The sequence below is a fragment of the Streptomyces sp. NPDC002817 genome, from assembly GCF_053592055.1.
Genome location: NZ_JBSFUY010000036.1, coordinates 1 through 57,671, shown reverse-complemented (window position 1 = coordinate 57,671; position 57,671 = coordinate 1). Strand labels below are relative to the sequence as shown.

50 protein-coding genes and 1 pseudogene (1 of these 51 running past the window's edge) are annotated in these 57,671 nt (G+C 70.5%); 26 read left to right on the top strand and 25 right to left on the bottom strand.

All coding sequences use genetic code 11. The annotated features are described in order from the left end of the window. The 6 genes in view from ACWD3I_RS41210 to ACWD3I_RS41185 are tightly spaced (at most 52 nt apart) and all read right to left on the bottom strand, a layout consistent with a single transcriptional unit that may run on beyond the window. A protein-coding gene (locus ACWD3I_RS41210) for a LamG-like jellyroll fold domain-containing protein (RefSeq protein WP_365397254.1) crosses the window boundary here: on the bottom strand, positions 1–168 show its beginning. Its footprint begins 1,656 nt before the window's first position; only the first 168 of its 1,824 coding nucleotides appear in the window; it begins with the start codon at positions 166–168; the stop codon falls past the left edge of the window. Between the two features lie 35 nt (positions 169–203). Continuing rightward, on the bottom strand, positions 204–3,128 hold the full coding sequence (locus ACWD3I_RS41205; protein ID WP_365397251.1) for a glycoside hydrolase family 2 TIM barrel-domain containing protein: 2,925 nt from the start codon (positions 3,126–3,128) through the stop codon (positions 204–206). Next, entirely contained in the window at positions 3,125–3,964 is an 840-nt protein-coding gene (locus tag ACWD3I_RS41200) for a carbohydrate ABC transporter permease (RefSeq protein ID WP_365397248.1), read from the bottom strand. Before ACWD3I_RS41200 ends, ACWD3I_RS41205 begins: the two co-directional genes overlap by 4 nt. Positions 3,965–3,976: 12 nt before the next feature. Continuing rightward, complete coding sequence (locus tag ACWD3I_RS41195) at positions 3,977–4,927, bottom strand: carbohydrate ABC transporter permease (protein WP_365397245.1); 951 nt, start codon at positions 4,925–4,927, stop codon at positions 3,977–3,979. Continuing rightward, entirely contained in the window at positions 4,927–6,213 is a 1,287-nt protein-coding gene (locus ACWD3I_RS41190; RefSeq protein WP_365397242.1) for an extracellular solute-binding protein, read from the bottom strand. Before ACWD3I_RS41190 ends, ACWD3I_RS41195 begins: the two co-directional genes overlap by 1 nt. Positions 6,214–6,265: 52 nt before the next feature. After that, positions 6,266–7,285: a carbohydrate kinase family protein gene (locus ACWD3I_RS41185; RefSeq protein ID WP_365397239.1), complete on the bottom strand. Its 1,020-nt coding sequence runs from the start codon at positions 7,283–7,285 to the stop codon at positions 6,266–6,268. Positions 7,286–7,437: 152 nt separating this feature from the next. Between ACWD3I_RS41185 and ACWD3I_RS41180 the strand changes: the two genes are divergently transcribed. The 5 genes from ACWD3I_RS41180 (at position 7,438) to ACWD3I_RS41160 (ending at position 15,063) form a co-directional block, all read left to right on the top strand. Further along, positions 7,438–8,202: a DeoR/GlpR family DNA-binding transcription regulator gene (locus ACWD3I_RS41180; RefSeq protein ID WP_266829681.1), complete on the top strand. Its 765-nt coding sequence runs from the start codon at positions 7,438–7,440 to the stop codon at positions 8,200–8,202. After that, the gene (locus ACWD3I_RS41175) at positions 8,199–9,536 is read left to right on the top strand and encodes a 6-phospho-beta-glucosidase (protein ID WP_365397236.1); all 1,338 of its coding nucleotides are present in this window, start codon (positions 8,199–8,201) and stop codon (positions 9,534–9,536) included. Before ACWD3I_RS41180 ends, ACWD3I_RS41175 begins: the two co-directional genes overlap by 4 nt. Positions 9,537–9,638: 102 nt before the next feature. Then, positions 9,639–12,683, top strand: a complete 3,045-nt coding sequence (locus ACWD3I_RS41170; RefSeq protein ID WP_365397233.1) for an alpha-mannosidase — start codon at positions 9,639–9,641, stop codon at positions 12,681–12,683. An 88-nt stretch (positions 12,684–12,771) separates the two neighbouring features. Then, entirely contained in the window at positions 12,772–14,022 is a 1,251-nt protein-coding gene (locus tag ACWD3I_RS41165; protein ID WP_365397230.1) for an alpha-L-fucosidase, read from the top strand. A 168-nt stretch (positions 14,023–14,190) separates the two neighbouring features. Continuing rightward, positions 14,191–15,063 (top strand): sulfotransferase family protein, encoded by an 873-nt coding sequence (locus tag ACWD3I_RS41160; RefSeq protein WP_451084323.1) that lies wholly within the window; start codon positions 14,191–14,193, stop codon positions 15,061–15,063. A 1-nt stretch (position 15,064) separates the two neighbouring features. Here ACWD3I_RS41160 and ACWD3I_RS41155 read toward each other — a convergent pair whose 3' ends face one another. Continuing rightward, positions 15,065–16,744, bottom strand: coding sequence for a carbohydrate binding domain-containing protein (locus ACWD3I_RS41155; RefSeq protein ID WP_365397227.1), 1,680 nt, complete (start codon positions 16,742–16,744; stop codon positions 15,065–15,067). 181 nt (positions 16,745–16,925) lie between these two features. Beyond that, the gene (locus tag ACWD3I_RS41150; protein WP_365397224.1) at positions 16,926–18,059 is read right to left on the bottom strand and encodes an ATP-grasp domain-containing protein; all 1,134 of its coding nucleotides are present in this window, start codon (positions 18,057–18,059) and stop codon (positions 16,926–16,928) included. 272 nt (positions 18,060–18,331) lie between these two features. Here ACWD3I_RS41150 and ACWD3I_RS41145 point away from each other — a divergent pair, with 272 nt between their 5' ends. After that, entirely contained in the window at positions 18,332–19,240 is a 909-nt protein-coding gene (locus ACWD3I_RS41145; RefSeq protein ID WP_365397221.1) for a metallophosphoesterase family protein, read from the top strand. After that, a complete protein-coding gene (locus tag ACWD3I_RS41140; protein WP_365397218.1) occupies positions 19,188–19,862 on the top strand; it encodes a 4'-phosphopantetheinyl transferase family protein in 675 nt (224 codons plus the stop codon). The genes ACWD3I_RS41145 and ACWD3I_RS41140 overlap by 53 nt, the downstream gene beginning before the upstream one ends. Before the next feature lie 9 nt (positions 19,863–19,871). Here ACWD3I_RS41140 and ACWD3I_RS41135 read toward each other — a convergent pair whose 3' ends face one another. Continuing rightward, positions 19,872–20,099, bottom strand: coding sequence for a hypothetical protein (locus tag ACWD3I_RS41135; protein ID WP_266885729.1), 228 nt, complete (start codon positions 20,097–20,099; stop codon positions 19,872–19,874). Positions 20,100–20,321: 222 nt separating this feature from the next. Between ACWD3I_RS41135 and ACWD3I_RS41130 the strand changes: the two genes are divergently transcribed. Then, positions 20,322–21,344, top strand: a complete 1,023-nt coding sequence (locus tag ACWD3I_RS41130) for an alpha/beta fold hydrolase (RefSeq protein WP_365397216.1) — start codon at positions 20,322–20,324, stop codon at positions 21,342–21,344. Positions 21,345–21,360: 16 nt separating this feature from the next. Here the strand turns inward: ACWD3I_RS41130 and ACWD3I_RS41125 are convergent, their stop codons facing one another. Together ACWD3I_RS41125 and ACWD3I_RS41120 are read right to left on the bottom strand one after the other, a co-directional pair. Next, complete coding sequence (locus ACWD3I_RS41125; RefSeq protein WP_365397213.1) at positions 21,361–21,891, bottom strand: toxin-antitoxin system, toxin component; 531 nt, start codon at positions 21,889–21,891, stop codon at positions 21,361–21,363. 32 nt (positions 21,892–21,923) lie between these two features. Continuing rightward, entirely contained in the window at positions 21,924–22,580 is a 657-nt protein-coding gene (locus tag ACWD3I_RS41120; protein ID WP_365397210.1) for a helix-turn-helix domain-containing protein, read from the bottom strand. A 237-nt stretch (positions 22,581–22,817) separates the two neighbouring features. Between ACWD3I_RS41120 and ACWD3I_RS41115 the strand changes: the two genes are divergently transcribed. From ACWD3I_RS41115 to ACWD3I_RS41050, 14 genes and pseudogenes are all read left to right on the top strand, one after another. Continuing rightward, entirely contained in the window at positions 22,818–23,477 is a 660-nt protein-coding gene (locus tag ACWD3I_RS41115) for an MmyB family transcriptional regulator (protein ID WP_365397207.1), read from the top strand. A gap of 75 nt (positions 23,478–23,552) precedes the next feature. Further along, positions 23,553–24,044 (top strand): annotated as a pseudogene (locus tag ACWD3I_RS41110) (ABC transporter permease); the annotation flags it as partial. Positions 24,045–24,146: 102 nt separating this feature from the next. Beyond that, positions 24,147–25,307: an NAD(P)/FAD-dependent oxidoreductase gene (locus ACWD3I_RS41105; protein WP_365397204.1), complete on the top strand. Its 1,161-nt coding sequence runs from the start codon at positions 24,147–24,149 to the stop codon at positions 25,305–25,307. Next, the gene (locus tag ACWD3I_RS41100; protein ID WP_365397201.1) at positions 25,304–25,606 is read left to right on the top strand and encodes a (2Fe-2S)-binding protein; all 303 of its coding nucleotides are present in this window, start codon (positions 25,304–25,306) and stop codon (positions 25,604–25,606) included. The genes ACWD3I_RS41105 and ACWD3I_RS41100 overlap by 4 nt, the downstream gene beginning before the upstream one ends. Further along, complete coding sequence (locus ACWD3I_RS41095; protein ID WP_365397198.1) at positions 25,599–26,990, top strand: NAD(P)/FAD-dependent oxidoreductase; 1,392 nt, start codon at positions 25,599–25,601, stop codon at positions 26,988–26,990. The genes ACWD3I_RS41100 and ACWD3I_RS41095 overlap by 8 nt, the downstream gene beginning before the upstream one ends. A 45-nt stretch (positions 26,991–27,035) precedes the next feature. Further along, positions 27,036–27,941, top strand: coding sequence for a dihydrodipicolinate synthase family protein (locus ACWD3I_RS41090; RefSeq protein WP_365397195.1), 906 nt, complete (start codon positions 27,036–27,038; stop codon positions 27,939–27,941). A gap of 37 nt (positions 27,942–27,978) precedes the next feature. Further along, positions 27,979–28,980 carry a proline racemase family protein gene (locus tag ACWD3I_RS41085; protein ID WP_365397192.1) on the top strand — a complete coding sequence of 334 codons (1,002 nt, stop codon included), beginning with the start codon at positions 27,979–27,981 and terminating at the stop codon, positions 28,978–28,980. 94 nt (positions 28,981–29,074) lie between these two features. Continuing rightward, the gene (locus ACWD3I_RS41080) at positions 29,075–29,770 is read left to right on the top strand and encodes a GntR family transcriptional regulator (RefSeq protein WP_365397189.1); all 696 of its coding nucleotides are present in this window, start codon (positions 29,075–29,077) and stop codon (positions 29,768–29,770) included. An 85-nt stretch (positions 29,771–29,855) separates the two neighbouring features. Beyond that, positions 29,856–30,851, top strand: a complete 996-nt coding sequence (locus ACWD3I_RS41075) for a LacI family DNA-binding transcriptional regulator (protein ID WP_365397186.1) — start codon at positions 29,856–29,858, stop codon at positions 30,849–30,851. A gap of 146 nt (positions 30,852–30,997) precedes the next feature. Further along, positions 30,998–32,344, top strand: coding sequence for an ABC transporter substrate-binding protein (locus ACWD3I_RS41070; RefSeq protein ID WP_365397183.1), 1,347 nt, complete (start codon positions 30,998–31,000; stop codon positions 32,342–32,344). A gap of 5 nt (positions 32,345–32,349) precedes the next feature. Then, positions 32,350–33,309: a carbohydrate ABC transporter permease gene (locus tag ACWD3I_RS41065; protein WP_365397180.1), complete on the top strand. Its 960-nt coding sequence runs from the start codon at positions 32,350–32,352 to the stop codon at positions 33,307–33,309. Continuing rightward, positions 33,306–34,166, top strand: coding sequence for a carbohydrate ABC transporter permease (locus tag ACWD3I_RS41060; RefSeq protein WP_365397177.1), 861 nt, complete (start codon positions 33,306–33,308; stop codon positions 34,164–34,166). Before ACWD3I_RS41065 ends, ACWD3I_RS41060 begins: the two co-directional genes overlap by 4 nt. A 33-nt stretch (positions 34,167–34,199) precedes the next feature. Beyond that, positions 34,200–35,783 carry a glycoside hydrolase family 13 protein gene (locus ACWD3I_RS41055; protein WP_365397174.1) on the top strand — a complete coding sequence of 528 codons (1,584 nt, stop codon included), beginning with the start codon at positions 34,200–34,202 and terminating at the stop codon, positions 35,781–35,783. A 78-nt stretch (positions 35,784–35,861) separates the two neighbouring features. Continuing rightward, positions 35,862–38,000, top strand: a complete 2,139-nt coding sequence (locus ACWD3I_RS41050; protein ID WP_451084322.1) for a galactose-binding domain-containing protein — start codon at positions 35,862–35,864, stop codon at positions 37,998–38,000. Here the strand turns inward: ACWD3I_RS41050 and ACWD3I_RS41045 are convergent. Genes ACWD3I_RS41045 through ACWD3I_RS41030 form a run of 4 tightly spaced genes read right to left on the bottom strand, consistent with a single transcriptional unit; the run spans position 37,969 to position 41,322 of the window. Then, positions 37,969–38,787: an ABC transporter ATP-binding protein gene (locus ACWD3I_RS41045; protein ID WP_365397168.1), complete on the bottom strand. Its 819-nt coding sequence runs from the start codon at positions 38,785–38,787 to the stop codon at positions 37,969–37,971. The two genes, ACWD3I_RS41050 and ACWD3I_RS41045, sit on opposite strands and share 32 nt — an antisense overlap. A gap of 20 nt (positions 38,788–38,807) precedes the next feature. After that, positions 38,808–39,620, bottom strand: a complete 813-nt coding sequence (locus ACWD3I_RS41040; RefSeq protein WP_451084321.1) for an ABC transporter permease — start codon at positions 39,618–39,620, stop codon at positions 38,808–38,810. Beyond that, a complete protein-coding gene (locus tag ACWD3I_RS41035) occupies positions 39,584–40,357 on the bottom strand; it encodes an ABC transporter permease (RefSeq protein WP_365397162.1) in 774 nt (257 codons plus the stop codon). Before ACWD3I_RS41035 ends, ACWD3I_RS41040 begins: the two co-directional genes overlap by 37 nt. Then, on the bottom strand, positions 40,354–41,322 hold the full coding sequence (locus ACWD3I_RS41030) for an ABC transporter substrate-binding protein (RefSeq protein WP_365397159.1): 969 nt from the start codon (positions 41,320–41,322) through the stop codon (positions 40,354–40,356). The genes ACWD3I_RS41035 and ACWD3I_RS41030 overlap by 4 nt, the downstream gene beginning before the upstream one ends. Positions 41,323–41,468: 146 nt before the next feature. Here ACWD3I_RS41030 and ACWD3I_RS41025 point away from each other — a divergent pair, with 146 nt between their 5' ends. Then, the gene (locus ACWD3I_RS41025; protein WP_365397156.1) at positions 41,469–42,323 is read left to right on the top strand and encodes an IclR family transcriptional regulator domain-containing protein; all 855 of its coding nucleotides are present in this window, start codon (positions 41,469–41,471) and stop codon (positions 42,321–42,323) included. On the opposite strand, the gene ACWD3I_RS41020 is transcribed toward ACWD3I_RS41025, so the two are convergent. Genes ACWD3I_RS41020 through ACWD3I_RS41010 form a run of 3 tightly spaced genes read right to left on the bottom strand, consistent with a single transcriptional unit; the run spans position 42,238 to position 44,413 of the window. Beyond that, positions 42,238–43,176, bottom strand: a complete 939-nt coding sequence (locus tag ACWD3I_RS41020) for a PDR/VanB family oxidoreductase (RefSeq protein WP_365397153.1) — start codon at positions 43,174–43,176, stop codon at positions 42,238–42,240. The two genes, ACWD3I_RS41025 and ACWD3I_RS41020, sit on opposite strands and share 86 nt — an antisense overlap. Continuing rightward, positions 43,173–43,343 (bottom strand): hypothetical protein, encoded by a 171-nt coding sequence (locus ACWD3I_RS41015; protein ID WP_266885683.1) that lies wholly within the window; start codon positions 43,341–43,343, stop codon positions 43,173–43,175. The genes ACWD3I_RS41020 and ACWD3I_RS41015 overlap by 4 nt, the downstream gene beginning before the upstream one ends. Further along, positions 43,340–44,413 (bottom strand): aromatic ring-hydroxylating dioxygenase subunit alpha, encoded by a 1,074-nt coding sequence (locus ACWD3I_RS41010; protein ID WP_365397150.1) that lies wholly within the window; start codon positions 44,411–44,413, stop codon positions 43,340–43,342. Before ACWD3I_RS41010 ends, ACWD3I_RS41015 begins: the two co-directional genes overlap by 4 nt. Before the next feature lie 366 nt (positions 44,414–44,779). Between ACWD3I_RS41010 and ACWD3I_RS41005 the strand changes: the two genes are divergently transcribed. Beyond that, on the top strand, positions 44,780–46,831 hold the full coding sequence (locus tag ACWD3I_RS41005) for a phosphocholine-specific phospholipase C (RefSeq protein WP_365397147.1): 2,052 nt from the start codon (positions 44,780–44,782) through the stop codon (positions 46,829–46,831). A gap of 16 nt (positions 46,832–46,847) precedes the next feature. Here the strand turns inward: ACWD3I_RS41005 and ACWD3I_RS41000 are convergent, their stop codons facing one another. Further along, positions 46,848–47,852: a DMT family protein gene (locus ACWD3I_RS41000; RefSeq protein ID WP_365397144.1), complete on the bottom strand. Its 1,005-nt coding sequence runs from the start codon at positions 47,850–47,852 to the stop codon at positions 46,848–46,850. After that, a complete protein-coding gene (locus tag ACWD3I_RS40995) occupies positions 47,849–48,655 on the bottom strand; it encodes a phosphatase PAP2 family protein (RefSeq protein WP_365397141.1) in 807 nt (268 codons plus the stop codon). Before ACWD3I_RS40995 ends, ACWD3I_RS41000 begins: the two co-directional genes overlap by 4 nt. Before the next feature lie 224 nt (positions 48,656–48,879). Here ACWD3I_RS40995 and ACWD3I_RS40990 point away from each other — a divergent pair, with 224 nt between their 5' ends. After that, positions 48,880–49,494: a TetR/AcrR family transcriptional regulator gene (locus ACWD3I_RS40990; RefSeq protein ID WP_365397138.1), complete on the top strand. Its 615-nt coding sequence runs from the start codon at positions 48,880–48,882 to the stop codon at positions 49,492–49,494. 146 nt (positions 49,495–49,640) lie between these two features. Here ACWD3I_RS40990 and ACWD3I_RS40985 read toward each other — a convergent pair whose 3' ends face one another. The 3 genes from ACWD3I_RS40985 to ACWD3I_RS40975 are packed head-to-tail and all read right to left on the bottom strand — an operon-like array spanning position 49,641 to position 53,077. Then, positions 49,641–50,651, bottom strand: a complete 1,011-nt coding sequence (locus ACWD3I_RS40985) for a DUF2510 domain-containing protein (RefSeq protein ID WP_365397135.1) — start codon at positions 50,649–50,651, stop codon at positions 49,641–49,643. A 58-nt stretch (positions 50,652–50,709) separates the two neighbouring features. Further along, positions 50,710–51,864 (bottom strand): anhydro-N-acetylmuramic acid kinase, encoded by a 1,155-nt coding sequence (locus tag ACWD3I_RS40980; protein WP_365397132.1) that lies wholly within the window; start codon positions 51,862–51,864, stop codon positions 50,710–50,712. A gap of 4 nt (positions 51,865–51,868) precedes the next feature. After that, positions 51,869–53,077 carry an MFS transporter gene (locus ACWD3I_RS40975; RefSeq protein WP_365397129.1) on the bottom strand — a complete coding sequence of 403 codons (1,209 nt, stop codon included), beginning with the start codon at positions 53,075–53,077 and terminating at the stop codon, positions 51,869–51,871. A gap of 245 nt (positions 53,078–53,322) precedes the next feature. Here ACWD3I_RS40975 and ACWD3I_RS40970 point away from each other — a divergent pair, with 245 nt between their 5' ends. Next, the gene (locus ACWD3I_RS40970; protein WP_365397126.1) at positions 53,323–56,007 is read left to right on the top strand and encodes an ATP-binding protein; all 2,685 of its coding nucleotides are present in this window, start codon (positions 53,323–53,325) and stop codon (positions 56,005–56,007) included. An 81-nt stretch (positions 56,008–56,088) separates the two neighbouring features. Here the strand turns inward: ACWD3I_RS40970 and ACWD3I_RS40965 are convergent, their stop codons facing one another. Both ACWD3I_RS40965 and pcaC read right to left on the bottom strand, forming a co-directional pair. Further along, positions 56,089–56,880 carry an SDR family NAD(P)-dependent oxidoreductase gene (locus ACWD3I_RS40965; RefSeq protein ID WP_365397123.1) on the bottom strand — a complete coding sequence of 264 codons (792 nt, stop codon included), beginning with the start codon at positions 56,878–56,880 and terminating at the stop codon, positions 56,089–56,091. Positions 56,881–56,944: 64 nt separating this feature from the next. Then, the coding region (pcaC, locus tag ACWD3I_RS40960; protein ID WP_451084320.1) for a 4-carboxymuconolactone decarboxylase at positions 56,945–57,671 on the bottom strand (727 nt) is incomplete at its 5' end.

Here is a 57,671-nt window from a genome sequence, read left to right as displayed (position 1 = left end):
GCTGTCGGTGTCGGGCCGCCAACGGCTCTGCGTGGCGGCCTCGGCCACGCTCGGCAGCGCGACGCCGGCCGTGGCGGCGGCGCCGAGCAGCGCGGTGGCCCTCAGGAAACTGCGGCGTCCGGCGCCCGCCTGGGCATGCTCGGACCCGTGCTCATGCGAAGTGCACACGTGTGCTCCGTAAAAGGGGTGAAATCCGGTGGAGTTCAGAGAGCGCGCAGGGTCCAGCTCCAGCGGTGGACACCCGGTGCGACCAGGTAGGAGGGGAAGGTGTCGGGGCCGCACGAAGCCGTGCCGAGACCCCGGTGGGCCGCGTCGAGGTGCACCACGCACCCGGCACGCGGCACCAGTTGGTCGTGATGGGTGACGGAGGTGAGGTCCTCGGCCCGGTAGCGGGTCACGGAGACCTGCCGCGGCTCGTCGAGCGCGACCGTCAGCCCGGTCGCGTCGGGCGCCGAGAGCGTGAAGCGCCGTACACCGTGGCGACCGCCGCTCTCCTGCGGACGCAGATAGGGGGTGAACAACTCGTCGACCGGCACGCGGTGATGACCCACGGGCGCGCCCGCGCTCCGGTCGGGGTACGACTCCCAGGGCCCCTGTCCGAACCACTCCAGCAGGTCCAGGCCCGCCACCGTCTCGAACACCGACCCGACCCGCGCCACGTCGTCGAACTCCGCCGGCAGCTCGGCCTCCTCGTCGATCCGGACGCCGCCCTCGACCGGCGTGAGGATCTGCCGGTGCCGCACGACGCCGAGGGTGCCGGCGTACTCCGCGACCACGGTCACCCGACCGTCGGCCTCCCGCACCGACACCGCCTTGCGGACGAGCGAGTCGAGCCCCCAGGTCCGCCAGCGCAGCGCCATGCCGCCCAGCTCGTCGTTGTCGGTGGGCGCCCGCCACAGGGACAAGGTGGGGGCGGCGGTGAGCAGGGGGTGGACCAGCAGCCCCTCGGCGTCGACCTCGACGGAACGGTTCTCCGCGGATGCGGGGACCGGGGCCGCCTCGCGCAGCCGCACCTGAGGCAGACACACCACCGTGCCCCGTGGCGCCCATGCCTCGTCGCGCGCGGTCGTCACCCTGAGCGTCAGCCAGGCCTCGCCGCCCGCACGCGGTACCTCGAAGGGCAGCGGTACGACCGCCGTCTCACCGGGCCGCAGATCCGGCAGCTCGGCGGGCGCGGTCACCGTGTCACCGTCGGCGAGCGACAGCTCCCACTCGCCGGCCAGCCAGTCCAGGCCGCGGAAGTGCTGATGGTTGCCGAGCACGATGCCCTCGTGCCTGAAGCACTCGATACGCAGCGGCGCCGCGATCTCGCGGTGCTCGTACATCGCGGGCTTGGGAGTGCGGTCCGGGAAGACGACGCCGTCGGCGATGAAGGCGCCGTCGTGGATGGTCTCGCCGAAGTCGCCGCCGTACGCCCAGCGATGGCCGGGCGCGGCGACACCGTTGTCATAGAGCCCGGCGCCCCCACGCCCGACCGGTCTTCCGTCGTTCACACGCTGGAGAATGCCGTGGTCCCAGAACTCCCAGATGAACCCGCCCTGAAGTCCTGGCGTTGACTCGATGGCGGCCCAATGGTCCGCGAGCGTGCCGTTGCTGTTGCCCATGGCGTGCGAGTACTCGCACTGGATGAGGGGTCTGGTCTGCTCGCCGGACAGGGCGTGGGCGACACAGTCCTCCAGCGGCGCGTACATGGGGCAGGCGATGTCGGAGGCGTCGTCGGTCGCCGCCCAGTCGAGCTTGGCGGCACCCTCGTACTGGATCGGCCGCGTCGGATCGTGCCGGCGCACCCAGCCCGCCGCGGCGTCGTGGTTGGCGCCGTAGTCGGACTCGTTGCCGAGCGACCAGATGATCACCGACGGATGGTTCTTGTCGCGGAGCACCATCCGCGAGACCCGGTCCACGAAGGCGTTCAGATAGCGCGGGTCGTCGGCGATCTCGTGGGCGTGGTCGTGGGACTCGATGTCCGCCTCGTCGACGACGTAGAAGCCGAGTTCGTCGGCGAGGTCGTACAGCCCGGGGTCGTTCGGGTAGTGGGCGGTGCGGATCGCGTTGAAGCCGAACCGCTTCAGCAGGACGAGATCCGCGCGCATGTCGTCGTACGACACCGTCCGGCCGGTCAGCGGATGGAAGTCGTGCCGGTTCACGCCGCGGATGTACACCCGCTCGCCGTTGACGAGGAGGTTGCGGCCGACGATCTCGACGTCGCGGAAGCCGATGCGGTGGTACGAGGTGTCGGCGACCGTTCCGTCGGCGCGGTGCAGTCGGACGGTCAGGCCGTACAGCTCGGGCGCCTCGGCGTTCCAGGTGCGCACATCGGGGACGATGGTGTGCAGCCGTACCTCGCCGAGGAAGTCGGAGACCCGCTCGTCCTCGACGTTGGCGCGGTCGAACTCCGCGTCCTGGGACAGGAGTTGCCCGTCCAGCTCGCCGGTGACGTACCACCCGTCGGGCAGCGCGCCGGCCGTGTCCCGCACCCGGCAGTCGACCCGCAGCTCACCGCTGTACGCGGCCCGTACGGTCACGTCCGCGAGGTGCAGGGGGTCGATGGCGTACAGCAGCACCGAGCGGGTGATGCCGCCGTGCCACCACTGGTCCTGGTCCTCGATGTGCGAGGCGTCGGACCACTTCACGACGGTGAGGCGTACGGTGGCGCGCTCGCCGGGCCGGACGAAGGGCGTGAGGTCGAACTCGGCGGCGAGGTGGGAGTCCTTGGAGATGCCGACGGGACGCCCGTCCACCTGCACGAGCAGCACGCTCTCGGCGGCGCCGACCTGGAGCACGATCCGGCGGCCGGACCACTCGGCGGGGATGTCGACCGTGCGCTCGTACACACCCGTCGGGTTTCTGTATACAGGCGACAGGGGCGGGAATTCCGCATACGGCATACGGATGTTCGTGTACTGGGGAAGGTCGTCGGTGTCCTGCATGGTCCAGACACCCGGCACGTACGCCGTCGACCACGGACCGCCGACCGGCGTGTCCGGAGCCGGCAGCAGCTGGAAGTTCCAGTCGCCGTCCAGGGGGAGTGCTCCGGAGCGCCGGTCGACGGCGTTCATGGGCAGTCGCCCCCAGGAGGTCACCTCGGGTGCCTCCCAGGGACGCAGGGCGAGCAGGGGATCGCTCGTCATCCGCGCACGGCTCCCTTCGCGAGGTCACCGATGATCTGCTTGGCGCCGACCGCGAACACGATCAGCAGCGGGATGAGGGCGAGCAGGGCGCCGGTCATCACGATGCCGTAGTCGGTGGTGCCGTGGGTGCCGTTGAGCTGGGACAGCGCGACCTGGAGGGTCACGTTGTCCGGGTTGGTGAGAGCGATCAGGGGCCAGGCGAAGTCGTTCCACTGCCCCATGAAGGTGAAGATGCCGAGGAAGGCGAGACCGGGGCGGACCACCGGGAGCGCCACGTGCCAGTACTGGCGCAGGAAGTTCGCGCCGTCGAGCCTGGAGGCGTCGAGCAGCTCGTCGTGGATGGCGGTCCTCATGTACTGGCGCATCCAGAAGATGCCGAAGGCGTTGGCCGCGGCCGGCACGATCAGCGCGGTCATCGAGCCGATCCAGCCGATCTTCGCCATGAGGACGAACTGCGGGATGACCGACAGCTGTGCCGGCACCATGAAGATGACCATGAGCAGCCCGAACAGCGGCTTCTTGCCGGGGAACTCGAACTTCGCGAAGACGAACGCGGCGAGGGAGTCGAAGAGCAGGACCAGGAAGGTCACCGACGCCGCGACCAGCAGCGAGTTCCACATCGACCCGAAGAAGTCGATGGCGTCGAAGAGATTGCGGACGTTCTCCAGGAAGTGCGTGCCCGGCAGCAGCTTCGGTGGGTAGGAGAAGATCTCCGAGGAGCTGTGCGTCGACATGATCACGGCCCAGTAGAACGGGAAGGCCGAGATCAGCGTGCCGAGGATCAGCGGGAGGTGCAGCGCGATCCCTCTGCGGCGGGACCCCTTGATGGATGACATGGCGCGCCCTTCCTAGTCGCCCCGGCGCTGCACGAGGCGCCAGTTGATGATCGAGAAGAGGACGACGACGAGGAAGATGCCCCACGCCACGGCGGCGCCGTACCCGAAGTCGTTGTTGTCGAAGGTCTGCTGGAAGAAGTAGAGGACCATCGTCTGGCCCGAGTGGCCCGGACCGCCCGCGAACGTCGAGTCGTTGGACGAGGTCTGGAGCAGGACCTGTGGTTCGGAGAAGCTCTGCAGGCCGGTGACCGTCGAGACGACGAGCACGAAGAGCAGCGTGGGCCGCAGCAGGGGCAGCGTGATCCGGAAGAAGGTCTGGACGGGCCCGGCGCCGTCCATGCGCGCCGCCTCGTACAGGTCGCTCGGGATGGTCTGGAGGCCGGCGAGGAAGATGATGGCGTTGTAGCCGGTCCACTGCCAGGTCATCAGCGCCGCGATGGTGACCTTGATGCCCCAGGGCGTGTTCAGCCAGGCGACCTGGTCGATCCCGACCGCGTGCAGGACGGCGTTCACCATGCCGGCGTTGGTGGAGAAGATCGAGCCGAAGACGATCGCGATGGCGACGACCGAGGTGACGTTCGGCAGGAAGTACGCGACGCGGTACAGGCTCTTGAACCGGACCGCCGAGTTGAGCATCACGGCCGTGATCATCGCCAGGAGGATCATGGGGAAGGTGGCCATCGCCCAGATGATGATCGTGTTGCCGATCGAGTTCCAGAAGTCGCTGTCGCTCAGCAGGTACTGGTACTGCGAGAGCCCGGCCCACTCCATCGAGCCGAGGCCGTCCCAGCGGTGGAAGGACAGATAGAGCGAGAATCCGACCGGGAACAGGCCGAAGCCCAGGAAGATCAGATAGAAGGGGGAGATGGCGGCGTAGAGGTGCCAGTACTTGCGGAAGCCCTTCTTCGGTCCGGCCGCGGAGGGCTGGGCCACGGCGGGCGGGGTCTGTTCGAGGACGGCCATCAGTAGCTCACCCCCAGGTGCTTCGCGATGCGACGGCACTTGCTCATGGCGTCACTCCAGGCCTTCTTGGGGTCCTTGCCGAGGACGCCGACGTTCTTGATCTCGTCCTTGATGGGCTGCCCGAGCGCGATGTCGTACGGGCTGTTGTAGGCGACGACGATCTTCTGCGCGGCGGGTCCGAAGATGTCGGTCGTGACCTGGCCGCCGAAGAAGTCGTCCGGCTCCTGCATCTGCTTGAGCTCGTAGGAGGCGGGCGTGGAGGGGAAGAGGCCCGCGTCGAGGTAACCCTGCGCCTGGTTGGCCGCGTCGAGCATCCAGGAGATGATCTGGAAGGCCTGCTCGGGCTCCCGGCACGCCTTGGTGATCGACAGGAACGAGCCGCCGTTGTTGGCGGGCCGCACCGGCATGTCGGCCACCCTCCACCTGCCCTTGGTCTTCGGCACGCCGTTCTTGATGTCGAAGCTGGCCCAGGAGGCGCCGAGTTGGCTCGGCAGCGTGCCGTCCTGGATGGCCGACAACTGGTCCGGGGTACCGCTGACCAGGTCCGAGACGATGCCGCGCCGCTTGGCCTCGACGGCCAACGCCCAGGCGTCGCGCACATGTTGCTGGTCACCGATGAACCGGCGGTCCTTGTCGACGTACCGCTTGCTGCCCTGGTTCACCACGTTGTCGAAGACGGAGTTGACGTCGGTGAGCAGCTTGGCCTTCGAGATCCGTTTGCCGAGCTGCTCACCCGCGGCGAAGAACTTCTCCCAGGTGTCCAGTTCCTTCGACACGTCGCCGGGCTCGTACGGCAGTCCCGCCTTGCGGAACACGTCGTACTGGTAGAAGTGCGCGACCGGCCCGCAGTCGATGGGGAAGCCGACCATCGTGCCGTCGTCGGCGATGCCCTGGTCCCATTTCCAGGGCAGGTACTGGTCCTTGTACTTCTCCGCACCCAGCGTCCGCAGATCGATGAACTGGTCCGCGTTCGGCAGATAGGCGGCCATGTCCTCGCCCTTGAGCCCCGCGATGTCGGGGATGTGGGCCTTGCCGGTGATCGTGGTGATGAGCTTGGAGCGGTACTGGCCGCCGATCTGGATGGCCTGGAGGTCGACCGAACTGTCGTAGCGGGCCTTGGCGTTCTTGACGACGGTGTCGCTCAGGCCGCCGCTCCAGTACCACAGGACCATGTTCCGGCCGGTCGAGCCGGTCGGAACGGCACAGCCGGACGCCAGGCCGCCGAGCGCCGTGGCGGCCGTACCGGCCAGGCCCGCGCGGAGCAGGCCTCTTCGTGAGAGCCGCACAGCTCCCACCGCCTTTCGGGGGTTTTCGGGTCTTCGCATATGTACGGGGGGGTCAGAACTGCCGTGCGGGGGGAGTGACGGGGGCGTACTGGACGGGGGGCCCGGGGTCGGCCGGGATCCGGTCGGACAGAAAACCGTATGCGGTCTTCAGTTCGCGGTCGGCGAGCGACCGCCACCAGCGGTCGACGCCGTACCAGCCGGGTGCGGCCAGCGCCCCACCCGGATGCTGGACGGACAGCCCGGCCGCGAGCACCGCGAACCGCAGTCGCTCCTCGAGCGGCCAGCCGCCGAGCGAGGCCGCGACGAAGCTCGCGCCGAACACGTCCCCGGCGCCCGTCGCGTCCAGGACATCGATGTCGAGGGCCGGGACGTCCGCGTACTCGCCCGTGGTCTGGTCCACGGCCACCGCGCCGTCCCCGCCCCGCGTGACCACGGCGACCGGCACCAGCTCGGAGAGCGTGCCGAGGGCCGCGACCGCGCTGTCGGTGCGGGTGTAGGCCATCGCCTCGGTCTCGTTGGGGAGGAAGGCGTGGCACAGCTTCAGCTGGTCCAGCAGGTCCGTGGACCACTGCTGGGTGGGGTCCCAGCCGACGTCGGCGTAGATGTGGGTGCCGTTCGCGGCGGCCCTGGCGATCCACTCGCGGGGTTCGGCCTCGAGGTGAACGAGGGCGGTGCGCGCCTCGGGCGGGTCGCCCATCAGCGTGTCCTGCGAGTACGGGGGCTCCTGGCCGTGGGTGACCAGGGCGCGGTCGTCGCCGTGGGCGAGCGAGACGGTGACGGGGGTGGGCCAGTCGTCCGCGGTGCGGGAGAGCGAGAGGTCGACGCCCTCCTGGTCGTCGAGGACGTCCCGGCAGTACTCGCCGTAGAAGTCGTCGCCGAAGACCGTCGCCAGGGAGGTCCGCAGGCCGAAGCGGGACGCGGCGACCGCCAGGTTGGCGATGCCGCCGGGGCCGCAGCCCATGCCGGCCGTCCAGATTTCCTCGCCCGGCGTCGGCGGCCTGCCCAGACCCGTGAGAACGAGGTCGTAGAAGAGCAGCCCGGTCAGCAGTACATCGGGCCGGTCGTCGTCCACGCGCACATCCTCTCGTCCGGCGCTCCACGACGGAGCTCGTCAAAACTCTTCAAATTCGATGACCGGAATCGTGCGCCGCTCCGCGACATTGGTCAATACCTGAGCAGAAGTGAGCATGGAAATGATTGGCAATGACGAGTACTGTTCACGACGTGCTGGCAGAACGACGACATCAACTCATCCTGCGGGCCCTGCGCTCCGGTGGTCCCGCGGCTGTGACCGACCTCTCCGAGCAGCTGGGTGTGAGCCCCGCCACGATCAGGCGTGACCTGGTCAAACTCGAGGAGGACGGGCTGCTCACCCGCGTCCACGGCGGTGCCCGCGCCGAGGAGGGCGACCAGCCCTTCGCCGAGGTCGCCGAGGTGCGCGTGGCCGAGAAGGACGTCATAGCCGCGCATGCGGCGGGGCTGATCGAGGACGGTCAGTCGGTGCTGCTCGACATCGGCACCACCGCCTACCGCCTGGCCCGCCAGCTGCACGGCCGCCGTCTCACCGTGATCACCAGCAACCTGGTGGTCTACGAGGAACTCGCCGACGACGAGGGCATCGAGCTGGTCCTGCTCGGCGGCATGGTCCGCCGCGAGTACCGCTCCCTGGTCGGCTTCCTCACCGAGGACAACCTCCGCCAGCTGCACGCCGACTGGCTCTTCCTCGGCACCAGTGGAGTTCGCCCCGGTGGGCAGGTGATGGACACGACGGTCGTCGAGGTGCCGGTCAAGCGCGCCATGATCAAGGCGAGCGAGCGGATCGTGCTGCTCGCCGACGCGGCGAAGTTCCCGGGTACGGGGATGGCGAAGGTCTGCGGTCCCGAGGACCTGGACGTGGTGGTGACGAACGCGCCGGTGAACGCGGCGACGCGGGCCTCCCTGGAGGAGGCGGGCGTCGCGGTGGTCGTGGCAGGAAAGGTACAAGCGTGAAGCTGACGATTCTGGGCGGCGGCGGATTCCGCGTGCCGCTCGTGTACGGGGCGCTCCTGACGGACCGCGCCGAGGGGCGGGTCACGGAAGTCGTTCTGCACGATCTGGACGACAGTCGACTGTATGCAGTCGCCCGGGTGCTGGCTGAACAGGCGTCGACCGTCGACGATGCCCCCACGGTCACCGCCACCACCGACCTCGACGAGGCGCTCCGCGGCGCCGACTTCATCTTCTCCGCGATCCGCGTCGGCGGCCTGGAGGGCCGCGCCGAGGACGAGCGGGTGGCCCTCGCCGAAGGCGTCCTCGGCCAGGAGACGGTCGGCGCCGGCGGCATCGCCTACGGTCTGCGCACGGTCCCCGTCGCCGTCGACATCGCCCAGCGGGTCGCCCGGCTCGCCCCCGACGCCTGGGTCATCAACTTCACCAACCCGGCAGGTCTCGTCACCGAGGCCATGTCCCGCCACCTCGGCAACCGCGTCATCGGCATCTGCGACTCACCGGTCGGCCTCGGCCGCCGGATCGCCCGGGTGCTCGGCGCGAACCCGAACGAGGCGTGGATCGACTACGTCGGCCTCAACCACCTCGGCTGGGTCCGCGGCCTGCGTGTCGCCGGCCGTGACGAACTCCCGCGGCTGCTCGCCGACCCCGGACTCCTCGGCTCCTTCGAGGAGGGCAAGCTCTTCGGCGTCGACTGGCTGCAGTCGCTCGGCGCGATCCCCAACGAATACCTGCACTACTACTACTTCAACCGCGAGACCGTCCGCGCCTACCAGCAGGCCGAGAAGACCCGCGGCGCCTTCCTCGCCGACCAGCAGGCCGCCTTCTACGAGGAGATGCGCCGCCCGGACGCCGCCGCCCTCACCGCCTGGGACCGCACCCGCGCCGAGCGCGAGGCCACCTACATGTCCGAGAACCGCGAGAGCGCCGGCGCCGGTGAGCGCGACGCCGACGACCTGTCCGGCGGCTACGAGAAGGTCGCCCTCGCCCTGATGCGGGCCATCGCCCGCGACGAGCGCACCACCCTGATCCTCAACGTCCGCAATCAGGGAACCCTCTCGGTGCTCGACAACGATGCCGTGATCGAGGTCCCGTGCCTCGTCGACGCCAACGGCGCCCACCCGGTCGCCGTCGCCCCGCTGCCCGACCACGCGAGCGGCCTGGTCTGCTCGGTGAAGGCGGTCGAGCGCGAGGTGCTGGCCGCCGCCGAGTCCGGCTCCCGTACGACGGCGGTGAAGGCGTTCGCGCTGCACCCGCTAGTCGACTCCGTGAACGTCGCCCGCCGACTGGTCGAGGGCTACGCCGAGGTCCATCCGGGTCTGGCGTACCTTAAGTGAGCACACGGAGGGAAAGCGCTTTCCCTCGCCGTACCTCCTCCGTGCCCGCCCGGCCCACCTCCCTCCGCTTCCACCCGCTCGCTCCCTTCCTGGAGACCTCTCATGCACGACGAACGCCGCCGGATCGAGGAACGCGTAGAGCGCCTCCACAACCAGCGCATCAAGCCCGCGATCTACGCGGCCACCGTCCCCTTCGAGGTCGAGGCGTGGCAGGCACCGGGGGAGCCGGTCCCCTTCGAGGAGGCCGCGGCGGCCCGGTACGCGCCGTTCGCGATGGACACCCCGTGGGGTCCGCCCTGGGGCACCACCTGGTTCCGGATGCGGGGCGAGGTGCCCGCCGAGTTCGCCGGGAAGCGCGTCGAGGCGGTCATCGACCTCGGCTTCGTGGGCGACTGGCCGGGCAACCAGGCCGAGGCGCTGGTCCACCTGCCCGACGGCCGTCCCCTGAAGGCGGTCAACCCGCTCAACCAGTACGTGCCGATCGCCAACCCGGCGACGGGCGGGGAGCAGATCGACTACCTGGTCGAGGCGGCGTCCAACCCCGACATCCTGGCGAACAACTTCGAGGCTCCGACACTGCTCGGTGATGTACTGACGGCAGGCGACCGTCCACTGTATACATTCCAGCGCGCCGACATCGCCGTCCTCGACGAGGAGGTCTGGCACCTCGACCTCGATCTCCAGGTGCTGCTCGGCGTCATGGTCCACCTCGGTGATCACGAGCCGCGCCGCCACGAGATCCTGCACGCCCTGGACCGGGCCATGGACGCCCTCGACCTGGACGACATCTCCGGCAGCGCGGCGGCGGTCCGCGAGGTGCTGGCCCCGGTCCTGGCGAAGCCCGCCCACGCCAGCGCGCACACGGTCTCCGGCGTCGGCCACGCCCACATCGACTCCGCCTGGCTGTGGCCCATCCGCGAGACCAAGCGCAAGACGTCCCGCACCTTCTCCAACGTCACCTCGCTCGCCGACGAGTACGACGACTTCGTCTTCGCCTGCTCCCAGGCCCAGCAGTACGAGTGGGTGCGCGACAACTACCCGCACGTGTGGGCCCGCATCCAGGAGTCCGTGAAGAAGGGCCAGTGGGCCCCGGTCGGCGGCATGTGGGTCGAGTCCGACGGCAACCTGCCCGGCGGCGAGGCCATCGCCCGTCAGCTCGTGCACGGCAAGCGGTTCTTCATCGAGCACTTCGGCATCGAGACCAAGGGCGTCTGGCTGCCGGACTCCTTCGGCTACAACGCCGCCTACCCGCAGCTCGCCAAGCTCGCCGGCAACGAGTGGTTCCTCACCCAGAAGATCTCCTGGAACCAGACCAACAAGTTCCCCCACCACACCTTCTGGTGGGAGGGCATCGACGGCACCCGCATCTTCACCCACTTCCCGCCGATCGACACCTACAACGCCCGTTTCAGCGGCGAGGAGATGGACCGAGCCGTCCGCAACTACGCGGAGAAGGGCGCCGGTTCGCGCTCCCTGGCCCCCTTCGGCTGGGGTGACGGCGGTGGCGGCCCCACCCGCGAGATCATGGAACGCGCCCGGCGCCTCGCCGACCTGGAGGGCTCGCCCAAGGTCGTCGTCGAGCACCCCGACGAGTTCTTCGCCAAGGCCCGCGCCGAGTACGAGGACGCCCCCGTCTGGAACGGCGAGCTCTACCTGGAGCTCCACCGCGCCACCTACACCTCCCAGGCCCGCACCAAGCAGGGCAACCGCCGCAGCGAACACAAGCTCCGCGAGGCCGAGTTGTGGGCGACGACGGCCGCCCTGCACGCGCCGGGCTACGCGTACCCCTACGAGAAGCTGGACCGCCTCTGGAAGACGGTCCTGCTGCACCAGTTCCACGACATCCTGCCGGGGTCGTCCATCGCCTGGGTGCACCGCGAGGCGGAGGCCGAATACGCGCGGGTGGCCGAGGAGCTGGAGGTGCTGACGGCGGAGGCGGTCGCGGCCCTGGGCGGCGGCGGGGCACGGGTCTTCAACACGAGCCCGTACGACCGTACGGACGTGGTCCGGGACGGCTCGGGCGCACCGACGTTCGTGACGGTGCCCGCGAGCGGCAGCGCGCCCCTCGCCGCCGCCGAACCCGCGCACCCGGTGACGGTCGAGGGCAGCGTCCTCGACAACGGTCTCGTCCGTGTACAGGTGGCAGAAGACGGAACACTGTCGTCTGTATACGACATCCGCGCGAACCGCGAAGTCCTCGCCGAGCGGGGCAACCTCCTCCGACTGCACACAGACCTCCCGAACTACTGGGACGCCTGGGACATCGACAAGCACTACAAGAACCGCTTCACCGACCTGCTGGAGGCGGACGCGGTGACGGTCGTCGAGCAGGACCCGCTGCTCGGGGCGATCCGCGTCACCCGTTCCTTCGGCAAGGGCTCGAAGATCACCCAGACGATCACCCTCCGCGCCGGCAGCCCCCGCATCGACTTCGAGACCGAGATCGACTGGCACGAGGCCGAGAAGATCCTCAAGGCGGGCTTCCCGATCGACATCCGCGCCCCGCACTCCTCCGCGGAGATCCAGTTCGGCCACATCCAGCGCCCCACCCACACCAACACCAGCTGGGAGGCGGCCCGTTTCGAGGTCTCCGGCCACCGCTGGGTGCACGTCGGGGAGCCCGGCTACGGTGTCGCGGTCATCAACGACTCGACGTACGGCCACGACGTCTCCCGCACGGTCCGCGAGGACGGCGGCACGACGACCAAGGTCAGCCTGAGTCTGGTGCGCGCCCCGCGCATCCCGGACCCGGAGGCCGACCAGGGCAAGCACCGCTTCACCTACTCCCTGCTGCCCGGCGCGAGCATCGAGGACGCGGTCGCCGAGGGGTACGCCCTCAACCTGCCCCTGCGCGTGGCCGATTCGGCGGGCGAGCCGGAGCCGGTCGTCTCCGTCGAGGGCGACGGCATCACCGTCGAGGCGGTCAAGCTCGCCGACGACACCTCGGGCGATGTGGTGGTACGGCTCTACGAGTCCCGTGGCGGCCGCGCGCAGGGCGTCCTGCGCACCGGCTTCCCGCTCGCCGGAGCAAAGGTGACCGACCTGCTGGAGCGACCGCTGACCGAGGACGAGGCCGCCGTCGACGGCACGGTCCCCGTGACGCTGCGCCCCTTCCAGATCCTGACGCTCCGTCTGCGGCGCGCCTGACGGCGCCCACGTGCGCGGCGGGCAGGGACGTCTGCACCCGTCCCTGCCCGCCGTACCCGAGCGACCTCTCGCACCCAGGAGTTCAGCCGTGCCCATGCAACCCTGGTTCACCGACGCCAAGTTGGGGATCTTCGTCCACTGGGGCATCTACGCCGTCGACGGCGTCCAGGAGTCCTGGTCGTTCTACGACGACATCGTCCCGCACGACCGGTACATGTCCCAGCTCGATCGCTTCACCGGCGCCCGGTACGACCCTCGTGAGTGGGCCGACCTGTTCGCCCGCGCCGGCGCCCGGTACGCCGTCCTGACGACCCGTCACCATGACGGAGTGGCCCTGTGGGACACGGAGTTCGGCGAACTCAACCTCGGCAAGGACTACATCGGCCCCTACGCCGAGGCCCTGCGCGAGAAGGACCTCAAGGTCGGCTTCTACTACTCGCACTCCGACTGGAACCACCCCGACTACGCCACCACCCGCAAGCCGGGCCGCCCACCGGAGCAGGAGGACAACCGCTACTCCGAATGCTCGGCCGAGGACGAGGACCTGGCGGCCTGGGAGCGGTTCATCGCCTACCGGGACGGCCAGATCCGTGAGCTGTCCGACCGCCACCGGCCCGATCTGATGTGGTTCGACGGCGAGTGGGACCGCAGCGAGGAACAGTGGCGCATCCCCGAACTCGCCGCGCTCATACGCTCGTACAACCCCGACGTCGTCTTCAACGCCCGCATGCTCAGCGAGGGCGACTACGCCACCCCCGAGCAGGGCGCTCCCATCGAACCCCCCGAGGGCCCCTGGGAGTTGTGCCTCACCATCAACGACTCCTGGGGCTACCAGCACCAGGACCACAACCACAAGTCGCTCACCCAGCTGATCCGCTACTTCACCGAGACCATCGGAGGCGGCGGCAACCTGCTGCTCGACGTCGGCCCGATGGAGGACGGCACCATCCCGCGGCCGCAGGTGGAGCGACTCGAAGGCCTGGGGGAGTGGATCGCCAAGCACTCCGAGGCGGTGTACGGGACGGTGCGCGGACTGCCGGCCGGGCACCACTACGGGCCCAGCACCCTCTCCGTCGACGGCCGTACGCTCTACCTCACCCTGTTCGACATCCCCCGCGCCGAGATCGGCGTCCGCGGCCTGGCCACCCCGGTCCGCAAGGTCACTGTCCTCGGTACCGGCACCGAACTCGCCCACCGTGTCGTCGGCGGACTGCACGAGGCCGTCGGCGTGCTGTGGATCGACCCGCCCGCCGAGGCCGACCTCGACCCGCACGCCACGGTGCTCGCGGTCGAACTGGACGGGGAACTGGAGCTGTACCGAGGCGCGGGACGGTTCTGACCACGCCACGGGACGACGGTTCCCATCAAGAATTAAGAAAGCGGTAAGTCGCCAGGTCACGGCGGGTTCCCGGCCCGCCGTGACTTTTCTGTGCCGCCTCCCCGACACCTGAAGTTCGCCCGCCACCCCTGGGATGCGGAACGCAAGGCGCGACAGAAAGGTGACACGGTGCGAGACCCGCGTATGTCAGAGATCGGCAAGGGACTGAGGCGACGGGGCAGGCTGATGAAGGAGGCGGTGAGCCCGCCGCGCAGAACCCTGGACGCGGTCCCCGCACCGCGCCCCGCGGCCGACCCCTACACCGCCCCCTGCGCCCCGCGCCTGGTGGAGGCCCCGGTCTTCGTCCTGTCCTCGGTGCGCTCGGGCTCGACCCTGCTGAGGGTCCTCCTCAACAGTCACAGCCGTATCCGCGCCCCGCACGAGATGCATCTGCGCACCGTGCACGTCCAACTCGCCCGCGACTTCACCGCCGAGGCCATGAAGGCACTCGAACTCGACAAGACCGAGCTGGAGCACATGCTCTGGGACCGGGTCCTGCACCTCGAACTCGCCCGCAGCGGCAGGGACGTCATCGTCGACAAGACACCGGCGAACGCCCTCATCTGGCCCCGGCTGCACCGATGTTGGCCTCAGGCGAAGTTCATCGTCCTGCTGCGCCACCCGGGAGCGGTCATCACCTCGCTCACCAACCGCCGCACGGATCCGGACCGTGCCGCGATCCGCGCCGAGGTCCTCGAATACGCCGAGAAGCTGGAGGAGGCCCGTGCGGCCCTCGACGCCCAGGTGATCACGTACGAGGAACTGACCGCCGAGCCGGAGCGGATCACCCGCGGTCTGTGTGCGTATCTCGGCCTCCCGTGGGAGAGCGGGATGCTCGACTACGGCGATCAGGACCACGGTGCCTTCCGCCCGCAGCTCGGCGACTGGTCCAGCACCATCAGGTCGGGACGCGTCCAGCCGGCCCGTGAGGCCGACGCCGCTGTCGAACTGCCCTCACGCCTGGCCGAGTTGGCACAGGCGTGGGGATACCCGATCGCTTGACTCAGCCGGTGAAGCCGGCCGTGATCGAGGTGAACTGCCAGTTGCTCTGGCTGATCCCGGAGCAGTTGCTGACCACGCCGCCGCCCGGGCACGGCCGGTCACGGTTGACCGACCAGAACGCCAGCCGCGCGATGTGGTGGGAGTTCGCCCAGTCCCGGATCGAGGTCCAGGTCGCGGTCGAGGTGAGCTCCTGCTGGTCGGAGAGCCCGTTCATACCGGAGATGCCGATGTGGGCGTAGGCCGTGGCGTCGTCCCACCCGAAGGTGGACCTCAGCTTGGTCTTGAGCCCTTCCGTCGCGTTCACGGTGTTGCCGTACATGTCGGCACCGCCGCCGAAGTCGAACGGCATGATCGTGAACACGTCGATACCGGCGTTCAGCGCCTTGGCCTGCTCGATGAGCCGGTTGCCCCAGTACGTCGGACCGGTCGTCGACGTCCCGAAGGTCAGGACGGTCCGCAGTCCCGGGTTGTTCGCCTTGACGATCTTCAGGGCGTTCAGGATCCGGTCCTGCACGGTCGCGTTCTCGAATTCGTCGGTGTTCTCGATGTCGACGTCGATCGCCTTGAGCCCGTAGGCGTCGATCACCTTCTGGTACGCGCCCGCCAGCGCCTCGGCGCTGGAGCAGTTCGGCCCGAGCTTGTTGCCGCTCCAGCCGCCGATCGACGGCACGATGTCGCCGCCCGCGGAACGGATGGAGTTGATGACGCTCTGGTCGTTTCCGCCGGTCAGCGGCCTGCTGCCGTCCCAGGCCGGGTTGCAGCCGCCGGAGGACAGGATGAACGCCATCGTGTACCACTTGATCCCGGTCGAGCTCATCACCGAGGTGGCGCTCGGCGGATCACCCCAGCCGAGGTAGAGGTAGGGCGCGGCCTGCTTGAACCCGGTCCCGCCCCCGCCGCCCGCGTCCGTCGTGACGCTCACGGCGTTGGAGGCCGCCGAGGAGTTCGCGGCCGCGTCCCGCGCCCGCACGGTGAACGTGTAGGCGGTGCTGCCGGAGAGTCCGCTGACGGTGGCACTCGTCCCGGAGACGCTGAGCACCTGGTTCGACCCGCTGTAGATGTCGTACGCCGTGACACCGACGTTGTCCGTCGACGCGTTCCACGCCAGCGACACGCTCGACGACGTCTTCCCGGTGGATCGCAGACTCGCCGGCGCGGTCGGCGCCTGCGTGTCCGAACCGCCGCCCGGGCCGTCGAGGTTGATGTCGTCGGCGTAGTAGGTGCCCTGCGCGTACCACCCGTGGGTGTAGACGGTGGCGCTCGTCTGCGAGGCACCGGTGGTGAAGGACACGCTGAGCTGGCTGTACGCCGACGGCGACGAGGTCCAGGTGGAGGAACCGCCGTCCACACCGAGGTAGACGTAGCTGCCGCGCACCCAGCCGCTCAGCGTGTACGCGGTGTTCGGCCGCACGGCGACGGTCTGGCTGCACTTGGCGATGTCACTCGAACTCACCGCACCGGCAAGCGCCCTGGAGCCGGCGCGTACGGGGGAGGAGACGACCGACCCGAGATTGCCGGTGCAGGACCAGGGGCTCAGGGCCCCCGACTCGAATCCGGGATTGGTCAGAACATTGGCCGCTTGGGCCGTACCGGGAAGAGCGACGGCCCCGGCCAGTGCGAGAGCCGCGGTACCCAGGAGAGCGAAGAGACGTCTGGAACGCCGTGGAAGTGGAGTGCGCACATGATCTCCCTGAAGAAATGGGGGTGTTCGGGAGTACAGGGAAGTGCGCAACCAAGTTGGTATGGACCAATGCGTCTGTCAAGGCGGAGAGACGGAATTGGTCCATACCGGTGGGGAGATGTACCTGGGGGTGCGGGTAACTGCGCGACAAGCCACAGAACACCCGCACTCGGCCGACAGCCTAAAGCGGCAGTGCCTGACCCGCGGCCGAGACGGAGTCGACGGCAACGGGCTCAGCCGCCGCAGGCCGAGGCAACGGCTCCGACACCTCGGCCCTCTGATGCGGAATGGCCACAGGCCGAAGCTGCCGCGGCCCCGACACCACCGTGTAGTCCTGACCCAGGAACGGCGGAGCCATCTCCCCCGGGTCCTCACCCAGCGCCAACTGCACAGCGGCCCAAGGCGCGTTGACCCCGCACAGCGACAGCTGGTGCAGCCCGCCGGCGGGCCGGGTGTTGACATCCATCAGCACCGGCGTGTCACCGAACATCCGGAACTGGATGTTGGACAGGTAGTGCAGCCCGAACCCCTCAGCGATCATCCGCGCCGGCTCCAGCCACTGCTCGTGCAGCGTGAACCCGCGACGGCGCCCGTTCTTGGTGCGGCCCACCGCCAGCCGGATCCGGTTGTCGGTCCCCGTGAGGCAGTCGACCGAGACCTCCGGCTGCTCCAGACGCGGCATGACCAGCCAGTCCACCGACTCGTCGGCCTGCGTCAGGGCCTCCACGACCGTGTCCAGCGGTACGTACGGGCCGGGAAAGCCGTTGAGGTGAGTGAGTGAGAAGGGGGCGCGCGTGATCACGCGGAAGCCCACCCCGCCCGCGCCGGACGCCGGCTTGAAGCACGCCTTGTACCCGCCCGCCTCCAACTCCTCGACGGCGACGACGAGTTCCTCCGCGTTGCGCACCCGGTACCAGGGCGGCACCGGTACTCCGATGGCCTGTACGGCCTCGTACGCGATCACCTTGTCGTGGAAGACGGCCACGGCCTCCGGCGGCGGCGCGAGCAGTGCCGTACCGGCCGCCTCGAACTCCGCGCGGTGCGCCACGATCGCCGACTGGTGCAGTCGGGGCACGAAGACGTCGATGCCGCGGCGGGTGCACTGGTCGAGCGCGTACTCGACGTACGCGGCCGGGGACAGGCCCTCCGGCTCCAGCTCGGCGGTGTCGGCGGCGGCCAGCACGGGGGAGTCCGCGTCGCCGTGCGTCGCATGGATCTTGACGGCGCGATCACAGGGATTTCGGCGCAACTGATCCATGAAGAACACGTTCTCCGCGTACGTGCGGTTGAGCCAGACGCGTACGCGAGAGATCATGCAGGCCGCCTTTCGGGGTTTTCGGGCACGGCGAAGCAGGCCGAGCCCGGCCAGGGTGTGAGGAGGGTCACCAAACCGCCCTGCGCGAAGGGAAGTTCATGGCGGTGGTGTTGGGGCGATCATACGGCTTCCGGAGGGCCCGGCGTGCAACGCGCGTGTTACGGATTATTCGATCTTGATCGATCCCGCTGCGGGGCCGTGCCGGGCCGCTTGTCCGGGCGACGTGAATATGCTGTCGTGGTCGCATTCGTGTGCTCGGAGGGGGGACAGAGGTGACGTCGAGGGCCGGTGGTTCCGGACAGCTGCTGGCCATCAGTGACCTGCATGTCGGCTACCCGGAGAACCGCGCCCTCGTCGAGGCGATGCGCCCCGGGACGGACGAGGACTGGCTCCTGGTGGCCGGTGACGTCGCCGAGACCGTGTCCGCGATCCGCTGGACCCTCGAGACGCTCGCCGGCCGCTTCCGCAAGGTCGTCTGGGCCCCGGGCAACCACGAACTGTGGACCCACCCCGACGACGAGGTCACCCTGCGCGGCGTCGAGCGCTACGAACACCTCGTCGCGCTCTGCCGCGACCTCGGCGTCACCACCCCCGAGGACCCCTATCCCGTCTGGGAGGGCGCCGGCGGCCCGGTCGCCGTCGCCCCGCTCTTCCTGCTGTACGACTACTCCTTCCTGCCCGCCGGCTGCACGACCAAGGAGGAGGGGCTGGAGTACGCGTACGGCACCGGCATCGTCTGCAACGACGAGCACCTGCTGCACCCCGACCCCTACCCGAGCCGCGAGGCCTGGTGCCGGGCCCGGGTCGAGGCGACCGCCCGCAGACTCGCCGAGCTGCCCGACGACCTGCCCACCGTGCTCGTCAACCACTACCCGCTGGACCGGCACCCGACCGAGGTGCTCTGGTACCCCGAGTTCGCCATGTGGTGCGGCACGCGGCTCACCGCGGACTGGCACCGCAGGTTCCGCGTCGAGACCATGGTCTACGGTCATCTCCACATCCCGCGGACCACCTGGCACGACGGTGTCCGCTTCGAAGAGGTGTCGGTCGGATACCCCCGGGAGTGGCGCAAGCGCCCCGACCCGCCGGGACGGCTGCGCCGCATCCTGCCCAAGGAGGTCGGACCCCGTGATCGAGGAGCTGCTGCCGGACACGGTGGTGGCCGTGGAGACGTACGGTGACGACGAGACCGCGCCGCTGTACCCCGAGGAAGCGGCGGTCGTGGCGCGGGCGGCGGACAAACGCCGACGCGAGTTCGCCGCGGTACGCTCCTGCGCCCGTCGGGCCATGGAGAAGCTCGGCGTCCCGCCCCAGCCCGTCGTGCCCGGCGCCAGAGGTGCCCCGCAGTGGCCCGCCGGACTTGTCGGCAGCATGACCCACTGCGACGGCTACCGCGCCGCCGCCCTGGTCCGCGCCGCCGACCTGGCCTCCCTCGGCATCGACGCCGAGCCCCATGAGCCGCTCCCCGACGGAGTCCTGGCCTACACCTCCCTGCCCGCCGAGGCGGACCGGCTGCGCGGGCTGGCCGAGGAGCGGCCCGACATCCACTGGGACCGACTGCTGTTCAGCGCCAAGGAGTCCGTCTACAAGGCGTGGTTCCCGCTCACCGGGAAGTGGCTCGACTTCACCGAGGCCGACATCGAGCTCTTCGCCCACCCCGGCGAACGGCTCGGCGGCGGCCTCAGCGCCGAACTCCTCGTACCCGGACCGACGGTGGGCGGCCGGCGGCTGGGCCGCTTCGAGGGCCGCTGGACCGTCCGGCGCGGGCTGGTCGCGACGGCCGTCGTGGTGCCGCACGCCTGAGCCGGGCTCTCACGGACGCGGGAACCAGCTCTGCAGCAGCCGGAAGAACTCCTCCTCGTTGCCCACGAGACCCGCGTCCGCCAGCGCCTGCTCCGCCTCCGCGAGCACGGCGGGCGGCACGACCGGTGGCCGCGGCGCGTCCGGCGGACCGTCGAAGGCGGCGCGCACGGTATGCAGAAGCCGCAGGTAGGCCTGGACGGCGGTGCGCTCGCGGTCGGTCAGTACGGCGGTGTGCATCGGTCGGCTCTCCCCAAGTCGGCTCATCGGTCACGCACCCGTACAAGGGGGTGCAACTCCAGCTTGCCGCCCACCACTGACAATGAGGCCCGCCCACTCCCCGGTTCGCCCGCTTAGCGGAGGCGAAACCTCGGCGAAATCCCCGGTGGGAAAGCCGTCCTACGCTGGGGGCAAGGGCTTTCGGCCGCTGCTCGGCGGCCCAGGGAACGGGGAGGTACGTGCGTGGTCGACGTCCCGCACCGGCGCCCGGCGCGCACCGTACGGCTGCGCTCGGTGGGCGACGGTGAACTCGAGTTGCAGTACCGGGTCGTGCACGGCTACCGCCGTGCCTTCCGGATGGCCGGCGAGGGGCCCGCGCTGGTCCTCATCCACGGCATCGGGGACTCCTCCGCCACCTGGGCCGAGCTGATCCCCGACCTCGCCCGCACCCACACCGTCATCGCCCCCGACCTGCTCGGCCACGGCGCCTCGGACAAACCGCGCGCCGACTACTCGGTGGCCGCGTACGCCAACGGGGTGCGCGATCTGCTGACCACCCTCGGCATCGAGTCGGCGACTCTCGTCGGGCACTCGCTGGGCGGCGGTGTGGCCATGCAGTTCGCCTACCAGTTCCCCGAGCGCACCGAGCGGCTCATCCTGGTCAGCGCGGGCGGCGTGGGGCGCGAGGTGAATCCCGTGCTGCGGATGGTGTCGCTGCCCGGGGCCCATCTGATGCTGTCGTCGTTGCGGCTGCCGGGGATGCGGTGGCAAGTGGGGCTCGCCGTAGGACTGATGAAGCTGCTCGACACCGATCTCGGGCAGGACGCGCCCGACCTGCTGAACCTCGTGGACGCGTTGCCGGACGAGACCTCACGCAACGCCTTCATCCGCACGCTGCGCGCGGTGGTCGACTGGCGGGGGCAGGTGGTGACCATGCTCGACCGGTGCTATCTGACCGAGGGCATGCCGACGATGCTGCTGTGGGGCGACCGGGACAGTGTGGTGCCGGTGCGGCACGCGTTCGGGGCACACGAGGCGATGCCGGGGAGCCGGCTGGAGATCTTCGAGGGGGCGGGGCACTTTCCGTTCCACGCCGATCCGGGGCGGTTCGTCTCCCTGGTCGAGGAGTTCACCGCGACGACGGCTCCGGCGGACTGGAGCCGTGAGCACTGGCGCGAGCTGATGTGCGAGGGACGGCCCGGCATCCCGCTCAGCCGTGCCACCGAACGCGACCTGCGCGAGGCGAGCGAACGCAGCGCGACCTGACCGGCGGCGGTACCGGTCAGCTCTGCGGACCGAGGTAGCCCAGCGACGCCTCGATACGGCCCGCGAGGCGGTCGCGCTGTACCGGTCCCCGTGCCGGCGAACCGTCCAGCCAGGTCAGGCACTTGCTGGCGAGCAGCAGGCCGAAGCGTTCGGCCTCCTTCTCGTCGGCCTGGTCGAAGCGGCTGCGGGCGGCGACCTTCAGGACGGTGGCCCGCAGGTCGGCGTCGTCGCTGAGCATGCGGGCCGCGACCGCGGCGCCCTCGACATGGTGACTGCAGTGCCCGGCCTTCATGTGCCACAGCTCGTGGCCGAGGATGACCAACTGGTGGCCGGGAGCGGTGCGTTCCTCCACGACGACGAGGTCCTGGTCGGCCATGTCCAGCCACAGTCCGCTCGCGGTGTCGGGCGGGAACGCGGCCGTACGGAAGTGGACCGGGCGGCCGCGGCGCCGGCTCATCGCCTCGCAGAGTTCGGCGTAGAGGTCCGCCGGACGCGCCGGTGCGGGGAGGGTGAGTTCCGCTACCAGCTCGCCGCACAGGCGGCGCATTTCCCTACCGATGCCCACAGTTATCCCCCGGCTCACGACTCGGGCCGTTTGACGCTCTCCAGGAGCATGTCCAGCCATTCGGCGACCTTGTCGCGGTGCTGGTCGGTGGGCAGCTGCGCGGCCCGCCAGGCGATCCCGCGGACGCCGTGGTCCTGCAGCAGCCGCTCCAGCGGATCGCCCGCCGTCGCCGTCGCTTCCTTCTCGCGGTCGGCCAGTTTCTGCAGAAGCTCCTGCTCCGTGCGCTGCAGGGCCCCGGAGAGAGCCTCGGGATCCTCGGCCGTGAGGAAACCGGCGTGCACACGGAAGAAACGCTGGATGGCGTCGCAGTGCTCCATGGTGGGACGCCGGTCGCCGTTGATGAGGGCACCCGCCTGCTGCCGTGACATGAAGGCGCCGTCGGCGATCTCCTGCTGGGTGTACTTGCGGCCGTTGGGCTTGAGCCGGGTGCGGCGCAGAAGGTCCAGGCGCTGAAGGAAACGGGCCTGTACGTCGGGTTCGCCCGCGGGGCGGCCGCCGAGCAGGGACTTGACCACGGGCTCGGGGACGCCGGAGGCCACCGACAGGCGGCCGGTGTGGAAGACCTCCGCGTGCGGCACGCCGAGCCGGTCGGCGAGCGCGGTGACCCGGGCGACGACGCCCGGCAGCGCAGCCGTCACCGCGGTGGCCGGACTCGCGAAGCCATCCGTCACCGGCAGATCTCCTACGTCTCTCACTGGCTTCTCACAAGAAGATCATCACAAGCGGTTGCCGTGAACTCCGGGGAGAGTAGCCCCTCGTTCGAACTTACATCCAGGTCTCGCCACAACTGTGGCCAATTTCAGCCGTCAACAGGCACGAAATGCCACGATAGTTGACACGCCTCGCGCCCGGGCAGCAGGATCAGGGCGCCGCGTGAAGGCCGCATAGGCAAGAGGGGTGACCTCCCGATGGCACAACAGGCAGGAGGGCAGCGGCCGGAGCCGCGGCCCGTCCCCGAGAGTCTTGAGGCCCGGGCGTATCTGCAGGACTACGCCACCCTCCTGGAAGCGGTCCCCTTTCCCTCGGTCGTTCTCGACCACCGGTGGGACGTCGTGCTGTCGAACACTGCTTTCGAGACACTTTTCCGTGGGGTGGGCCCGCATCCCACCGCCATGCCCGACGACAACTTCCTCAGGTTCGTCCTGTTCCACCCGGACGCGGGCACGGTTCTCGGTGAGCACGAGTCCAGTTGGTGCCTGCCGATGCTCGCCCACTTCGCGGCCGCCGTGGAGCGCAACGGCCATGACCAGGGGCTGCAGTCGATCCGTCGGGACATCGCCCAGGACCCCATCATGGAGGCCGCCTACCGGCACGGTCTGCCGCACTGGATCCGCGCGGTCGGCGAGCGGGCCTTCGCCCACGACGGCGGGGTCCGTCCGGTCCTGCACCCCGACCCGCGCTGGGGCGCCACCGACTGCCGTGTCGTCGACGAGACGTCCTCCACCCTCCGGGAGCTGGGCTACGCCCGGCTGACCCTGGTACTGCGCGAGACGCGCCCCGCGTCGGCCAGGTCCCGCGGCGCACGCCGTTCCGCCGCCCACCTGACGGTGGTCCCCGCGGCGGAGTGAGCACGGGGGGACGCCCCGGCAGCCGCCGGACGGCCGACTTCCGCGCACCTTCGGCGTGATCGTGCCGGACCCCACGTAACCCTGCCCGGCATCGTCACGGGCATCGCGCTCAACTCGGCCTTCGGCACCGTACTCGAGCCGCTGGGGGTCGGTCCGTGGCTGTTCACCGTGGTCGTCGGACACGCCACCTTCTGCGTCGTCGTCGTGTTCAACTACGTCGTCGCGCGACTGCGACGCACCTCGGGCTCGTACGAGGAGGCGGCGACGGACCTCGGTGCCCACACCTTCCGCGCCTTCGTGGACGTCACCTTCCCGCTGGTGCGCTCGGCGCTCCTCGCGGGCGCACTGCTCGCCTTCGCGCTCTCCTTCGACGAGATCGTGGTCACCGCGTTCACCGCCGGACCGGGTGTCGAGACCCTGCCGATCTGGCTCTTCAACACCATGACGCGACCTCAACAGGCCCCGGTGGTCGACGTGGTGGCGGCGGTGCTCGTCCTGCTCTCCGTCATCCCGATCTACGTCGCTCAGCGGCTGTCCTCCGACACGGCGACCGGGAGCCGGGTCTGACGAGGGGCACCCCATGTGCGGGGGTGCCCCACCGGACTCACCTCGCGCCTTCTTCTGCGTGGTGGCGTTCCCAGGTGGAGAGGTATGTGACATAGTACTGGCGTGAGCAAGCGACTGACCTGCGATGTCGTGGTCGTCGGAGCCGGGATGGTGGGCGCGGCCTGCGCCCTGTACGCGGCCCGGGCGGGCCTCGACGTGATCCTCGTGGACCGTGGCCCGGTGGCCGGCGGCACGACCGGAGCCGGTGAGGGCAACCTCCTCGTCTCCGACAAGGAGCCCGGCCCGGAGCTGGACCTGGCCCTGCTGTCGGGGCGCCTGTGGGCGGACCTCGCCGAGGAGTTGGGGAAGGCCGTCGAGTACGAGGCCAAGGGCGGTGTGGTCGTCGCCTCGACGTCGGACGGACTCGCCGCGCTCGAGCGGTTCGCCGACACACAGCGCGCCGCCGGGGTCGTCGCCGAGACCGTCGTAGGAGACGGACTGCACGACCTCGAACCGCATCTCGCCCCCGGTCTGCCCGGCGGGGTGCTGTATCCACAGGACTGCCAGGTCATGCCCGCGCTGGCCGCCGCCCACCTCGTCCGCGCCTCCGGCGCACGGCTGTTCACCGGCCGGACCGTCACGGACGTACTGCTCACCCCGGACGGCGCGGTGTGCGGCGTCCGTACGGACCGGGGCGACATCCATGCCCCGGCGGTCGTCAACGCGGCCGGCACCTGGGGCGCCGACCTGGCCGCGCTCGCGGGAACCCATCTGCCCGTCCTCCCTCGGCGCGGCTTCGTGCTGGTCACCGAACCCCTCCCGCGGATGGTCCGGCACAAGGTGTACGCCGCCGACTACGTGGCCGACGTGGCCAGCGACTCGGCCGCGCTGCAGACCTCGCCGGTCGTGGAAGGAACGGCCGCGGGGCCCGTGCTGATCGGCGCGAGCCGCGAACGGGTCGGCTTCGACCGGTCGTTCTCACTGCCGGTCCTACGGGCCCTGGCGGCGGGCGCGACCCGGATGTTCCCGTTCCTCACGGACGTCCGGGCGATGCGCGCCTACCTCGGATTCCGCCCGTACATGCCCGACCACTTCCCCGCGATCGGCCCCGACCCGCGCGTCCCCGGTCTGCACCACGCCTGCGGGCACGAGGGCGCGGGCATCGGACTGGCCACCGGTACCGGGCAGTTGATCGCCCAGGAGCTGACCGCGAAGACGCCCGAGCTGGACCTGACGCCGTTCCGACCCGACCGCTTCCCGGCCCCCGTGGAGGAGACCGCGTGAGATCCCCGCTCGAACTGGCCGACGCCCGGCCGGGCCCGGCCTTCACGGTCACCCTCGACGGCCGCGAGATCGAGGCTCTGCCCGGACAGACCGTCGCCGCAGCGCTCTGGGCCGCCGGTGTCACCTCCTGGCGCACCACCCGCGGAGAGGGCCGGCCGCGCGGCGTCTTCTGCGGCATCGGCGTCTGCTTCGACTGCCTGGTGACCGTCAACGACCGCCCCAACCGGCGGGCTTGCCTCGTGCCGTTGCACCCGGGCGACGCCATCCGTACGCAGAAGGGGACGGGCCACGATGACTGACCGGCCGCACCTCGCCGTGATCGGCGCGGGCCCCGCCGGGCTCGCCGCCGCCGTGGCCGCCGCGTCCCGGGGCGTACGGGTCACGCTGATCGACTCGGCCACGGAAGCCGGCGGACAGTTCTACCGGCGGCCCGCCGCAGGCCTCCGGGCTCGGCGGCCGCAGGCCCTGCACCACCGATGGCGTACCTGGGAGCGGCTGAGGGACGGGCTGCGGACCCACGTACAGGCAGGCGCGGTACGGCACTTGACGGACCATCACGTGTGGTTCGTCGGGCGGCAGGACGTCGGCTTCACCGTGCACGCCCTGCTCGGCCCCGAGCAGGAGCACCCCGTCGCGGTCCACGCCGACGCCGTCCTCCTCGCCACCGGCGGCTACGAGAAGGTCCTGCCGTTCCCCGGCTGGACCCTCCCCGGCGTCATCACCGCGGGCGGCGCCCAGGCCATGCTCAAGGGCACCCTCGCCGTATCCGGACGTACCGCCGTGGTCGCCGGCACCGGCCCGCTGCTGCTCCCCGTCGCGACGGGCCTCGCCGCGGCCGGTGTGGAGGTGGCCGCGCTGGTCGAGTCCGCCGACCCGAAGGACTTCGTACGGAGGACCCGCGCACTGGCCGCCCAGCCGGGCAAGGTCGCCGAGGGTGCCCAGTACGCGGCGAGGCTTCTCCGGCACCGGGTGCGCACCCTCGTCCGGCACACCGTCCTCGAGGCGCACGGCGCCGAGCAGCTGGAGGCCGTCACGGTCGCCGCGCTCGACGCCGACGGGCGGGTCAGGTCCGGCACCGAGCGCCGTATCGCCTGCGACACCCTCGCCGTGGGGCACGGCATGCTCCCGCACACCGACCTCGCGGAGACGCTGGGCTGCCGGCTCGACGGGATGGACGTGCACGTCGACGACGAGCAGCGCACCGATGTCCCCGGCGTCTGGGCCGCGGGCGAGACCACCGGCATCGGCGGCTCCGCCCTCTCCCTCGCCGAGGGGCACATCGCCGGCCGGTCGATCGCGGCGCGTCTGCGCGGCATCGAGCCCGACGCGCGCGAATGGGCCGCGGCCGCGAGGACCCGTACCCGGCTGCGCGTGTTCTTCGCCGCGCTCGACGCCGTCCACGCACCGCCCGCCCACTGGACCGAGCAGATCACCGACGACACCGTCGTCTGTCGCTGCGAGGAGGTCACCGGGGGTGCGATCCGCGAGGCCGTCGACGAGCTCGGTGCCGGGGACGTACGGACCGTGAAACTGCTGACGCGGGCAGGGATGGGGTGGTGTCAGGGGCGGGTGTGCGGACCCGCGGTCGCGGGGCTCGCCGGGTGCGCGCTCACGCCGACGCGTCGCCCGTTCGCCGGACCCGTGCCCCTCGGCGTCCTGGCCGCCGAGCCCGGGAACGGCTGAGCCACCAGTAAAATGTCACACCCTATAGATGAGACGGGATCCCAGATGACCAGCACCGAGAACACCGGCAGCCGCCCCTGGCGCGGCGTCCTCGTCGCCACCGCCCTCCCGCTGAACGACGACCTGTCCGTCAACCACGACAGGTTCGCCGAGCACTGCGTCTGGCTCGTCGAGAACGGCTGCGACGGCGTCGTACCGAACGGGTCCCTCGGCGAGTACCAGGTCCTCACCCCCGAGGAGCGGGCCAGGGTCGTCGAGACGGCCGTGGCGGCCATCGGCGGGGAGCGCGTGATGCCGGGTGTCGCCGCCTACGGCTCCGCCGAGGCCCGCCGCTGGGCCGAGCAGGCCAGGGACGCCGGCTGCGCCTCCGTGATGCTGCTGCCGCCCAACGCCTACCGTGCCGACGAGCGGTCCGTGCTGGCCCACTACGCCGAGGTCGCCAAGGCGGGCGTCCCGGTCGTGGCCTACAACAACCCCATCGACACCAAGGTCGACCTGGTCCCGGAACTGCTGGCAAAGCTGCACGCCGAGGGCCACATCCACGCCGTCAAGGAGTTCTCCGGCGACGTTCGCCGCGCGTACCGGATCGCCGAACTCGCCCCCGGGCTGGACCTGTTGATCGGAGCCGACGACGTCCTCCTGGAGCTGGCGATCGCCGGTGCCAAGGGCTGGGTGGCCGGCTATCCGAACGCGCTGCCCCGCGCCAGCGTGGAGCTCTACCGGGCGGCCGTCGCGGGCGACCTGGCCACCGCGAAGAAGCTGTACGAGCAGCTGCACCCGCTGCTGCGCTGGGACTCCAAGGTCGAGTTCGTCCAGGCCATCAAGCTGTCCATGGACATCGTCGGCCGGCACGGCGGCCCCGTCCGTCCGCCGCGTGTCCCTCTGCTGCCCGAGCAGGAGGCCGCGGTGCGCGCGGCCACCGAGCGGGCGGTCGCCGCCGGACTCGCCTGACCGTCCCATCGGATCCCCCAGGTTCATCAGGAGCGTCATGCGCAGCAAACTCGTCCTGCACGCCGTCGACTCGCACACCGAGGGCATGCCCACCCGCGTGATCACCGGCGGCATCGGCACGGTCCCCGGCGCGACCATGAACGAGCGGCGGCTGTACTTCCGTGAGTACCGCGACGACATCAAGCAGCTCCTGATGAACGAACCCCGCGGCCACTCGGCGATGAGCGGCGCCGTCCTCCAGCCGCCCACCCGCCCGGACTGCGACTGGGGCGTCATCTACATCGAGGTCTCCGGCTATCTGCCGATGTGCGGACACGGCACCATCGGGGTGGCCACCGTGCTGGTGGAGACCGGCATGGTCGAGGTGGTCGAGCCGGTCACCACCATCCGGCTCGACACCCCGGCGGGACTCGTCGTCGCCGAGGTCGAGGTCGAGGACGGCGCCGCGAAGACGGTCACGCTCAAGAACGTGCCGTCCTTCTCCGTGGGCCTGGACCGCAAGATCACACTCGCCGACGGGCGCACGGTGACATATGACCTGGCATACGGCGGCAACTTCTACGCCATCCTGCCGCTGGAGGAGTTCGGGCTGCCCTTCGACCGCTCCCGCAAGGACGACATCCTCCGGGCCGGTCTCTCCCTCATGGAGGCGATCAACGCCGAGGAGGAGCCCGTACACCCGGAGGACCCCTCGATCCGCGGCTGTCACCACGTCCACCTGTACGCCCCCGGCGCCACCGCCCGGCACTCCCGGCACGCGATGGCGATCCACCCCGGCTGGTTCGACCGTTCACCCTGCGGCACCGGCACCAGCGCGCGCATGGCCCAGCTCCACGCGCGCGGCGAACTCCCCCTGAACACCGAGTTCGTGAACGAGTCCTTCATCGGGACACAGTTCACCGGACGCCTCCTCGGCACCACCGAGGTCGCCGGCGTCCCCGCGGTCCTGCCCAGCTTCACCGGCCGGGCCTGGATCACGGGCACCGCCCAGTACCTGCTCGACCCGACCGACCCCTTCCCGGCCGGGTTCGTCCTCTAGGCGTTCCCCCGGCCGCCCTTGGCGTCCTGGCAGGTGCCCCGGAGGTCGATAATGACGATGTCGCGTGACATTGCACCACTAGGAGACCGCCCTCATGGCTGCCCAGCGCACCAGCGCCCCCACCCCTGCCCCCGCCCCGGCCCTGCCCGTTCTCGGCGGCAAGAAGAGCAGCTACCGGGAGCGGGTCGCCGACGCCCTGCGGGCGGCACTGGTCGCCGGTGAACTGCTGCCCGGCGAGGTGTACTCGGCGCCGACCCTCGCCGCCCGCTTCGGTGTCTCGGCGACGCCGGTGCGCGAGGCGATGCTGGACCTGGCCAAGGAGGGCCTGGTCGACACCGTCCCCAACAAAGGGTTCCGGGTCACCGCCGTCTCCGACCGACAACTCGACGAGTACACCCACATCCGCGCGCTCATCGAGATCCCCACGGTGACGGAGCTGGCCAGGACCGCCGACCCGGTCTCGCTGGAGGCGCTGCGCCCGGCGGCCCGGGAGATCGTGCAGGCCGCGGCGGCCGGCGACCTCGTGGCGTACGTCGAGGCCGACACCCGCTTCCACCTGGGCCTGCTCGCCCTCGCCGGCAACGCCCATCTCGTCGAGGTCGTCGGCGACCTGCGCAAGCGGTCCCGCCTCTACGGGCTCACGGCGCTGGTCGAGGCGGGCCGTCTGCCGGCCTCCGCCGAGGAGCACCTCGAACTCATCGACGCACTGATCGCACGCGACGAGCAGGCGACGCGCGCGGTGATGACACGCCACCTCGGGCACGTCCGCGGTCTGTGGGCGTCGAAGTAGCGGCACTTTGGCCCGACCGGAACGCACGCAAGAGCCGATAACAGGAACGCAAGCCGTTTGCGTTTCTTGCGCTATTCTTGCGCGCATGACGCGACGACTTGCCGAGGTGGCGAAGAAGGTCGGGGTCAGCGAGGCCACGGTCAGCCGGGTGCTCAACGGCAAGCCCGGAGTCTCCGAGATCACCCGGCAGGCTGTGCTGAGCGCCCTGGACGTGCTCGGCTACGAGAGGCCCACGCAACTGCGCGGTGAGCGCGCGCGGCTCGTGGGCCTCGTGCTGCCCGAGCTGCAGAACCCGATCTTCCCGGCGTTCGCCGAGGTCATCGGCGGGGCGCTGGCCCAGCTCGGCCTGACCCCGGTGCTGTGCACGCAGACCAGGGGCGGCGTCTCCGAGGCGGACTACGTGGCACTGCTGCTCCAGCAGCAGGTCTCCGGCGTCGTCTTCGCCGGTGGCCTGTACGCCCAGGCCGACGCCCCGCACGACCACTACCGGCTGCTCGCCGACCGCAACATCCCGGTCGTCCTCGTCAACGCGTCCATCGCCGACCTCGGCTTCCCCGGGGTGTCCTGCGACGACACGGTCGCCGTCGAGCAGGCCTGGCGCCATCTCGCCTCGCTGGGCCATGAGCGCATCGGGCTGGTGCTCGGACCCGACGACCATGTGCCGTCGGCGCGCAAGCTCGCCGCCGCCCGCGGTCTGGGGGAGCTCCCCGACGAGCATGTCGCCCGGGCCATGTTCTCCATCGAGGGCGGTCACGCCGCCGCCTCCCGGCTGATCGACCGGGGGGTCACCGGGATCATCTGCGCCAGCGACCCGCTCGCCCTCGGCGCGGTCCGGGCCGCCCGCCGCAAGGGGCTCCGGGTCCCCGCGCAGGTGTCCGTCGTCGGCTATGACGACTCCGCGTTCATGAACTGCACGGAACCCCCGCTGACCACGGTCCGCCAGCCCATCGAGGCCATGGGCCGGGCGGCCGTGGAACTGCTGAACACACAGATCGGCGGCGGTTCCGTGACCCCGGAGGAGTTGCTCTTCGAGCCGGAACTGGTGGTCCGGGGCTCCACGGCCCAGGCGCCTCGTAGCTGAGATCCGCTCGTCTGTCGAATAATTCCATATTCTGCGCGACATCTTGCGGACGGATGTCGCCGGTGCTTGAGTGTGCGGCGCCAGCACGGCGGGCTTGCTCCGCCCGTCGCCGTGCCCTCCTTGCTCATGCCCAGAGGGGTCCACCGATGAGAAGCACCGGGTTCCGCCGTACGTTCGTCGCGCTCAGCATCAGCTCCCTCGTCCTCACCGCCTCCGCCTGCGGGTCGGACGACGACTCGGGGAGCGGCAAGACCCGCATCACGGTCAACTGCATGCCGCCCAGGAGCGCCAAGGTCGACCGGGCGTTCTTCGAGGAGGACGTCGCCGCCTTCGAGAAGCAGAACCCGGACATCGACGTCGTCGCCCGCGACGCCTTCCCCTGCCAGGACCCGAAGACCTTCGACGCCAAGCTCGCCGGCGGGCAGATGGAGGACCTCTTCTACACGTACTTCACCGACGCCAAGCACGTCGTCGACATCGGCCAGGCCGCTGATCTCACGTCGTACGTCAAGGAGTTGAAGAGCTACGGCACCGTCCAGCAGCAGCTGAGGGACGTGTACACCGTCGACGGCAAGGTCTACGGGATCCCACGCACCGGCTACTCCATGGGTCTGATCTACAACCGCGCCCTCTTCGAGAAGGCCGGCCTCGACCCCGACCGGCCCCCGGCCACCTGGGACGAACTCCGCGCCGCCGCCGAGAAGATCGCCGCCCTCGGCGACGGCACCGTCGGCTACGCCGACTACAGCGCCCAGAACCAGGGCGGTTGGCACTTCACCGCCGAGCTGTACTCCCAGGGCGGCGACGTCGTGAGCGACGACGGCAAGAGGGCCACCATCGACACCCCCGAGGGCCGGGCCGTCCTCCAGAACCTGCACGACATGCGCTGGACCGACGACTCGATGGGCAGCAAGCAGCTCCTCGTCATCAACGACGTGCAGCAGATGATGGGTTCGGGCAAGCTCGGCATGTACCTCTCCGCGCCCGACAACATCCCGATCCTGGTGAAGGAGAAGGGCGGCGAGTACCAGGACCTCGCCCTCGCCCCCATGCCCGGCGGACAGGGCACGCTCATCGGCGGCGACGGCTACATGTTCAACAAGAAGGCGAGCCCCGCCCAGATCCGCGCCGGACTGAAGTGGCTCGACCACATGTTCCTCACCCCCGGAGACGGCTTCCTCGGCGACTACGCCCGCGCCAAGAAGAGCGACGCCCCGGTCGGCCTCCCCGAACCGCGGCTGTTCACCGGCGCCGCCGACACCAAGGACCAGCAGGTCAAGGAGGCCAACGCCAACGTCCCGGTGGGGAACTACCAGGCCTTCCTCGACGGCAACCAGGACCTCGACATGAAGATCGAGCCACCGCACGCCCAGCAGATCTACTCCGTCCTCGACGGCGCCGTCTCCGCCGTCCTCACCAAGAAGGACGCCGACATCGACGGGCTCCTGAAGGACGCCTCCGCGAAGATCGACGGCATCCTGGCCCGGGGCTGACCCCGATGACCAGGACGGCCCATCGACGACCGGTCGAAACGATCCCCGTACGACCGGTCAAGGCGCCGCCCCCGGCAGGGGACCGGAGGCGGCGCCGCCTCACCGACCAGCTCCGCGCCCACGCCTTCCTCCTCGGTGGCCTCCTCTGCTTCGCCGTGTTCTCCTGGTACCCGGCGCTCCGCGCCATCGTGATCGCCTTCCAGAAGTACACGCCGGGCTCGTCACCCGAGTGGGTCGGCACCGACAACTTCAGCCGCGTGTGGCACGACCCGGAGTTCACGGCGGCCTGGCGCAACACTCTCACCTTCACCGTGCTGGCCCTGCTGATCGGCTTCGCGATCCCCTTCGTACTGGCCCTGGTGCTCAACGAGCTGAGACATGCGAAGGCGTTCTTCCGAGTCGTGGTCTATCTGCCCGTGATGATCCCGCCGGTCGTCAGCGCCCTGCTGTGGAAGTGGTTCTACGACCCTGGGACCGGCCTCGCCAACGAGGCGCTGCGGTTCCTGCACCTGCCCACCTCGAACTGGTCCAACGGCGCCGACACCGCGCTCGTCTCCCTTGTCATCGTGGCCACTTGGGCCAACATGGGCGGCACCGTCCTGATCTACCTGGCCGCGCTCCAGTCCATCCCCGGCGAGCTGTACGAGGCCGCCGAGCTGGACGGCGCGAGCCTCCTCCAGCGCGTCCGCCACGTGACGATCCCTCAGACCCGCTTCGTCATCCTCATGCTGATGCTTCTTCAGATCATCGCGACGATGCAGGTCTTCACCGAACCGTTCGTCATCACCGGCGGCGGCCCCGAGAACGCCACCGTCACCGTCCTCTACCTGATCTACAAGTACGCCTTCCTCTACAACGACTTCGGCGGCGCCTGCGCACTGAGCGTCATGCTCCTGATCCTGCTCGGGGCCTTCTCCGCCGTCTATCTGCGCCTGACCCGCTCCGGAGAGGAGGACGCCGCGTGAGCACCCGGACCCTCGTCTCCCCGGCGGCCCTGGCCCGCCCCCGCGGCAAGGCCCTGTACTGGAGCGTCTTCACGGGCGTCGTCCTGCTCTTCACACTCGCCTTCCTCTTCCCCGTCTACTGGATGGTCACCGGCGCGGTGAAGTCCCCCGACGAGGTGGCGCGGACACCGCCCACCCTCGTCCCGGACAGGTGGCACCCGGACGGCTACCGTGACGCCTGGGACCTGATGCAACTGCCCCAGCACCTGTGGAACACGGTGGTCCAGGCGGCCGGCGCCTGGGCGTTCCAGCTGGTCCTGTGCACGGCCGCCGCCTACGCGCTGTCCAAGCTGAACCCGGTCTTCGGCAAGGTCGTCCTCGGCGGCATCCTGGCCACCCTCATGGTCCCGGCGCAGGCCCTGGTGGTGCCGAAGTACCTGACCGTGGCCGACCTGGGCCTGCTCAACGACCCTCTCGCCATCTGGCTCCCGGCCGTCGCCAACGCCTTCAACCTCTACCTCCTCAAGCGGTTCTTCGACCAGATCCCGCGCGACGTCCTGGAGGCCGCCGAGATCGACGGCGCCGGAAAGCTGCGCGTCCTGCGGTCGATCGTGCTGCCGATGTCACGGCCGGTCCTCGGGGTGGTGTCGATCTTCGCGCTCGTCGCCGTCTGGCAGGACTTCCTGTGGCCGCTGATGGTCTTCTCCGACACCGACAAACAGCCCATCAGCGTGGCACTCGTGCAGTTGTCCCAGAACATCCAACTCACCGTGCTCATCGCCGCGATGGTGATCGCCAGCATCCCGATGGTCGCCCTGTTCCTGGTCTTCCAGCGGCACATCATCGCCGGGATCAGCGCGGGCGGCACCAAGGGCTGACGCCGACGCCCCGTCCACAGAAAGGGAAGCTCAGTGGGACAGCCCACCCATGCCCCGAAGGAGTGGTGGCGCTCCGCCGTCATCTACCAGGTCTACGTCCGCAGCTTCGCCGACGGCGACGCGGACGGCACCGGTGACCTCGCCGGCGTCCGCACCAGGCTGCCGTATCTCGCCGAACTCGGCGTGGACGCCCTGTGGTTCAGCCCCTGGTACCTGTCCCCGATGAAGGACGGCGGCTACGACGTCGCCGACTACCGCGCGATCGACCCCGCCTTCGGTACCCTCGCCGAGGCCGAGAAACTGATCGCCGAGGCCCGCGAACTGGGCATCCGCGTCATCGTCGACATCGTCCCCAACCATGTCTCCGACCAGCACGCCTGGTTCCGCGCCGCGCTGGCCGGCGGGCCCGGACGCGAGCTGTTCCACTTCCGGCGCGGGCGCGGCGCCAAGGGCGAACTCCCGCCCAACGACTGGAAGTCGCAGTTCGGCGGACCGGCCTGGAGCCGCCTCGACGACGGCGACTGGTATCTGCATCTCTTCGCCCCCGAACAGCCCGACCTCAACTGGGCCCACCCCGCGGTCCGCCAGGAGCACGAGGACATCCTGCGCTTCTGGTTCGAGCGGGGCGTCGCAGGCGTCCGGATCGACTCGGCCGCCCTCCTGGTCAAGGACCCCCGCCTGCCGGACTTCGTCGAGGGCCGCGACCCGCACCCCTACGTCGACCGGGACGAACTCCACGCCGTCTACCGCTCCTGGCGGGCGATCGCCGACGAGTACGACGGCATCTTCGTGGGCGAGGTCTGGCTCCCCGACACCGAACGCTTCGCCCGCTACCTGCGCCCCGACGAACTGCACACGGCCTTCAACTTCTCCTTCATGACGTGCCCCTGGGACGCACGGCGACTGCGCCTGTCGATCGACGAGACGCTCGCCGAGCACGCCCCGATGGGGGCGCCCGCGACCTGGGTCCTGTGCAACCACGACGTCACCCGGACGGTGACGCGCTACGGCCGTACGGACACCGGCTTCGACTTCGCCACCAAGGCCTTCGGCATCCCGACCGAGCTCGCCCTGGGCACCCGACGCGCCCGCGCCGCCGCACTGCTGTCGCTGGCGCTGCCCGGGGCGGTCTACGTGTACCAGGGAGAGGAGCTGGGGCTTCCCGAGGTGGAGGTTCCCGTCGACCGCATACAAGATCCGATGCACTTCCGGTCGGGCGGCGTCGATCCGGGACGCGACGGATGCCGGGTGCCGCTGCCGTGGACGGCCGAGGCGCCGTACGCGGGATTCGGTTCACGGGAGACACCGTGGCTACCGCAGCCGGGCGACTGGACATCGTATGCAGTCGACCGGCAGCAGGATGATCCCTCCTCCATGCTCGCCCTCTACCGCGAGGCGATCCGCCTCCGGCCCGCACTCGGTGACGGCCCGCTCGCCTGGCTCCCGGCACCCGGGGGCGTCCTCGCCTTCACCCGGGGTGCCACCGTCCTGTGCGTGGTGAACCTGGCCGACGCTCCCGCCGAGCTGCCCGCCCACACCGAACTGCTCCTCGCCAGCGGTCCACTGCACACGGACGGCAGTCTGCCGAGGGACACCGCGGTATGGCTCCGCGTCTGAGCCCGGCCGCACGCACTCCGCTATCCCCTTGCACCCCCACTCCGAAGGGATCAGCACATGCACAGAACTGTCAGGGGCATGCCATCAGCAGTCATGGTGGTGGCCCTCTCCGCCGGACTGCTCACCGCCACCGCCCCCACGGCGCACGCGGCCGCCGGTGCCGCACTCCCGTTCACCTCGGTCGAGGCGGAGTCCGCGACCACGAGCGGCTCGAAGATCGGCCCGGACCACACACAGGGCACCCTCGCCTCGGAGGCGTCGGGGCGCCAGGCCGTGAGGATCACCTCCGGGCAGCGTGTGGAGTTCACCGTGCCGAGCGCGGCCAACGCGGTGAACCTCGCCCACAGCGTCCCGGACGGCCAGTCGGGCACGCTCGACGTGTACGTCAACGGCACCCGGATCTCCCGGACACTCCCGGTCACCTCCAAGTACTCCCACGTCGACACCCCCTGGATCCCGGGCGCCAGGACCCACCACTTCTACGACAACGTCCGCCTGGTGCTCGGCCAGGACGTGCAGGCCGGCGACAAGGTCGCCTTCCAGTCCACCGGCACCCAAGTGACCCTGGACGTGGCCGACTTCGAACAGGTCGCCGCGGCCGCCGCACAGCCCGCGGGGTCCGTGTCCGTCGTCTCCGAGGGCGCCGACCCGAGCGGCAACGGTGACTCCACACAGGCCTTCCGGGACGCCATCGCGTCCGCCCGAGGAGGAGTCGTCTGGATCCCGCCGGGCGACTACAGGCTGACCTCCTCGCTCAGCGGCGTTCAGAACGTCACGCTCCAGGGCGCGGGCGGCTGGCACTCGGTCGTGCACACCTCCCGCTTCATCGACCAGTCCAGCTCGTCCGGCAGCGTGCACATCAAGAACTTCGCGGTCATCGGCGAGGTCACCGAGCGCGTCGACTCCCACCCCGACAACTTCGTCAACGGATCACTGGGCCCGAACTCCAGCGTCTCCGGCATGTGGCTCCAGCACCTCAAGGTCGGCCTCTGGCTGCTGGGAAACAACGACAACCTCGTCGTCGAGAACAACCGCTTCCTCGACATGACGGCCGACGGCCTCAACCTCAACGGCAACGCCCGAGGCGTCCGCGTCCGCAACAACTTCCTGCGCAACCAGGGCGACGACGCGCTCGCCATGTGGTCCCTGTACGCGCCGGACACCGACAGCAGCTTCGAGAACAACACCATCAGCCAGTCGAACCTGGCCAACGGCATCGCGATCTACGGCGGCACCGACATCGCCGTGAAGAACAACCTGATCTCCGACACCAACGCCCTCGGCAGCGGCATCGCGATCTCCAACCAGAAGTTCCTCGACCCCTTCCACCCGCTGTCCGGCACCATCACGGTCGAGGGCAACACGCTGGTGCGCACCGGCGCGATGAACCCCAACTGGAACCATCCGATGGGCGCGTTGCGCGTCGACTCCTACGACAGCGCCATCAACGCGAACATCGTCATCACCGACACGACCATCACCGACAGCCCGTACAGCGCCTTCGAGTTCGTGTCCGGCGGCGGACAGGGACACCCGGTCCGCAACGTCACCGTGGAGGGTGCCACCGTGCGCAACACGGGGACGGTCGTGGTGCAGGCGGAGGCCCAGGGCGCGGCCACCCTCCGCGACGTCACGGCGACGGGCGTCGGGGCCGCCGGCATCTACAACTGCCCCTATCCGGCGAGTTCCGGGACCTTCGACCTCACCGACGGCGGCGGCAACTCCGGCTGGAGCAGCACCTGGTCGGACTGCTCGACCTGGCCGCAGCCCGGCCAGGGCAACCCGGACCCCGCCCCGACCCGCAACCTCGCCAAGGGCCGGCCCGCCACCGGATCGCAGGACGTCTACACGCCGGGCAGGGCGGTCGACGGCGACGCCGACAGCTACTGGGAGTCCACCAACAACGCCTTCCCGCAGTCCTGGACCGTCGACCTGGGCTCCACGCAAGCCGTACGGCGGCTGGTGCTGAAGCTGCCGCCCTCCTCCGCGTGGGGCGCACGTACCCAGACCGTCACGGTGCTGGGCAGCACCGATGGCTCGGCCTACGCCACGGTCGTGGGGTCCGCGGGCTACCGCTTCGACCCCGCCACCGGCAACACGGCCACCATCTCCCTTCCCGGCAGTACGAGCCTTCGCTATCTGCGCCTGTCCGTGAGTGCCAACACGGGCTGGCCCGCCGGTCAGTTCAGCGAGGTGGAGGCGTATCCGACTTCGTGAGCGCGTCCTGCGGGACCCCGCGCTTCGCCGCCTGGATCTGCTCGTACACATGGGTCCGGAGCTCGGCGAAGCGCGGGGCCACCCGTGTGTGCAACTGGTCGCGCTCGTCGGGGAGATCGACCTTCAGCTGCTCCTGTACGACGGTGGGGGAGGCGGACAGCACGATCACCCGCTGGCCCAGGTACACCGCCTCGTCGATGTCGTGGGTGACGAACAGGATGGTGATGCCGCGCTCCCGCCACAGCCGCCGTACCAGGTCCTCCAGATCGGCGCGGGTCTGGGCGTCGACGGCCGCGAACGGCTCGTCCATCAGCAGTACTTCGGGCTCGTACGCCAGCGCGCGGGCGATCGCCACCCGCTGCTGCATCCCGCCGGACAGCTGCCAGGGATACGCCCCGGCGGCGTCCGCGAGACCCACCGACTCCAGCGCGTCGGCGACCAGCTCCCGGCGTCGCGCCTTGCTCAAGTCCTTCTGCTTCAGCGGAAGTTCGACGTTCTCACCGACCCGCTTCCAGGGGAACAGACTGCGTCCGTACTCCTGGAACACGAACGCCATGCCGGGCGGCGGGCCGTTCACCTTCCGGCCCGCCAGCAGGACTTCACCACCGGTCGGCGTGAGCAGGCCGCCCATGCACTTCAGCAGCGTCGTCTTGCCGCAGCCCGAAGGGCCGACCAGGCAGACGAGTTCGCCCGCCTCGACGGTGAAGGTGAGGTCGCGCACCGCCTCCACACGGCGCCCGGACCCCTCGTAGACCTTCTGCAGGCCGGATACGACGAGTGCTTGCATGGACCGCCCTTTCGTGAGCGTCACGGGGACCGCCGGGCCGAGGCCCGCAGACCGTGGTACCAGCCGAGGACCCGCCGCTCGACCAGCTGGAAGACGACGGAGAGCACGAAGCCGAGCAGACCGAGGACGAGGATCCCGGTCCACATCTCGGGGACCGCGAAACTGCGCTGGAACTGCACGACGGTGAAGCCGAGGCCGTCGCTGGCCGCGAACATCTCGCTGATGACCATGAGGATGATGCCGATCGACAGGGCCTGCCGCAGCCCCGCGAAGATCTGCGGACTCGCCGAGCGCAGCACCACGTCCTTGAGGCGGGCGATGCCCGTGATGCCGTACGAGCGGGCCGTCTCCGTCATCACGGAGTCCACGGCGCGCACCCCCTCGACCGTGTTGAGCAGGATCGGCCAGACACAGCCGCTGGCGATCACGACGATCTTCATCGTGTCGTCGATGCCCGCGAACAGCATGATGACCGGGACGAGGACCGGCGGCGGCACCGCCCGCAGGAACTCCAGGACCGGCTCGCACACCGCCCGCACCCGCCGGTAGGAGCCGATGACCGTGCCGACGGCGACCCCCACGACGGCGGCCACGGCGTACCCGGCCGAGAGCCGCAGCACGCTGGGCAGCACGTCGGCCTCGAACCGCTCGCCCGTCCACACGTCCGGGAAGGTCTGCAGAATGGTCCGCAGGGGCGGCCAGAACACGTCGGTACTGCCGTCGGACGCGAACCACCAGATCGTGAACAGCAGCGCGGGCAGCGCGAGCACGAAGAACAGCCGCAGCAGAACGCCCTTCACACCGCCACCTCCCCGCGCACCGACTGATGCCATGCCAGGGCCCGCCGCTCCACGGTACGCGCGCCCACGTTGATGAGGAGCCCCAGAACGCCGGTCACCACGATCAGCGCGTACATCTCCGGCACCGCCTGGGAGTTCTGTGCCACCGCGATGCGGGCGCCCAACCCCGGTGCGCCGATGACGAGTTCGGCGGTGATGGCGAGGATCAGCGCGACGGCGGCGGCCAGCCGGACGCCGGTCATGACATACGGCAGCGCGGTCGGCCACAGGACGTGCCGGACCCGTGCCCAGGGTCCGAGACCGTAGGACCGTGCCGTCTCCTCGGCGACCGGGTCGATGTCCTGGACGCCGTACAGGACCTGGATCAGCACCTGCCAGAACGAGGCGTACACGACGAGCAACAGCACCGAGCGCAGTTCGGTGCCGTACAACAGCACCGCGAGCGGGATCAGGGCGACCGAGGGGATCGGGCGCAGGAACTCGATCGTGGAGGCCGTGGCCTCGCGCAGATACGGCACCACCGCGATGGCGACGCCGAGGGCGATGCCCGCTGTCGAGGCGATGAGCAGGCCCAGCGCCCAGCCGGTGAGGGTGTCGCCGAGCGCCGTCCAGAAGGTGTCGTCGGAGAGCTCGGTGCCGAGGGCGTCGGCGATGCGGCTGGTCGGCGGGAAGTAGGCCTCTTTGACGAGGCCGAGCCGCGGCACCGCCTCGCCCAGGGCGAGGAAGGCCGCGAGTCCGGCGGCGCCGAGAGCGACGTTGAGTCCTCTCACGGCAGCAGCTTGTCCAGGTCGGGTGCCGTCTTGAAGAGGCCGTCGTCCTGGCCGAGCTTCTGCAGCGCGTCGAGGGAGGCTCGGTCCGGGTCGGCCGGCCAGGCGGGCAGCGTGACCTTCGCCAGCACGGCCGCCGGGATCTTCGTGTACGTGGTGACGATCTGACGGGCCTCGTCCGGGTGGGCGTCCGCGTAGGCGAGCGACTCGGCGAGGGCGGTCCGGAACTTCTTCACGACGGCCGCGTTCTGCTGCTCGTACGACGTCGACGTGAAGTACATGGCCACGGTGAGGTTGGGGGCGACGTCCACGAGAGGCGAGGCGATCTCCCGGGCGCCCTGGCTCTTCACGGTCGCGAGGGCCGGCTCGACCACCATGGCCGCGTCGATCTGCCCGCTGTCGAGGGCGGCCGGCATCTGGTCGAAGGCGAGCTCGACGAACTTCACCTTGTCCGGGTCGCCGCCCGCCTTGCGCACCGACTCGCGCACCGCGGTCTCGTTGATGTTCTTCAGGGTGTTGATGGCGACCTTCTTGCCCTCCAGCTGGTCGGCCGACTTGATCGAGCTGTCGCCCTTCACGGTGAGGGCACCGAAGTCCTTGCCCTGCTGGCCCGTCGAGGCGATGCCGTTGGAAACGACCTTCACGGGAACGTTGTTGGACTGGGCGATCATCAGCGAGGTCGAGTTGGAGAAGCCGAACTGGTACTGGCCGCTGGCGACGGCGGGCACGATCGCCGCGCCGCCCTGCGCGAGCGATACCTCCAGCTCCAGACCCTGCTTCTTGAAGAAGCCCTTCTCCTGCCCCAGATAGAGCGGGGCGACGTCGACGATGGGGATCACACCGACCTTGACCTTGGTGGTGCCGCCGGACGACGACTTGTCCGACCCCGTGCTGTCCCCGGACGAGCCACAGGCCGACACGGTGACCAGGAATGCTCCGGCCGCTAGAGCGGCGAGCAGACGACGCATGGCTCCTCCTGCGCAGACTTCATTGTTCCGACAGGGTGTGCGCACAGCGCACAATGGTGCACAGTGCGAAAGGTAGAGTTTTTGTTCTCTGCGGTCAACGCCTTTGGCTGACAATATTGTTGACAGTTGTTGAGGTGGAGGCGACGATGCCTGCAACAGCCCGCGCCCCGCACTTCGTCCGCTCCTTCGAGCGGGGCCTCGCCGTGATCCGCGCATTCGACGCGGAACACCCGGAACTGACGCTCACCGAGGTCGCGCGCACCTGCGGACTGACCCGCGCGGCGGCCCGACGATTCCTGCTCACGCTCGTCGACCTCGGCTACGTGCACGCCGACGGCCGGGCGTTCCGGCTCACGCCACGCGTGCTGGAACTCGGTTACTCCTATCTCGCGGGCTTCTCGCTGGCGCAGATCGCCGAACCGCATCTGGAGCAACTGGTCGACCGCACAAGGGAGTCGTCGTCCCTGTGCGTGCTCGACGGCGACGACATCGTGTACGTCGCCCGGGTGCCCGCGCGCCGCATCATGACGGCCGCGATCACCGTCGGGACCCGCTTCCCGGCGTACGTCACGTCGGTGGGCCGGGTGATGCTCGCCCATCTGACCGACGAGGAACGCGAGTCGAGGCTGGCCCGGGCCGACCTCCGTCCCCTGACGTCGCGCACGATCACCGACGCGGACCTGCTGCGCGCCGAACTCGAGAAGGTGCGGGCGCGCGGATACGCCGTCGTCGACCAGGAGTTGGAGGAGGGGCTGCGCTCGCTCGCCGCCCCGGTGCGGGACCGGGGCGGCGAGGTGGTGGCGGCGGTGAACATCCCGGTGCACGCCAGCCGCAACACCGTGGCGTCGGTCCGCCGTGATCTGCTGCCGCATCTGCTGGACACGGTCGCCGCGATCGAGCGGGACCTGCGGATGGCTACAGGTCGAGGACGAGCCGCTTGCCCCGACACCGGGACACACAGATCATCATCGTCTCCCCGGCCTCCCGCTCCGCGTCCGTGAGCACCGAGTCCCGGTGGTCCGGGGCCCCTTCGAGGACATCGGTCTCGCACGTCCCGCAGGTGCCCTCGGTGCAGGAGAAGAGCACCTCCACACCGGCACCGCGCACGGCGTCCAGCACGGAGACGTCCGCCGGTACGGTCACCGTCCGGCCGCTCTGCGCCAACTCGACCTCGAACTCGGTGTTCTCTCCGGTCTCCTGCTCCTTCGGCGTGAACCGCTCCAGGCGCAGCACCCCGGCCGGGCAGCGCGCCTCCACCGCGTCCAGCAGGGGACCCGGGCCGCAGCAGTAGACGAGCGTGCCCTCGGGGACGTCGTCGAGCACCGACGCCAGGTCGAGCAACCCGGTCTCGTCCTGCGGCGCGACGGTCACCCGGTCGCCGTAGCGGCCCAACTCCTCGGTGAACGCGATGGAGTCACGGGTGCGCCCGCCGTACAGCAGGGTCCACTCCACGCCCCGCGACTCCGCCTGCGCCAGCATCGGCAGGATGGGCGTGATGCCGATGCCGCCCGCGATGAACCGGTAGCGGGGCGCGGGCTCGAGGGCGAAGTGATTGCGGGGCCCGCGCACCCGCACCTTGTCGCCCTGCCTCAACTGCTCGTGCACATGGGCGGATCCGCCGCGCCCGTCCGGCTCGCGCAGTACCGCGATCCGCCAGGCGGTGCGGTCGGCCGGGTCACCGCACAGGGAGTACTGGCGTTCGAGTCCGGGGCCGAGCACGACATCGATGTGGCCGCCGGGCTCCCAGGCCGGGAGCTGCTCGCCGAGGGGGTGGCGCAGGGTGAGGGCGAGCACGCCGTCGGCCGCGGACTCCCGTCGGCCGACGACGAGTTCGGCCTCGTACACGTCACTCATGAAGTGTTTCCTCGCGGTTCGTGTCCTTGCGGATGGGCGAGCATCCACTCCCACATCTCGATCGGGTCCTGCGAGGTGTGCTCGCGGCCGCAGTGACAGGTGCCGTGCAGCACGTCCGTGCCGGGCAGCCAGTCGATGCGGTAGATCTCTCCCGTCGGACTGCTCACTGGACCTTCTCCACGGGCTTGGCGCCCTCCTCGACCAGCCGGGCGAGGATGCGGCGGGCGGCCAGGCCGCCGGTGTCGATGTTGATGCTCAGCTCCTGGTACCCCGTCCGCTCGCTGCCGAGCGTCCTCTGCAGCAGGTTGAGCGCGTCCACGTCCTGCATGACGACGGTGTGGTTGTTCTTCCGCAGGAACTCGGTGACCTCGTCGTCCTCGGTCGCCCAGTCGCGCGAGACCATCCAGAAGTCGTACACCTTGCCGTCGGAGGACGGCGTGATCGCGTACGTCACCTCGGTGTGGAAGCCGTTCGGGTCGCTGCCGTCGGCCTCGGGCACCACACCGACCGGGGCGACGCGGCTGTGGAGCAGATACAGGCAGGGCGCGCTGTACTCGATGTCCTGCCAGCGGGTGATCCGGCCCTCTATGCCGGTGGACTTGGCGTAGAACGGCGGGCACTCGGCATCGTCCATGTGCCGGCTCACCCGGACGATCCCCGCACCTTCGTCGACCTCGGTCGTGATCGGCGTCTCGGCGACCTCGGGGGTCCCGATGTAACCGCCGTGCAGATACGTCTCGTGGGAGAGGTCGAGGAGGTTGTCGACGAGCAGCCCGTAGTCGGCGTCGATGGGCTCCATGCCGCGCACGGTCGTCCAGCCGGGGGAGTCCAGGTGCCTGGCCCGCGGGATGCTGTCGGGGTCGGCGAGGGCCGGGTCGCCGATCCACACCCAGATCAGGGAGTCCAGCTCGGCGATCGGGTACGAGGCGACGCGCGCCGTACGCGGGACGCGTTTCTGCCCCGGCACATACACACACGTGCCCGTCGTGTCGTACGTGAACCCGTGGTACCCGCACACGATCCGGTCACCGTCGAGCCGGCTCGGCTTCTCGTGCAGCGGGAACCGGCGGTGCACACAGCGGTCGGCCAACGCGACGGGCGTGCCCTCCTCCTCGGTCCGGTAGAACACGAGCGGCTCACCGAGGATCGTCCGGCCGAGGAGCTCCTCGCGGCCCACCTCGTGGCTGTAGGCGGCGACGTACCACTGATTCCTGGCAAAAGCGGTCATGTGCGGCATGGCAGTTCCCGTCCCTGTCGGCGAGGCGCCGTCGCCCCGCGTGCCGTGGTTGGACCCAGGTTCGTGAGGCGTGCGGGGGCTCGGCAAGGCGGCTTCTGCCAGGCGGAAGACGTTCCGTGGAAAGGCAGGTCGGACAGGAGGCGGCAAGCGGCTCGGCCGGCCCGGCCCCTCGCGGGGGTGTGGCCGGACGGCGGCACCGCGCCCCGGCTCCGAGACCCCGCCCCGGCACCCCTCCCGTACCGCTGACTTTCACACGAGCGCCACCGGACCCTTCCCTGACGTTTGGTGCCCTTGGAACACTCGCACCGCGCGCATTCCGTCATGTTCCGGCCATCCGCACCCCTGGATGAGAGGCAGTACCCACCCATGCCCGAAGTCAATCGGCGCAGGTTCCTTCAACTCGCGGGCGCCACCTCGGCGTTCACCGCGCTGTCGAGCAGCATCCAGCGCGCCGCCGCGCTCCCGGCGAACCATCGCACGGGGTCGATCGAGGACGTGGAGCACATCGTCGTCCTGATGCAGGAGAACCGCTCCTTCGATCACTACTTCGGCGCGTTGCGGGGCGTTCGCGGCTTCGGCGACCCGCGCCCGGTGAAGCACGAGAACGGCAGGTCGATCTGGCACCAGTCCGACGGCACCAAGGACGTCCTGCCCTTCCACCCGGAAGCCGACGACCTGGGCATGCAGTTCCTGGAGGGTCTGCCGCACGGCTGGGCCGACGGCCAGCAGGCCTACAACGGCGGCAAGTACGACCAGTGGGTGCCGGCGAAGGGCACCACGACGATGGCGTACCTGACCCGTGAGGACATCCCGTTCCACTACGCCCTCGCCGACGCCTTCACCGTCTGCGACGCCTACCACTGCTCGTTCATCGGCTCGACCGACCCGAACCGCTACTACATGTGGACGGGGTACACCGGCAACGACGGCACCGGCGGCGGCCCGGTCCTGGGCAACGACGAGGCCGGCTACGGCTGGACGACCTACCCCGAGCGTCTGGAGCGGGCCGGGGTCTCGTGGAAGATCTACCAGGACATCGGCGACGGCCTGGACGCGGCGGGCTCCTGGGGCTGGATCGCGGACGCCTACCGGGGCAACTACGGCGACAACTCGCTGCTCTACTTCAACAAGTACCGCAACGCCCAGCCCGGCGACCCCTGGTACGACAAGGCCCGCACCGGCACCGACGCCAAGAACGGCGACGGCTACTTCGACCGGCTGAGGGCCGACGTCAAGGCCGGCACGCTGCCCCAGATCTCCTGGATCGCCGCCCCGGAGGCCTTCTCCGAGCACTCCAACTGGCCCTCCAACTACGGCGCCTGGTACATCGCGCAGGTCCTCGACGCCCTCACCTCCAACCCGGAGGTCTGGTCGAAGACGGCCCTGTTCATCACCTTCGACGAGAACGACGGCTTCTTCGACCACGTGGTGCCGCCGCTCCCGCCGCGGTCCGCGGCGCAGGGCAAGTCGACCGTCGACGTCTCGCTCGACCTCTACCCGGGTGACGGCAACCGCCCGGCGGGCCCCTACGGCCTCGGCCCCCGGGTACCGATGCTGGTCGTCTCGCCGTGGAGCAAGGGCGGTTACGTCAACTCCGAGACCCTGGACCACACCTCGATCCTGCGGTTCATGGAGCGCCGCTTCGGCGTCGAGGAGACGAACATCTCGCCCTGGCGCCGGGCCGTCTGCGGCGACCTCACCTCGGCCTTCGACTTCTCCCGCAAGGACAGCCGCCCCGCCGCGCTGCCGGAGACGGACGAGTACGAGCCGCAGGACCGTGAGCGCCACCCCGACTACCGGCCGACGCCGCCGGCCGATCCGGACATGCCCGGGCAGGAACGCGGTCTGCGCCCGTCCCGCCCCCTCAAGTACGCCCCGCACGTGGACGGTTCCGTCGACGCGGCGGCCGGCAAGGTCACGCTGACGTTCGCCTCCGGCGCCAAGGCCGGTGCCGCCTTCCACGTCACCTCCGGCAACCGCACCGACGGCCCGTGGACCTACACCACGGAGGCCGGCAAGACGATCGCGGACACCTGGAACTCGGCGTACTCCGGAGGCTCGTACGACCTGACCGTGCACGGTCCGAACGGCTTCGTGCGCTCCTTCAAGGGTGCGAACAGGACGGCCGGACCCGAGATCACCGCACGGCACACCGGTGACGACGTCGAGCTGACCTTCACCAACAAGGGCGCCGGGACGGCCCGGCTCAGGGTCAGCAGCGGCTACGGCGGTCGAGCCCGCACCCTCACCGTGCGGCCCGGCACCACCGTCAGGCAGTGCGTGGACCTCTCGGCGAGCCGGCGCTGGTACGACCTGACCGTCACGTCCGACACCGACCCGGCGTTCCTGCGGAGGTTCGCCGGGCACGTCGAGAACGGGCGGCCCGGGGTGAGCGACCCGGCGATCATCACCGCCTAGGCCGGAACCGCGCGGGTCAGAGCGGTGTGAGATGCCCCGGGCCGGGCTGCCGGGGCATCAACACCGACTCGGGCGACACCTTCGCGGCTTCCAGTGCCAGGACGGCCGCGACGGGGTGGTCGGCATCGGAGACCATGATGCCCTCGTCGTGCGGCTGATCCGCCGCGACCACGTCGTCGTGGGCCTGATCCACCGCCACCACGTCCGGCGCCACCCGGCTCAGCAGCACCACACCCCACGCCGAGAGGCCCGCCCCGGCCAGTGCGAGGAGGATGCCCGACGCACCGCCCTGGAGGCGCTCGCCCAGCAGTGTCAGTCCGATGACCGCGGCCGCCACCGGATTCGCCAGGGTCACGACCGCCAGCGGAGCGCCGAGGCCGCCCCGGTAGGCGACCTGGGACAGCAGCAGACCGCCCGCCGCGAACGCCGCGACGAGCAGCGCGACGCCGACGACCTGCACGCTCAGCAGGGAGTCCGAGCGGTCGGTCGCGGCCACCGTCACGGTCTGGGTGAGCGCCGAGGCGACCCCGGAGGCGAAGCCGGACGCGGACGCGTGGCGCAGTCCGGGACGGGTGCCCCGGCGCGCCAGCAGGCCGATCACCGCGGCCGTCACACCGGCGACCGCCAGCGCCTCCGGCACGCTGAGCACGTCGTCGGGCGCCGGCCCGGACGCCGTGACGAGGATCGCGGCCAGGCCGATCAGGGTGTACGCGGTACCCCGCCACTCCGTCGCGCCGACCCGCCGCCCGGCGACCCGCGCGCCCATGGGCACCGCGGCGACCAGGGTGAGCGCGCCGAGCGGCTGGACCACGGTCAGCGGGCCGTACTTCAGGGCCACCACGTGCAGCAGCGCGGCGGAGGCGTTGAGGGCGACGGACCACCACCAGGCGCCCGAGCCGAGCAGCCGCAGCATCCCCGAACCGGGGTTTCGGGAGGCCAGCCGCTCCTGGGCGACGGCCGCGCCCGCGTAGGCGACGGCGGAGAACAGGGACAGGACGACGGCGAGGGCGGTGGCGCTCATCGGCCGGCTCCGACCAGGACGTTCTCCTCGACCGGTGCCGGAGTTCCCTGACTTTCCCGGGGCTGCCGCGCGGTCGTCGTCGTGCGCCGCGGCAGGCGGATCACCGCGAGCGCGATGCCGAGCATGGCCGCCGCCACGATCGCGTCGAGCCAGTAGTGGTTCGCGGTTCCGACGATCACCATCAGCGTCAGCAGCGGATGCAGCAGCCACAGCCAGCGCCAGCGCGACCGGGTCGCCACGATCAGTCCGATCGCCACCATCAGGGCCCACCCGAAGTGCAGCGACGGCATCGCCGCGAACTGGTTCGACAGGTGGTCGGTCTGCGGCGGGCCGTACACCGACGGTCCGTACTCGCGCGCGGTGTCCACCAGGCCCGTCGCGGCGAGCATGCGCGGCGGGGCGAGCGGGAAGACGAGGTGCACCACGAGTGCGGCACCGGTGACGGCGGCCAGCACCCGGCGGGCCCAGACGTAGTGCGTCGGCCGACGCAGATAGAGCCAGACCAGGAAGGCCGCGGTGGCCGGGAAATGGATCGTGGCGTAGTAGGTGTTGGCGATGTGCACGAGAGCGTCGCCGTGCAGCAGCAGATTCTGGACGTCGCCCTCGCCGGGCAGGTGGACGGCTCGTTCCAGGTCCCACACGTGGCGGGCGTTGCGGAACGCTTCGCCGGTGTGGCCGGTCGCCAGCTGACGGCCGAACTTGTAGACGAGGAAGAGTCCTGCGACGAGCAGGAGCTCACGGACGAGCGGCGGCCGCGTTATGGCGCGGGTCTCCGCTTCTGCAGGCTCGGTGCGGGCATTCATCCCCCGGCCCCTTCGCTGACGGTGGTGCGGGCTGAGCTTGTGACTCGTCTGGTGCGGCGAACTCATCGCGCTCATCGGTACGGGTGCGTACCGATACGCCAGTGTACCGATACGGTCGCGTACCGGTACACTCACGTATCGATAGACGTACGCCACACTGGAAGCAGCCCCGCACCACCTTGTATGAAGTCGCTCAAGCCCCACTCGAACGAGGAGAAGAGCCGATGACGTCGCAGGCCGCGGACGGACCGGAGACGGTCGCCGCCTCGCGCCGCTCCAAGATCACGCCCGAGCGTGAGCAGGAGTTCTACGACGCCGTGCTCGAACAGGTCCGCGAATGCGGCTATGAGGCCGTGACCATGGAGGGTGTCGCCGCCAGCACCCGGTGCAGCAAGTCCACGCTCTACCGGCAGTGGAAGACCAAGCCGCAGTTCGTGGTGGCCGCGCTGCGGTCCCGGCGCCAGTCGAAGTTCGACGGCATCGATACAGGATCGCTTGCGGACGACTTGCGCGAGGTGGCGCGGGCCGCGGGCCGCTGGTCGAATAGTGACACCAAGCTGCTCCAGGCCCTCGGACACGCCGTCACACAGGACCCGGAGCTGGCGAAGGCGCTGCGGGAGGCGCTCGTCGACCCGGAGATCGCGTCGCTGAAGGAGATCCTCCAACGCGGGGTCGACCGGGGCGAGGTCGCCGCCGGGCATCCGGCGCTGGAGTACATCCCGGCCCAGATGTTCGGCGTGATCCGGGCGCGGCCCATCGTGGACGGGGAGTACGCCGATCCGAGGTACCTGGTCTGCTTCGTGGAGGCCGCGGTGCTGCCCGCACTGGGGCTCACCTGAGACCCAGGCCGCCGTCCACGGGATGACTGGACGGTGACCTGCTCGCGCCGCACCGTGGGGACGGGGGCGGCGCGCACCCCCCGGCCGGGTGGGGTTCCTCTTGAGCGGAGAGGCGCCCCACCCGGCCGACGGGTTTCCCCGGGGTGTCAGACGTCCTGGCCGCTGCCGCCGCCCGTGGACACCTTGATCCCCTTGGTGATCTCGTCGATGACGGACTGCTTCTCGCCGACGTCGACGCCGAAGCGCACGACGACGATCTGCTGCGCGTTCGCGGGGGAGGGGAAGGCCAGCGACTCGACGTAGCCGTCGGCGCCCTTGCTGGTGACCGCCTTCCAGCGGACCAGGTAGCCCTTCTGTCCGGCGACGGTCACGGCCTTGGAGGCCAGCACGTCGTGCGAGGTGATCGAACCATAGGTCTTGCCGCCGTAGGACTGCTCGGCGTTCGCCTCGATGTCCGCCTTGGCGACCTGCTCGGCCGTCGAGCCGGCGGTGCCGAGCAGCGTCGCGGGGGCCGAGTAGGCACCGCCCTTCGTGCAGTTCTGGGAGGTGTCGCCGGGGCACTGGTAGGAGTCGTTCGACGTGACCGACGCACCGGCCTGGATCTGCCGGCCGTACCAGTCGTCCGGGATCGGGATGCTGATCCCGCTGATCGCGTCGGTCACCGAACCGCTCTCGATCTTCGGCGCCTCGGACTGCTCGGGCGAGGGCGAGGCCCCGCCGGAACCGCCGGAGCCACCACCCGGGCCGCCGTTGCCGCCCGGCCCGCCCTGGCCACCCGTGGAGCCGTCCTGGCCCCCGGTGCCGCCCTGCCCGCCGCCCGGCGCCTGCTGCGAGCCGGCGCTGCCGCCGTCCGAGTCGTTGCCGGCCAGCGCCCACACGCCCACACCGATGCTGGCGAGGACCGCGACCGCCACCGCCACGGCTATGCCCGTGCGCAGACCGCGCCGTCCGCCGGCCGGCGGCTGACCGGGATAGGCCGGATACATGGGATACGCCCCCTCGGCGGGCGCCTGCGCCGGGGGACCCCAGAGGGCGGCCGACCCCGCCGGGCGGGTCTGGTCCGTCCATGCCTTGCCGTCCCACCAGCGCTCGGTGGCGGGACCGTCACTTGTCTGCCCGGGATCGGGGTACCACCCGGGAGGAGTCACCTGCGTCATGCCCCCACCGTATGAGGCGTCGGTGAAAGTCGGATGAGAGGGGCGGACCGAATTCCGGTCAACCCAGTACGAGTCGTACAGGTTTCTCCCGCGCGGGCGGCGGCAGGCGCAGTCCGTCCCGGCCGGGAGTCACCGATCCGAGTACGCGCGCGTGCCGGGCGCCGGTGCTCGCGGGCACGGTGCCGGGCAGTCCGTGCACGGTCAGGAATCCCAGGACGGCGAAGGCGTACGCCTCCTTCGCGTCCGACGGCAGCCCCAGCTCGTCGGAGGTACGCAGCGCGATACCCGGCACGGACTCGGCCAGCATGCCCATCAGCGTCGGATTGCGGGTCCCGCCGCCCGAGGCGATCACCTCCGTCGCGTGCACCGCCCGGACCGCGTCGGCCACCGTCCGGGCGGTGAGCGCGGTCAGCGTGGCGACGACGTCCTCGGCCGACAGCGTCCCGAACCCCGCGAGGGCCTCCTGGAGATGTCCGAGGTGGAAGAGCTCCTTGCCGGTCGTCTTCGGCGCCGGCAGCGCGTAGTACGGCTCGGCGATCAGCCGCTCCAGCAGCGCCCCGTGCACCGTCCCGCGAGCGGCCAGCGCCCCGTCGGCGTCGTACGCCAGGCGTCCGCCGCTGAACCCGCGGGCCGCCGCGTCGATCAGCGCGCACCCGGGGCCGGTGTCGAAGGCGGTCCCGTCGGGTGCGGTGAGGTTGGCGATGCCGCCCAGGTTGAGCGCGACCGGTGTGCCGGGGCGGCCGCGCAGCCACAGCAGGTCGACCAGGCTGACCAGCGGGGCGCCCTGCCCGCCGGCGGCGATGTCGCGGGGCCGGAAGTCGGCGACCACGGGCAGTCCGGTCGCCTCGGCGATCCAGGCGGGCTGTCCGATCTGCAACGTGCCGTGCACCCGGCCGCCGGCCGCCCAGTGGTACACCGTCTGCCCGTGCGAGGCGATCAACTCGGCCTGCCCGTCGCACAGTTCACGATCGGCCCGGACGGCCGCCGCCGCGAACGCCTGCCCGATCAGGGTGTCCAGTCGGCACACCTCGGCCATCGATGTCGTCCCCGGCGGAAGAGCCGCCGCGAGCGCCTCGCGCAGTTCGCCGTCGTACGACGTGCTCACCCTTCCCAGCGGTCTCAGGACCAGGCTGTCCCCTGCGAGGTCCAGTTCGGCCGCCGCCGCGTCGATGGCGTCGTACGACGTCCCGGACATCAGACCGATCACCCGCATCCGCTCAACCCGCCTTCCGTCCGGGAGACCTGACCAGTGCCAGCACGCTCACCGCACAGGTCACCGCCGCGTAGTACCCCGGGATGTCCACGTTCCCGGTCCGCTCCACCGTCTTGGTGATGATGAGCCCCGCGCAACCCGAGAACACCGCATTGGACAGGGCGTAGGCGAGTCCCAGGCCCGTGTAGCGCACGGTGGTCGGGAACAGCTCCGCCAGCATCGCCGGACCCGGCCCCGCCATCAGCCCCACCACGGCACCCGCGCCGCACACCGCCACGCCCTTCACGGCGTTCGAAGTCCCGCTGTCCTGAAGGAGGTTGAGCAGCGGCACCGCCAGGACCGCCACCAGCACCGCGCCTGTCAGCATCACCGGACGGCGCCCCACCCGGTCGCTCAGCAGCCCGGCCGGGACGATCGTCGCCGCGAAGCCCAGGTTGGCCAGCACGGTGGCGACCAGCGCCTGTTGGAAGCTCGCGTTCAGTGTGCTCTGCAGATACGAGGGGAGCACGACGAGGAAGGTGTAACCGGCCGCCGCCCACCCCATGATGCGCCCCGCGCCCAGCGCGATGGCACCCGCCACCTGGCGCACCGGCGGACGCTCGACCTCGTGCTCCTCCCGGAACGCGGGCGTCTCGTCCAGCCGCAGCCTCAGCCAGAGCGCCGTGAGCCCCAGCGGCAGCGTCAGCAGGAACGGCAGCCGCCAGCCCCAGTCGCCCAGTTGCCGCTCCGTGAGCACGGTGGCGAGCAGCGCCGCGGCCCCCGCACCGCCCAGCAGTCCCAGCGCCACCGTGAACGACTGCCACGACCCGTACAGCCCGCGTCGCCCCGGCGGCGCGAACTCGGTCATCACCGACACCGCCCCACCGAACTCCCCGCCCGCGGACAGCCCCTGAAGAACCCTCAGAAACGTCAGCAGCCAGGGCGCCAGCGCGCCGACCTGTGCGTACGTCGGCAGCGCGCCGATCAGTGTCGTCGCGCCGGTCATCAGCGCGATCACCAGGATCAGCACCGGACGCCGCCCGACGCGGTCCCCGAGCCGGCCGAACAGGGCCGCGCCGACGGGCCGGAAGAAGAACGCCAGCGCGAACGACGCGTACGCCTTCACCAGCGCCTCGGCCTCGCTGCCGCCCTCCGGGGTGAAGAACCGGGCCGCGATGATCGTGGCGAAGTAGCCGTAGACGCCGAACTCGTACCACTCGATGAAGTTGCCCACCGACCCCGCGACCAGCGCACGGCGGGAGCGACCTGCCTTCCGATCTTGGAAAATGGGCTCCTCCTCCGGTTTTTGACCATCCGTCAAACAGCAAGGGGTGGCAGGTCACAGGCCCGATGCGTCGACTGCCCGAAACCGCTGTCACCCGTCAAGGCAACAGCTGCCCGGACCGCCCTCCACTTAGCCAATCGGACGGCTACGCTCGAGGTCTGTACGTCGTTCGGGCGACTTGGGGAGGTAACGGGATGACGGAGGAAGGGCCCGCATCGGCCGCCTCGGCTTCCCTCTGGGAGCGCGACGAGGAGGTCGCCGCCGTGGAACGGGCGATCGACATCCTTCGCGCGGACCGATCCTCCTCGGGCAGCCTCCTGGTGTTCCGCGGCGAGGCGGGACTCGGCAAGACCGCACTGCTCACCGAGACGCGCCGGATCGCCGAGGCACGCGGCTGCACCGTCTGGTCCGCCCGCGGCGGCGAGACCCTCAGGTCCGTCCCCTTCAACGTGGTGCGCCAACTGCTCCAGCCCGCGCTGGTCTCCCTGATGCCGGAGGAGGCGCGCGAGTACCTCGGCGACTGGTACGACATCGCAGGGCCCGCCCTCGGTGTGACGGACCCCGGCGAGCGCCAGGCCGACCCGCAGGGCGTGTGCGACGGTCTGGTCGCCGCGGTGCGCCGGCTCGCCCGCCGCGACTGGCCGCTCGTCCTCGTGATCGACGACGCGCACTGGGCCGACCAGGAGACCCTGCGCTGGCTCGCCGCGTTCGCCGAGCGCCTCGACGATCTCTCCGTCCTGCTCGTGGTGGCCCGCCGCCCCGGGGACGTCACCGGCGAGAGCGCCCGTCACCTCGACGCCGTCTCCGCCGCCGCGGGCGGCCCGGTCGCCACGCTCAGCGCGCTCACCCCCGACGCCACCGCGGGCCTCACCCGCGCCACCCTCGGCGCGCACGCCGACGCCCCGTTCTGCCGCGAGGTCTGGGCCGTCACCGGCGGCAACCCCTACGAGACCGTCGAACTCCTCGCCAAGGTCCAGGACAGCGAACTCGAACCCGTCGAGGCCCAGGCCTGCGAACTGCGCGCCCTGAACCGCTCCGCGCGCGGCGGCGGCCTCGTCGCCCGCCTGGAGGGACTCGGCATCGAGGCCACCCGGTTCGCCTGGGCGGCGGCCATCCTCGGCACCGGCATCTCCGTCGACCTCGTCGCCAAGCTCGCCACCATGGGCCGTGACGACTCCGTGCGCTGTGCCGAACTCCTGCGCAACGCCCGCATCCTCACCGAACCCGACCCGGCCGTCGTCCCGGCCGACGACGGCGACCTGGAGTTCGTCCACCCGCTCATCGCCACCGCCGTCTACAACTCCATCCCCGACGCCCTGCGCACCGCCATGCACGGCATCGCCGCCCAGGTCGTCGCCGACTCGGGGCTCGGCGCCGCCATGGCCTCCCGCCACCTCCTCCAGGTACACCCGGACGACGACGAGGAACTCGTCGAGCAGCTGCGCGAGGCCGCCCGCGAACACGTCGCCGTCGGCGCCCCGGACGCGGCCCGCCGCTGTCTGGAACGGGCACTGCGGGAACCGCCCCGTCCCGAGACCCACGCGCGCGTGCTCTACGAACTCGGCTGCGCCACCCTGCTGACCGCGCCCGCCACCACCGTCGACCACCTCCAGTCCGCGCTCGCCATGCCCGGCCTGGACGGCGCAGAACGCATCGAAGCCGTCTTCCGCCTCTCCCAGGCCCTGCTCCACAACGACCAGCTGGAGGACGCCGTCCGCACGGTCGAGGCGGAGGCCGCCCGGCTCGGACCCGGGCCCGCACAGCTGCGGCTGCGGGCCGTGCAGTACATGTGGGAGGGCATCCACGCGGGCGAGGCGAGCTCCCCGGGACGCTCCGAGCGGCTCGCCGAACTCGCCGCGACCTGCACCGGGCGCGACAACTCCGAGCGCGCCCTGCTCATCCTGCGCGGCTTCGACGCCATGACCCACGGGGAGAACGCGGAGGTCGTCGTCGAGCTGAGCGACCGCGCCCTCGTCAACGGCCGCCTGGCACCCGGACTCGGCTGGACCGACACCGAGTGGGGCCTCGAGATCCTCATGATGCTCGCCAGCTCCTACACCTACACCGACCGGCTCGACCGCGCCGAGAGCATGTTCACCGAGGCCCTGCGCACCTACGAGTCGGCCGGCTGGAGCGGCGGCCACCTGGCCCTGGCCCACGCCTTCCTCGGCTTCGCGCACCGCCGGCGCGGCCGACTCAGGGAGGCCGAGTCCACGCTGCGCGAGTCCCTGCGCATCGCCGAGCGCGTCGGCCGGGGACTGCCCCTGTACTGGTCGGCGACCTGCAACCTCGTCGACACGCTGCTCGCCCGCGGCCACGTCGACGAGGCCTGGGAGGTCGCCGAACAGTACGGCTTCGCCCCGCCCTACCCGTCCACCATCGTGCTGCCCGACCCGCAATCCGTACGCGGCCGGCTGCTGCTCGCCGTCGGCCGCACCCAGGACGCGGTCAACGAGCTGGAGGCCGCGGAGAAGGCGGCCACCGCCCGCGGCCACCTCAACCCGGTGATGGTCCCCTGGGCGCTCGACCTCGCCCGCGCCCTCGCCACGACTGACCCGGTCCGCTCGGCCCAGCTCGCCTCCGACGCCCGGCGCCGCGCCGAGCGCTTCGGTACGGACACGGCGATCGGGGAGGCCCTGCGGTGCGCTGCCGCGCTGGAGACCGGGCAGCGGGCGGTGCGGTTGCTGTCCCAGGCGGTGACGTATCTGGAGTCCTCGCCGTGTCAGTACGAACACGCGGCCGCGCGGGTGGAGTTCGGGATCGCCGCGAGGTCCGTTGCCGAGATCAATCGAGGGCTGGCGCTTGCGCGGTCCTGTGGGGCGGACGGGCTCGTGGCGCAGGCGCGGGACGTGTTGGAGACGGGGCGGGGATTGCGCTAGAGAGTTCGGCAGCTCCGGTCGTATGGCGGCTGCGGGCCGGATGGGGCTGGTCGCGCAGTTCCCCGCGCCCCTATCGGGTGGCTACGGCGCCAGTAGTTGATCTGTGACCGCCTCCAACCGCTTCTGTACGTCCCTGTCGTACGTCTTCTCGTGTGCCCGCGCCCGGCTCGTCCCGTCGAAGTAGCCGCCCGTCCCCAAGTCCTGTGTGGCCAGGGCGAGGACACCCGGTGCGCCGTCGGCCACCGTGCTCCAGGGCGTGACGCCGCCCTCGCGCACCATCGCCGTGTCCATGAACGTCGCCGGGTGCAGGACGTTCACCGCGATGCCCGTACCGGCCAACTCCTCGGCCAGTGCGAACGTATGGGCCGCCAACGCGAACTTGGCTCGTCGGTACGCCGCGAAGCCGTCGTAGCCGCGCCGGAACTCGATGTCGTCGAAGTCGACGGGGTCCTGGCCGACCGAGCCCACGTTGACGATCCGGGCGGGGGTGTTCGCACGCAGTACCGGGAGCAGGGCGCGGGTCAGGGTCACCGGCGCCAAGTAGTTCACGGCGAGCCGCAGCTCATGGCCGTCGGCGCTCAGTTCGCGCCCCGCGCCCGGCGCGCCCGCTCCGACGCCCGCGTTGTTGATCAGGACGTCCAGGCCGGGACGGGCGCCGGCGACCTGCGCACCCAGCTCCCGTACCGCGGACAGCGAGGCCAGGTCGGCCACGAACGCGTCGGCGTCGCCCTCGGTGCGCAGCTCCCCGACGAGCCGCTCGGTACGGCCCGGATCACGGCCGTGGGCGAGGACGACATGGCCGGAGCGGACCAGCTCGAAGGCGAGGTGGCGGCCGAGTCCGGAGGTGGCGCCGGTGATCAGAATCGTGGACATGCCTCCACGGTAGGCCCGCGGTGGAGGCATGTGCGTGATGCTGTCGAGGCTACGACCCGCAGGGTCACCCTTCTTCTTCCGCCAGCACGCGCTGCGCGGCGGCGAACGCCGAGTTGGCCGCCGGAACCCCGCAGTACACGGCCGTCTGGAGCAGCACCGCGCCGATCTCCTCCGGCGTCAGACCGTTGCGCCGGGCCGCCCGGACATGCATGGCCAGCTCGTCGTAGTGCCCGTGGGCGACCAGCGCGGTCAGTGTGATCATGCTGCGCTCGCGGCGGCTGAGCGTCGGGTCGGTCCAGATCTCGCCCCACGCGTAGCGCGAGATGAAGTCCTGGAACCGGGCGGTGAAGGGCGACTGCCGGGCCTGTGCCCGGTCCACGTGTACGTCGCCGAGCACCTCGCGCCGCACCTCCATGCCCCGTTTGGCGCCGCCGTCGAGGTGTGCGCGCAGCGCGGTCAGTACGGCCTCCGGGCACTGCGCGACGGCCAGATGCGAGGCCCCGGGGATCTCGACGAGCGCGGCGCCCGGGACCGCGTCCGCGATCTCCCGCAGATGCGTCGGTGGGGTCGCGGGATCCTCCCGGCCCGCGACGAGCAGGGTGGGCGCGGAGATCTGCGCCAGCCGCTCCCGGATGTCGAAGGCGGCGAGCGCGTCACAGCAGGCGGCATAGGCCTCGGGGTCGGCGTCCCGGTGGTCCTGGACGAGCCGGGGCACCGTGAAGCCGGACGTGAACCAGCGGGCGTCCGCACTCTCCACGAGCCATTCCATGCCCTCGGCACGGACCCGCGCG

Excerpts from the sequence above, each read along its gene's own strand:
- ACWD3I_RS41025 (WP_365397156.1), top strand. The coding sequence starts at position 41,469 with ATGCCTGCAACAGCCCGCGCCCCGCACTTCGTCCGCTCCTTCGAGCGG.
- ACWD3I_RS41205 (WP_365397251.1), bottom strand. The coding sequence starts at position 3,128 with ATGACGAGCGATCCCCTGCTCGCCCTGCGTCCCTGGGAGGCACCCGAG.
- ACWD3I_RS40990 (WP_365397138.1), top strand. The coding sequence starts at position 48,880 with ATGACGTCGCAGGCCGCGGACGGACCGGAGACGGTCGCCGCCTCGCGC.
- ACWD3I_RS41125 (WP_365397213.1), bottom strand. The coding sequence starts at position 21,891 with ATGCGCCGCCTGTGCGGCGAGCTGGTAGCGGAACTCACCCTCCCCGCA.
- ACWD3I_RS41135 (WP_266885729.1), bottom strand. The coding sequence starts at position 20,099 with ATGCACACCGCCGTACTGACCGACCGCGAGCGCACCGCCGTCCAGGCC.
- ACWD3I_RS41170 (WP_365397233.1), top strand. The coding sequence starts at position 9,639 with ATGCACGACGAACGCCGCCGGATCGAGGAACGCGTAGAGCGCCTCCAC.
- ACWD3I_RS41020 (WP_365397153.1), bottom strand. The coding sequence starts at position 43,176 with ATGAGTGACGTGTACGAGGCCGAACTCGTCGTCGGCCGACGGGAGTCC.
- ACWD3I_RS41070 (WP_365397183.1), top strand. The coding sequence starts at position 30,998 with ATGAGAAGCACCGGGTTCCGCCGTACGTTCGTCGCGCTCAGCATCAGC.
- ACWD3I_RS41050 (WP_451084322.1), top strand. The coding sequence starts at position 35,862 with ATGCCATCAGCAGTCATGGTGGTGGCCCTCTCCGCCGGACTGCTCACC.
- ACWD3I_RS41090 (WP_365397195.1), top strand. The coding sequence starts at position 27,036 with ATGACCAGCACCGAGAACACCGGCAGCCGCCCCTGGCGCGGCGTCCTC.
- ACWD3I_RS41200 (WP_365397248.1), bottom strand. The coding sequence starts at position 3,964 with ATGTCATCCATCAAGGGGTCCCGCCGCAGAGGGATCGCGCTGCACCTC.
- ACWD3I_RS41115 (WP_365397207.1), top strand. The coding sequence starts at position 22,818 with ATGGCACAACAGGCAGGAGGGCAGCGGCCGGAGCCGCGGCCCGTCCCC.
- ACWD3I_RS41085 (WP_365397192.1), top strand. The coding sequence starts at position 27,979 with ATGCGCAGCAAACTCGTCCTGCACGCCGTCGACTCGCACACCGAGGGC.
- ACWD3I_RS41045 (WP_365397168.1), bottom strand. The coding sequence starts at position 38,787 with ATGCAAGCACTCGTCGTATCCGGCCTGCAGAAGGTCTACGAGGGGTCC.
- ACWD3I_RS41075 (WP_365397186.1), top strand. The coding sequence starts at position 29,856 with ATGACGCGACGACTTGCCGAGGTGGCGAAGAAGGTCGGGGTCAGCGAG.
- ACWD3I_RS41040 (WP_451084321.1), bottom strand. The coding sequence starts at position 39,620 with ATGGCATCAGTCGGTGCGCGGGGAGGTGGCGGTGTGAAGGGCGTTCTG.
- ACWD3I_RS41095 (WP_365397198.1), top strand. The coding sequence starts at position 25,599 with ATGACTGACCGGCCGCACCTCGCCGTGATCGGCGCGGGCCCCGCCGGG.
- ACWD3I_RS41080 (WP_365397189.1), top strand. The coding sequence starts at position 29,075 with ATGGCTGCCCAGCGCACCAGCGCCCCCACCCCTGCCCCCGCCCCGGCC.
- ACWD3I_RS41195 (WP_365397245.1), bottom strand. The coding sequence starts at position 4,927 with ATGGCCGTCCTCGAACAGACCCCGCCCGCCGTGGCCCAGCCCTCCGCG.
- ACWD3I_RS40970 (WP_365397126.1), top strand. The coding sequence starts at position 53,323 with ATGACGGAGGAAGGGCCCGCATCGGCCGCCTCGGCTTCCCTCTGGGAG.
- ACWD3I_RS40995 (WP_365397141.1), bottom strand. The coding sequence starts at position 48,655 with ATGAATGCCCGCACCGAGCCTGCAGAAGCGGAGACCCGCGCCATAACG.
- ACWD3I_RS40985 (WP_365397135.1), bottom strand. The coding sequence starts at position 50,651 with ATGACGCAGGTGACTCCTCCCGGGTGGTACCCCGATCCCGGGCAGACA.
- ACWD3I_RS40980 (WP_365397132.1), bottom strand. The coding sequence starts at position 51,864 with ATGCGGGTGATCGGTCTGATGTCCGGGACGTCGTACGACGCCATCGAC.
- ACWD3I_RS41010 (WP_365397150.1), bottom strand. The coding sequence starts at position 44,413 with ATGCCGCACATGACCGCTTTTGCCAGGAATCAGTGGTACGTCGCCGCC.
- ACWD3I_RS41000 (WP_365397144.1), bottom strand. The coding sequence starts at position 47,852 with ATGAGCGCCACCGCCCTCGCCGTCGTCCTGTCCCTGTTCTCCGCCGTC.
- ACWD3I_RS40965 (WP_365397123.1), bottom strand. The coding sequence starts at position 56,880 with ATGTCCACGATTCTGATCACCGGCGCCACCTCCGGACTCGGCCGCCAC.
- ACWD3I_RS41150 (WP_365397224.1), bottom strand. The coding sequence starts at position 18,059 with ATGATCTCTCGCGTACGCGTCTGGCTCAACCGCACGTACGCGGAGAAC.
- ACWD3I_RS41065 (WP_365397180.1), top strand. The coding sequence starts at position 32,350 with ATGACCAGGACGGCCCATCGACGACCGGTCGAAACGATCCCCGTACGA.
- ACWD3I_RS41005 (WP_365397147.1), top strand. The coding sequence starts at position 44,780 with ATGCCCGAAGTCAATCGGCGCAGGTTCCTTCAACTCGCGGGCGCCACC.
- ACWD3I_RS41030 (WP_365397159.1), bottom strand. The coding sequence starts at position 41,322 with ATGCGTCGTCTGCTCGCCGCTCTAGCGGCCGGAGCATTCCTGGTCACC.